Origin of the sequence: Solimonas fluminis (genome assembly GCF_002930645.1) — a bacterium.
GTDB lineage: Bacteria > Pseudomonadota > Gammaproteobacteria > Nevskiales > Nevskiaceae > Solimonas_A > Solimonas_A fluminis.
Window position 1 is genome coordinate 272,415 of record NZ_PSNW01000006.1, and the last position, 41,471, is coordinate 313,885.

The 41,471-nt window shown below is 70.4% G+C and carries 34 protein-coding genes; 16 read left to right on the forward strand and 18 right to left on the reverse strand.

Annotated elements, in window-relative coordinates; translation table 11 throughout:
- The first annotated feature begins 57 nt into the window (after nt 1-57).
- Nucleotides 58-264: a hypothetical protein gene (locus C3942_RS13015; protein WP_104230769.1), complete on the forward strand. Its 207-nt coding sequence runs from the start codon at nt 58-60 to the stop codon at nt 262-264.
- The gene (locus C3942_RS13020) at nt 261-2,384 is read left to right on the forward strand and encodes a phosphocholine-specific phospholipase C (protein WP_104230770.1); all 2,124 of its coding nucleotides are present in this window, start codon (nt 261-263) and stop codon (nt 2,382-2,384) included. The genes C3942_RS13015 and C3942_RS13020 overlap by 4 nt, the downstream gene beginning before the upstream one ends.
- Before the next feature lie 126 nt (nt 2,385-2,510).
- Here C3942_RS13020 and C3942_RS13025 read toward each other — a convergent pair whose 3' ends face one another.
- From C3942_RS13025 to C3942_RS13040, 4 genes are all read right to left on the reverse strand, one after another.
- Nucleotides 2,511-2,906, reverse strand: a complete 396-nt coding sequence (locus C3942_RS13025) for a tRNA-binding protein (protein WP_104230771.1) — start codon at nt 2,904-2,906, stop codon at nt 2,511-2,513.
- 196 nt (nt 2,907-3,102) lie between these two features.
- Nucleotides 3,103-4,164, reverse strand: a complete 1,062-nt coding sequence (gene ilvE, locus C3942_RS13030) for a branched-chain-amino-acid transaminase (protein ID WP_104230772.1) — start codon at nt 4,162-4,164, stop codon at nt 3,103-3,105.
- Nucleotides 4,165-4,310: 146 nt separating this feature from the next.
- The gene (gene ilvB / locus C3942_RS13035; protein WP_104230773.1) at nt 4,311-5,969 is read right to left on the reverse strand and encodes a biosynthetic-type acetolactate synthase large subunit; all 1,659 of its coding nucleotides are present in this window, start codon (nt 5,967-5,969) and stop codon (nt 4,311-4,313) included.
- Nucleotides 5,970-6,197: 228 nt separating this feature from the next.
- Complete coding sequence (locus C3942_RS13040) at nt 6,198-7,058, reverse strand: spermine/spermidine synthase domain-containing protein (protein ID WP_104230774.1); 861 nt, start codon at nt 7,056-7,058, stop codon at nt 6,198-6,200.
- A 175-nt stretch (nt 7,059-7,233) separates the two neighbouring features.
- Here C3942_RS13040 and C3942_RS22315 point away from each other — a divergent pair, with 175 nt between their 5' ends.
- From C3942_RS22315 to C3942_RS13050, 3 genes are all read left to right on the forward strand, one after another.
- Nucleotides 7,234-7,407, forward strand: a complete 174-nt coding sequence (locus tag C3942_RS22315) for a hypothetical protein (protein WP_165797443.1) — start codon at nt 7,234-7,236, stop codon at nt 7,405-7,407.
- A 70-nt stretch (nt 7,408-7,477) separates the two neighbouring features.
- A complete protein-coding gene (locus tag C3942_RS13045) occupies nt 7,478-7,885 on the forward strand; it encodes a hotdog fold thioesterase (protein ID WP_104230775.1) in 408 nt (135 codons plus the stop codon).
- Nucleotides 7,886-7,979: 94 nt separating this feature from the next.
- Complete coding sequence (locus C3942_RS13050) at nt 7,980-8,465, forward strand: DUF3617 domain-containing protein (protein ID WP_165797444.1); 486 nt, start codon at nt 7,980-7,982, stop codon at nt 8,463-8,465.
- A gap of 169 nt (nt 8,466-8,634) precedes the next feature.
- Here C3942_RS13050 and C3942_RS13055 read toward each other — a convergent pair whose 3' ends face one another.
- The 8 genes from C3942_RS13055 to C3942_RS13090 form a co-directional block, all read right to left on the reverse strand.
- A complete protein-coding gene (locus C3942_RS13055) occupies nt 8,635-9,045 on the reverse strand; it encodes an arsenate-mycothiol transferase ArsC (RefSeq protein WP_104230777.1) in 411 nt (136 codons plus the stop codon).
- Nucleotides 9,042-9,728 (reverse strand): MIP/aquaporin family protein, encoded by a 687-nt coding sequence (locus C3942_RS13060; RefSeq protein WP_104230778.1) that lies wholly within the window; start codon nt 9,726-9,728, stop codon nt 9,042-9,044. The genes C3942_RS13055 and C3942_RS13060 overlap by 4 nt, the downstream gene beginning before the upstream one ends.
- Nucleotides 9,725-10,042 carry an ArsR/SmtB family transcription factor gene (locus C3942_RS13065; protein WP_104230779.1) on the reverse strand — a complete coding sequence of 106 codons (318 nt, stop codon included), beginning with the start codon at nt 10,040-10,042 and terminating at the stop codon, nt 9,725-9,727. Before C3942_RS13065 ends, C3942_RS13060 begins: the two co-directional genes overlap by 4 nt.
- A gap of 273 nt (nt 10,043-10,315) precedes the next feature.
- Nucleotides 10,316-11,575 (reverse strand): serine hydrolase domain-containing protein, encoded by a 1,260-nt coding sequence (locus tag C3942_RS13070; protein ID WP_104230780.1) that lies wholly within the window; start codon nt 11,573-11,575, stop codon nt 10,316-10,318.
- Between the two features lie 28 nt (nt 11,576-11,603).
- Nucleotides 11,604-12,833 (reverse strand): NAD(P)/FAD-dependent oxidoreductase, encoded by a 1,230-nt coding sequence (locus tag C3942_RS13075; protein WP_104230781.1) that lies wholly within the window; start codon nt 12,831-12,833, stop codon nt 11,604-11,606.
- Nucleotides 12,834-12,917: 84 nt separating this feature from the next.
- Nucleotides 12,918-13,946 (reverse strand): response regulator, encoded by a 1,029-nt coding sequence (locus tag C3942_RS13080; protein ID WP_104230782.1) that lies wholly within the window; start codon nt 13,944-13,946, stop codon nt 12,918-12,920.
- Nucleotides 13,947-14,066: 120 nt separating this feature from the next.
- Nucleotides 14,067-15,089 carry an esterase/lipase family protein gene (locus C3942_RS13085; protein WP_104230783.1) on the reverse strand — a complete coding sequence of 341 codons (1,023 nt, stop codon included), beginning with the start codon at nt 15,087-15,089 and terminating at the stop codon, nt 14,067-14,069.
- A 92-nt stretch (nt 15,090-15,181) separates the two neighbouring features.
- A complete protein-coding gene (locus tag C3942_RS13090; RefSeq protein WP_243393597.1) occupies nt 15,182-16,717 on the reverse strand; it encodes a protein adenylyltransferase SelO in 1,536 nt (511 codons plus the stop codon).
- A gap of 56 nt (nt 16,718-16,773) precedes the next feature.
- On the opposite strand from C3942_RS13090, the gene C3942_RS13095 reads away from it, so the two are divergent.
- The 9 genes from C3942_RS13095 (at nt 16,774) to C3942_RS13135 (ending at nt 32,773) form a co-directional block, all read left to right on the forward strand.
- Complete coding sequence (locus C3942_RS13095; RefSeq protein ID WP_104230784.1) at nt 16,774-16,965, forward strand: PLDc N-terminal domain-containing protein; 192 nt, start codon at nt 16,774-16,776, stop codon at nt 16,963-16,965.
- Between the two features lie 36 nt (nt 16,966-17,001).
- Nucleotides 17,002-20,244, forward strand: a complete 3,243-nt coding sequence (locus tag C3942_RS13100) for an adenylate/guanylate cyclase domain-containing protein (protein ID WP_104230785.1) — start codon at nt 17,002-17,004, stop codon at nt 20,242-20,244.
- A 124-nt stretch (nt 20,245-20,368) separates the two neighbouring features.
- Nucleotides 20,369-21,154, forward strand: a complete 786-nt coding sequence (locus C3942_RS13105; protein ID WP_165797445.1) for an outer membrane lipoprotein-sorting protein — start codon at nt 20,369-20,371, stop codon at nt 21,152-21,154.
- A 25-nt stretch (nt 21,155-21,179) separates the two neighbouring features.
- A complete protein-coding gene (locus tag C3942_RS13110; protein ID WP_104230787.1) occupies nt 21,180-23,894 on the forward strand; it encodes an MMPL family transporter in 2,715 nt (904 codons plus the stop codon).
- A 244-nt stretch (nt 23,895-24,138) separates the two neighbouring features.
- Nucleotides 24,139-24,984 (forward strand): SDR family oxidoreductase, encoded by an 846-nt coding sequence (locus tag C3942_RS13115; protein ID WP_104230788.1) that lies wholly within the window; start codon nt 24,139-24,141, stop codon nt 24,982-24,984.
- Nucleotides 24,985-25,047: 63 nt separating this feature from the next.
- Nucleotides 25,048-25,548, forward strand: a complete 501-nt coding sequence (gene greB, locus C3942_RS13120) for a transcription elongation factor GreB (protein ID WP_104230789.1) — start codon at nt 25,048-25,050, stop codon at nt 25,546-25,548.
- Nucleotides 25,549-25,657: 109 nt separating this feature from the next.
- A complete protein-coding gene (bcsB, locus tag C3942_RS13125) occupies nt 25,658-27,916 on the forward strand; it encodes a cellulose biosynthesis cyclic di-GMP-binding regulatory protein BcsB (RefSeq protein ID WP_104230790.1) in 2,259 nt (752 codons plus the stop codon).
- A gap of 1 nt (nt 27,917) precedes the next feature.
- Complete coding sequence (gene bcsZ / locus C3942_RS13130) at nt 27,918-29,045, forward strand: cellulose synthase complex periplasmic endoglucanase BcsZ (RefSeq protein WP_104230791.1); 1,128 nt, start codon at nt 27,918-27,920, stop codon at nt 29,043-29,045.
- Nucleotides 29,027-32,773 carry a cellulose biosynthesis protein BcsC gene (locus tag C3942_RS13135; RefSeq protein ID WP_104230792.1) on the forward strand — a complete coding sequence of 1,249 codons (3,747 nt, stop codon included), beginning with the start codon at nt 29,027-29,029 and terminating at the stop codon, nt 32,771-32,773. The genes bcsZ and C3942_RS13135 overlap by 19 nt, the downstream gene beginning before the upstream one ends.
- Before the next feature lie 53 nt (nt 32,774-32,826).
- Here the strand turns inward: C3942_RS13135 and bcsG are convergent, their stop codons facing one another.
- The 6 genes from bcsG to C3942_RS13165 are packed head-to-tail and all read right to left on the reverse strand — an operon-like array spanning nt 32,827 to nt 39,748.
- Nucleotides 32,827-34,425: a cellulose biosynthesis protein BcsG gene (gene bcsG / locus C3942_RS13140; protein ID WP_104230793.1), complete on the reverse strand. Its 1,599-nt coding sequence runs from the start codon at nt 34,423-34,425 to the stop codon at nt 32,827-32,829.
- A gap of 7 nt (nt 34,426-34,432) precedes the next feature.
- Nucleotides 34,433-36,967 (reverse strand): UDP-forming cellulose synthase catalytic subunit, encoded by a 2,535-nt coding sequence (gene bcsA / locus C3942_RS13145; protein ID WP_104230794.1) that lies wholly within the window; start codon nt 36,965-36,967, stop codon nt 34,433-34,435.
- Complete coding sequence (gene bcsQ / locus C3942_RS13150; protein WP_104230795.1) at nt 36,967-37,704, reverse strand: cellulose biosynthesis protein BcsQ; 738 nt, start codon at nt 37,702-37,704, stop codon at nt 36,967-36,969. Before bcsQ ends, bcsA begins: the two co-directional genes overlap by 1 nt.
- Nucleotides 37,705-37,725: 21 nt before the next feature.
- Nucleotides 37,726-37,932 carry a hypothetical protein gene (locus C3942_RS13155; protein ID WP_104230796.1) on the reverse strand — a complete coding sequence of 69 codons (207 nt, stop codon included), beginning with the start codon at nt 37,930-37,932 and terminating at the stop codon, nt 37,726-37,728.
- A complete protein-coding gene (gene bcsE, locus C3942_RS13160) occupies nt 37,929-39,578 on the reverse strand; it encodes a cellulose biosynthesis protein BcsE (protein WP_133164302.1) in 1,650 nt (549 codons plus the stop codon). The genes C3942_RS13155 and bcsE overlap by 4 nt, the downstream gene beginning before the upstream one ends.
- Nucleotides 39,575-39,748, reverse strand: a complete 174-nt coding sequence (locus C3942_RS13165; protein WP_165797446.1) for a cellulose biosynthesis BcsR family protein — start codon at nt 39,746-39,748, stop codon at nt 39,575-39,577. The genes bcsE and C3942_RS13165 overlap by 4 nt, the downstream gene beginning before the upstream one ends.
- A 140-nt stretch (nt 39,749-39,888) precedes the next feature.
- Here C3942_RS13165 and C3942_RS13170 point away from each other — a divergent pair, with 140 nt between their 5' ends.
- Together C3942_RS13170 and C3942_RS13175 are read left to right on the forward strand one after the other, a co-directional pair.
- Nucleotides 39,889-40,392: a CC0125/CC1285 family lipoprotein gene (locus C3942_RS13170; protein WP_104230799.1), complete on the forward strand. Its 504-nt coding sequence runs from the start codon at nt 39,889-39,891 to the stop codon at nt 40,390-40,392.
- A gap of 23 nt (nt 40,393-40,415) precedes the next feature.
- A complete protein-coding gene (locus tag C3942_RS13175) occupies nt 40,416-41,330 on the forward strand; it encodes an acyl-CoA dehydrogenase middle domain-containing protein (protein ID WP_104230800.1) in 915 nt (304 codons plus the stop codon).
- Nucleotides 41,331-41,471: the final 141 nt, after the last annotated feature.

Genomic DNA, 41,471 nt, shown 5'->3' on the forward strand with positions numbered 1-41,471 from the left:
CCTGACCACATCGCTGCCTAGGCTGATCGTTTTACCGACTGACCCGGAAAGACGCCCATGCCCCGTTCACCCCTGCTGGCCGGCCTGCTGCTGGCCGCCGTCCTGAGTGCTTGCAGCCGCTCGGAAGCTCCTGCCGCCGCCACGCCGGGCCCCGGCCCGGAGGAGCCGGCCCCGCGCGTGATGCGCTGCCCGCCGGCGCCCGGCGCGCAGGACGTGGCGGTGCAGCAGGATGGCCGCTGCGCCGGCGCCGGGGCGCGTTCATGAGCGGCCTGGGCCGTCGCCGCTTCCTGCAGCTTGCAGGCGGCACCGCGCTGGGCTCGCTGTTCCCGCAGGTGCTGGCGGAAGCGCTGTCGATCCCCGCCGCCAAGCGCAGCGGCACGATCCACGACGTGGGACACGTGGTGATCCTGATGCAGGAGAACCGCAGCTTCGATCACTACTTCGGCACCATGGCCGGCGTACGCGGCTTCGGCGACCGCTTCACGGTGCCGCAGAGCGGCGGGCGCACGGTCTGGGACCAGCGCAACCTGGCCGGGCAGGTGATCCGGCCGTACCACCTCGACGGCAGCGCCGGCAATGCGCAGCGCGTGTCCGGCACGCCGCACGGCTGGGCCGACTCGATCCCGGCCTGGAACAAGGGGCGCTTCGGACGCTGGCCCACGTTCAAGGAAAACCAGTCGATGGGCTATTACCGCGAGGCCGAGCTGCCATTCCAGTTCGCGCTCGCCGACGCCTTCACGATCTGCGACGCCTACCACTGCGCCTACCACGGCAACACCAATCCCAACCGGCTGTTCATGTTCACCGGCTGGAACGATCCCCTGGGCAGCGGCGGCGGGCCGCGCCTGTACAACGACAACGACGATCTCGGGCCCTCGGGCGAGGGCTTCACCTGGACCACCTACGCCGAACGCCTGGAGGCGGCCGGCGTGTCCTGGAAGGTCTACCAGGACATGGACGACAACTTCACCGACAACTCGCTGGAAGGCTTCCGCAATTTCCGCCTCGCGTACGAGAACCGCGAGGCCGAGCCCGGCAACCCGCTGCTTCTGAAGGGGCTCAGCACCACGATGAAGGCCGGCACTTTCGACGGCCTGCGCAACGATGTGCTCGCCGGGCGCCTGCCACAGGTGTCCTATGTCGTCGGCCCCGCCGGCTACTCGGAGCACACCGGCCCCTCCAGCCCGGTGCAGGGCGGCTGGTTCATCCAGGAGGTGCTGCGCGCGCTGATCGCCGACCCCGCGGTCTGGAGCAAGACCGTGCTGCTGGTGATGTTCGACGAGAACGACGGCTTCTTCGACCATGTGCCGCCGCCCGCGGCACCCTCGCTGCTGGCGGGCGGGCAGATCACCGGCGCGCTGGCCGGCGCCAGCACCGTCGACGACAGCGCCGAGCGCTACGCCACCAACGCCAATTCCCGCGATCCGACGTTCGCCGGCAGCTGCTTCGGCCCCGGCCCGCGCGTGCCGATGTACGTGGTCTCCCCCTGGAGCCGCGGCGGCTGGGTCAACTCGCAGGCCTTCGACCACACCTCGATCATCCGCTTCCTGGAGGCGCGCTTCGGCGTGATGGAGCCCAACATCACGCCCTACCGCCGTGCCTTCATGGGCGACCTCACGTCCTGCTTCAACTTCGCCAGCCCCAACGAGCAAGCCTTCCCCGCGCTGCCCTATGGCACGCGCGAGCAGGCCGACGCGCTGCGCCAGGCGCAGGAGCAGTTGCCGCAGATCCCGGCGCCCACCGGCGATGCCGGCACGCTGCCGGTGCAGGAGCCGGGCGTACGCTACTCGCGCGCGCTGCCCTACGAGCTGCACGTGGAACCGCGCCACGGGGCACTGGGGCTGGAATTGTTCTTCAGCAACACCGGCAGCGCCGGGGCCGTGTTCCACGTCTACAACCTCAACGACCTCGACGGCGTGCCGCACCGCTACGCCGTGGAGCCGGGCAAGCAGCTCAGCCACCGTTGGACGCCGGGCCTGTCCGGCAACCACGATCTCTGGGTGCTGGGGCCCAACGGCTTCCACCGCCGCTTCAGGAGCGCCGGCGCGCTGTCCTCGGCCGCCAGCCCCGAGGTCCGGGTCTGCTACGACATCGCCAACGGCGACATCAGCCTCAAGCTGCGCAACGAGGGCACGGCGGCCTGCAGCTTCGTGGTGACGCCCAATGCCTACCGCAGCGATGGCCCCTGGACCTTCAGGGTGGAGCCGGGGCAGGAGACCGAGCAGTTCTGGTCACTGGCCGGCAGCGGTGCCTGGTACGACTTCAGCGTCACGGTGGAGGGAGACGGCAGCTTCCTGCGCCGCGTCGCGGGGCGCGTGGAGACCGGGCGGCATTCGGTCAGCGATCCGGCGATGGGTGAGGCGACGCGTTTAGGCGATGCCTAAAGGGCATCGCCTGCGTCGCCGAACGCCCGGCCATGGATGGCCGGGCAGGGCTTGGATGGGCGAGCCGCTGTTTCGCCATGGATGGCGTTCCGGAAGTCGCCGGCAAGCCGGCTCCTACAGGAGATTTCAGGCCACCAGCGCCCCGTCCGGCGGCTCGCCGTCCGGCGCCAGCAGGTTCACCGTGCCGTCGGGCAGCAGCGCACCCAGCACCAGGAACTGGCTGGTGAAGCCGGCGATGCGCTTCTCGCCGAGATTGATCGCGCCGACCACGCGGCGGCCCACCAGGGACTCCGCCGGGTAATTGGTGACCTGCGCGCTGGTCTGCAGCACGCCCACCGCGGGGCCGAAGTCCACGCGCAGCTGCCAGGCCGGCTTGCGTGCCTTGGCAAAAGGCTCGGCGCTCAGCACCGTGCCCACGCGCAAGTCCAGCGCCAGGAAGCCCTCGCTGCCGCAGTCCGGCTTGCGCGGCCATTTCTCCGGTGCGTAGGGCTGGCCTGCGGTGTCGATGATGTGCTGCACCATGAGCGAATCCTTGTTTCCTTGTAGGAGCGGCCATTGGCCGCGACGGATGCCTCGTGGCCAACGGCCGCTCCTACGATGCCGATGTCATATCCGCACTCGCCGGCACGTAGCCCGGTTCCGTGCAGAAGCCGGGAGTGCAGGTCAAAGTGTGCATCCCGGCTTGCCTTCGGAAAACCGGGCTATGTCTGTGGGATTTTCAGATCCTCACCCGCCAGGACGGGTAGTCTGCCACGGCGCCTTCCTGCACCGTCTTGAGCCGCGCACCCAGGCTCGCGGGCAGGCCATTGTCGGGCACCGCGATATCGCCCTGCGCCGTGCCGATGGCGGCGATGCGCACGATGCGCGAGGCCGTGCCGCAGCCGAAGGCGCAGCCCAGCTTGCCGCTCGCAGCGGCCTCGCGCAGCTGGTCCAGGCCGACGGCCTGCTCCGCGGCATCGAGCCCGGTTTCGCGCGCCAGCTGCAGCAGCGAGTCGCGCGTCACGCCGGCCAGGATGGTGCCATCCAGCGGCGGCGTCAGCAGGCGGCCGCCGATCTGCACGAACAGGTTCATGGTGCCGGCCTCGCCGAGCCAGCGGTGCGTGGCGGCATCCAGCCAGATCACGTCGTCGTAGCCGCGTTCGCGGGCGCGCAGCAGGCCGGAGAGGCCGGCGGCATAGTTGGCGCCGGTCTTGGCGGCGCCGAGTCCCCCGGGCGCGGCGCGGATCAGCTCGGTTTCCGCCCACATGCGCAAGGACTTCGGCGGCGGATCGCTGCTGGGCGTCACCGTCACGCTGTAGCGGTGGCGTGCCGCCTGCTTCAGGCCCAGGGCTTCCTCGTCGGCATGGATCGTCGGCCGCAGGTACAGCGAGCCGCGGCCGGCGGGCGGCAGCATCGCCTCGTGCACCTGCACGGCCTGCACGCAGCTGCGCAGGAACAGGGTCTCGTCCAGTTCCGGCAGGTGCAGGCGCCTGGCGCTGGCATTGAGCCGGCGCAGGTGCATCTCCGGGCGGAACAGGTGCACGCCGCCGTCCGGCGAGCGGTAGGCCTTCATGCCCTCGAACACCGACAGTCCGTACTGCACGGTGCCGCTGGCGATGGCCAGGCGCGCGTCGTCGCGCTCCAGGACCTGTGCCGGGCTCCAGCCTTCGCCGTCGTGATCGCTGACGATGAGATAGGGCGCCAGCACCTGGCCGAAACCCAGGGCCTCGGGCTCGGGCCAGTTGAGGGGGAGGGCGGCGCGGGGGAGGCGGGGTTCAAGCTCGGGCTCGGCGAGTGTCATGGCGGTTCTCGGGTTCAATGGGATTCGTAAACGGAACGTTCATGCCGAGGAGCGCAGCGTATCCAGGCGTGCTGCGCATGCCTCGATACGCTGCGCCTGCGGCGACGCGGCCCGGCATGAACGGATGGGTGATGGGGTCGGATGGTTCAATGGATCACCTCCGTGTTCGCCGCTCCCGGCGCCACCATCGGCAGCACCAGTTCCTCGGCCTGGATCGGTGCGCGGATCAGCACCGGGCCGGGGCGGGCGAAGGCGGCGCGCAGCGCCCGCTCGGGATCGTGGGCGATGGCCAGGTCGTAGGCCGGCACGCCGAAGGCTTCGGCGATGGCAGTCAGGGACGGGGGCTGCGCGTACAGCGAGCCGCTGAAGCGCGACTGGTAGAACAGCTGCTGCTGCTGGCGCACCATGCCCAGCGCAGCGTTGTCCATCACCACGATCTTCACGTCCAGCTGCAGCTCGGCCAGCGTCGCCAGCTCCTGGATGTTCATCATCAGGCTGCCGTCGCCGGTGAAGCACACCACCGGCGTGCGCGGCAGCGCCAGCGCGGCACCGATGGCGGCCGGCAGGCCGAAGCCCATGGTGCCCAGGCCGCCGGAGGTCAGCCACCTTTCAGGCCGCGCGAAGGGATAGCTCTGCGCCACCCACATCTGGTGCTGTCCCACGTCGGTGGTGATCGCGGCATCCGGTCCCGCGATGCGGCCCACGGCCTGGATCAGGCCGTAGGGGCGGCGCGGATCGTCCGCACCCGGCAGCAGCAGCGGCCGCTCGCGGCGCAGTTCGCCCACGCGCTCCAGCCATTCGGTGCGCAGCACCGGCGGCACCGCCTGTTCCAGGGCCTCCAGCGCGTAGCCGGCATCGGCGCAGATCGCCAGATCCGCGCGGCGGATCTTGTGCATCTCGCGCGGGTCGGCGTCGATATGGATCACGCGCGCCCCCGGGGCAAAACGGTCGCTGCGGCCGGTGGCGCGGTCGTCGAAGCGTGCGCCGATCGCGATCAGCAGGTCGCATTCCTCGATCGCCTGGTTGGTGTAGCGCGCCCCGTGCATGCCGAGCATCCCCAGTGCCAGCGGATGCTCCGGCGGCAGCGTGCCCAGGGCCATCAGCGTGGTGGTGGCCGGCAGGCTGGCGCGCTCGGCCAGGCGCTGCGCCGCGGCCTGCGCGCGCGCCTGGGTCACGCCGCCGCCCAGGTACAGCACGGGGCGCCTCGCCGCGGCGATCATCTCCGCGGCCTGGGCGATCAGCGCCGGGTCGGGCCGGCGTGCGCGGACCGGCTGCACCGCCTCCGGTATCCAGGCGCCGTGGATCACCTCGGTCTGCACGTCCTTGGGGATGTCCAGCAGCACCGGGCCGGGGCGGCCGCTCTCGGCCAGGCGGAAGGCTTCCGGCAGCAGCTCCAGCAGCTCGCTGGCGGCGCCCACGTGGAAGGCGGCCTTGGTCAGCGGCCGCGCCATCGGTACCGCCGCCACCTCCTGGAAGGCATCCGTGCCGATCATCTTGCGCGGCACCTGCCCGGCGATGCACACCAGCGGCACGGAATCCATCTTCGCGTCGGCCAGGGCCGTCACCACGTTGGTCACGCCGGGGCCGGAGGTGGCCAGCACCACGCCGGCGCGGCCGGTGACCCGCGCCAGGCCATGCGCGATGAAGGCGGCGCCCTGCTCGTGGCGCGCCAGGATATGGGTCAGCGTCGAATCCGCCAGCGCCCGGTACAGTGGCAGCAGCGCGCCGCCGGGGATGCCCGGCACCAGCGCCACGCCCTGGCGTTCCAGGAAGCGGGTGATCAGTTGTGCGCCTGTGATGTCCATGTCGTTCGGTCCTGTGGTGGAACCCGACGACGTGATACCGGCGCTAAAAGCAGAAAACCCCCGCCGGTATCGCGCCGGCGGGGGTCTGTTTTACGTGCAGAGTCCCCTACGGCGCGTCGGTAACGACGACCGCTACGAGGAGGGCAATGCTCTGCTGGAAGCTGTTCATGAGGCGCGCAGTGTAGGGGCGGGGTGGCGAATCGGCAAGTCGGGCCGACCGGGGGCGGCTCAGCGGCCGGGCGAGCGGTGGTGGCGGTAGCTGTACTGCAGCTGCCGCGACAGGGCCGGCAGGTCCAGCTCGTGGTCGCGCGCCAGGCGCTCGGCCCGCTCGCGGATCGCCAGCCAGTCCGGCGCGCGCGGCGGGTTGTTGGCAGCGAAGACCACGCGGTTGCCCAGGCCCTTGATCTCCACCGACATGACCGCGCCGAACACCTCGCCGAGCATGCGCTGCACCGCGTTGACGCGCGTGGCCGGGCCCAGCAGGTTCACGGCGACGATCGCCTCGCGCTGCAGGCGCGCCTGCAGGCTGCGATAGAAGCCTTCGTCGCAGAGCGTTTCCACCGTGCCGGTGTGGTCGCAACCGTCGATCAGCACCACGTCGGCCCTCTCGCGGGTGGAGGCGAACCAGTCCACGGCGTCGGCATGGACGATGCGCGTGCGTTCGTCCTGCGGCGGCAGCTGGAACCACTCGCCGAAGGCGATCACGTCCTCGTCGATCTCCAGCGTGGTGATCCGCGTCTGCGGCAGGTGGCGGTGGCAGTAGCGCGTCAGCGAGCCGCCGCCCAGGCCGACGATCACCACGTGCCGAGGCTGCGGCAGCCACAGCAGGAAGCCCATCATCTTGCGCGTATAGGCGAAGGCCAGCGTGTCGGGCGTACGCAGGTCGATCTGGCTCTGCACGTAGCGCAGGTTGAAATGCAGGCGGCGGGAGTCGCCGTCGTCGAACAGGAAGGGCTTGCCGTACTCGTCATCCAGCAACTGGCGCTTGAGGTAAGGGATGTCCGCGCCGGGCGGTTCGCGCAGGCGGATCACCCCCTTTTCCGACAGGAAGCGGGCGGGAATCTCGTACCACTGCAGGGCCTTGCTCACGTCGTGCGGGGGCGGAAGAGGGACGTTCGGAGCATAGCAGAGCGGTTTTGCGGCCTTTGCGGGCCATTTGCGCGCTCTTCATCTGCCGTTCATCCGAATGGGCGAGTCCGCTTGTTCGAGGTGGGTTCAGCTAGCGCTTGCTAAGGTCGTATCGTAGTCCCTGGAAGAACCCCACATGTCCCCAGCCGAACCGTCGCAGAGCCGCACCGTCGCCCCGATCCGGGCACGCCGCTCTCGTGCCATGCCGGCCCCCGCCGCCTCCCCCGAAGCGCTGCAGCCGTTCTGCGGCTTCGCCGCCGCCATGGCGGACCTGGCGCGGCGGCCCGGTCCCTCGCCCCGCAGCCGCTGACCCGGCCGGGCCGCCAGCGCCTTCCGGGCGCTGCCGCCTACAATGCCGCAACCCCTATCGAGGATGCGGCATGAGCAACAATGACGAACTGAAGGCCCCCACGCGCCAGACCCTGGCCTCCACCCTGGACATGGAGATCATCGAGATGACCCGGGAGCGGGTCGTGGCGCGCATGCCGGTGGGCCCCAAGGTGCACCAACCCTTCGGCCTGCTCCACGGCGGCGCTTCCGTGGCGCTGGCCGAGACGGTGGCTTCCATCGGCGGCTGGATGAACGTGGACCGCGAGAAGGAAGGCGTGGTCGGCCTGGAGATCAATGCCAATCACCTGCGCGGCAAGCGCGACGGCGTGGTCACGGCGGTGGCGACACCCGTGCATGTCGGCCGCAAGACCCATGTCTGGGAAATCCGCATCAGCGACGAGCAGGGCAAGCTGGTCTGCCTGTCGCGCTGCACCCTGGCGGTGGTCCCGGCCGGCTGAAGGCCCATCTGAGAACTGCTGCCCAGACGGCCCTGGCGTCCTGGCGCAATCTGCGGTCCGCAACATCGGGCTCATCACACATAGGGAGAGCGTCATGCGCAAGTGGACGATGGCGGTACTGGCCCTGGCGGCGAGCGCCGCCGCGGTGGCCGGCGAGCCCCGCGAGGGCAAGTGGGAGTACACCAGCACCATGAAGATGGATGGCGGCCCTGCGATGCCCCAGCAGCCCCAGCTGCCGCCCGGGGTGAAGCTGCCGCCGGGCGTGCAGATGCCGCAGTTCGGCCCCAAGGGCATGACCATGAAGCACAGCAGCTGCCTGACCAAGGACGACCTGGTACCCAAGGACAAGAACGGCGAGTGCACCGTCGACAAGTTCGACCGCAAGGGCAACACGGTGACCTGGGCCGCCACCTGCAACACGCCCAAGGGCAAGGCCCTGGGCCAGGGCACGGCGACCTACACGGAAACCACCATGACCTCCACCATGACCTCGAACATCGACGACAAGGACATGGGCAAGGTCAAGATGACGCAGGAGATGACCGGCCGCTATGTCGGAGCCTGCGACAAGGTGAAGTAGCCGCCGGCGCTCCCAGGGAGTGCTGCCCCAACAACAAGGCCCGCTTCTGCGGGCCTTGTTGTTGGGGCGCGGGAAAAATAGGCTTGACGTCTCTCAGCCTTCGATCGGTGGCATGTTCCGGGGCATGAGCGGTGTCAGGGACTGCCCGCCCTGGTGCAAAGGACGGGCTTCAGCCTTTCGCGCGCATCCAGCCGTTCGCTTCGACCAGCGAGACAACCCGCCGGCGGATGTCGTCGCGGATACCGCGCACCTGATCCGCCGAACCGCCCTTGGGGTCCTGCAGGGGCCAGTCGTCACGGCGCAGGCCGGGGACATAAGGACACTCGTCGCCGCAGCCCATCGTCACCAGCAGGGTGGCGCCCTGGGCAAATTCCGCGGTCAGCTTTGCCGGGCGGGCGGCGGAGAGGTCGATGCCGATCTCCCGCATGGCCTCCAGCACTTCCGGATGGACGCGCTCGGCGGGGTGGGTCCCGGCCGAGAGGGCGCGGGCCTTGGCGGGATCGGCCAGCTGGTTGAAGAAGGCGGCGGACATCTGCGAACGGCCGGCGTTGTGCACGCAGGCGAAGATGACGGTCTTCATGATCGGACGGGTTCGTTGCGGGGCGGGGCCGGCGCCAGCCAGCGGAACAGCACCGTGGCACAGCAAGCACCGATCAACTGCGCCAGGACGAACCCTGGCGCATCGGCGGGCCGGATGCCGGCGAAGCTGTCGGTGGCGGCTCGCGCCAGCGTGACGGCGGGATTGGCAAAAGAGGTGGAGGCGGTGAACCAGTAGGCGGCGACGATGTAGGCCGCCACCGCGTAGGGCACCGATTCCGCGCGGCGGCGCGAACAGCCCAGGATGACGGCAAGCAGTCCAAAGGTCGCAACGAACTCGCTGAACAGTTGCGGGACTCCGGCCCGGACCTTGGTGGAGGCGGAGAACAGGGGCTCCCCGAACATGAGGTGCGCGGCCGCCACCCCGGCGAAAGCTCCCAGGGCCTGCATGACGATGTAGCCCGGTACCTCGCGCCAGGGCAGGTCGCGCTGCCAGGCCGCCGCCAGCGTCACGGCGGGGTTGAAGTGTGCGCCCGAGACCGGGCCCAGGCTCAGGATCAAGGCGATCAGGGCGGCGCCGGTGGCCAGCGTGTTGGCCAGCAGCGCGAGCGCCACGTTACCTCCGGAAAGGCGCTCGGCCATGATGCCGGAGCCGACGACGGCGGCGAGCAGCAGCGACGTGCCCAGGGCCTCGGCGGCGAGGCGGCGGGAGAAATTGGCGCTCATCGGGGCGGGCAGCAGGGGTCGGCGGCCTTGCTGCCGGCACAGCAGTTTTCGGTCAGGTAGGCGACGAGCCCGCCCATCACCTTGAAGTCCGGCGCGTAGTAGATGAAGCGCCCCTCCTGCCGGGACTTCAGCAGGCCTACGCGGCTCAGTTCCTTCAGGTGGAAGGACAGGGCATTCGGTGCAATCCCCAGGCGTTCCGCGATCTCGCCCGCCGCCATGCCGTCCGGCCCCTGCTGGACCAGCAGCCGGAACAAGGCCAGGCGGGAGCCCTGTGCCAGGGCGCCCAGCAGGGATACGGCGGTATCGATCTTCATTTTTCAATGATTATTGAAATGATAATGACGTGTCAACGATCATTGAAATGTCTGCCGGGCGGGGAATGCTCGTGCCGGGGCTGTCGGCGATGGTGCCCTGGTCCTGCGCGAGGCCGGCCCTGGAGTCTTTTCGGTTCCATGGGAAACACGAAAGCCGGCATCCAGTCCCGGACGGGAGTGGCCATGGTATGACGGGATACCGGCTTTCGCCGGTATGACGGTCCTTGATGAAACGACTATGCCTGTTCCGTAAAGGCCGAAACCCAGAACGCCCTAGGCTCCGATCTTCGGACAGGCCTGCCCGATCGCTCCCACCACCCGCACGGCGCCGAGCAGGGCGGAAGGCGACAGCGACTTGCCGGTGTTGAGCAGCGCCACCGAGATATCGCGCGCCGGGTCGGCCCAGCAGATCACGGTCATGAAGCCGATGTGGCCGTAGGCCTGGCCGCTGCCGGGGCCGTAGAGCCCCACCGGGTCGCTGCCCAGCATGAAGCCGGCGGAAAACGGCATGGGCAGGCCCAGGGTGCGGTCGAACTGCCAGCTGCGGCCGACGCGGGCGGTCATCCCGCGCACGGTTTCGGGCTTGAACAGCTGCCGGCCGTTGTAGTGGCCGCCGTTGAGCAGCATCTGGAATACGCGGCTGGTCTCGTCCGCCGTGGCCCAGATGTTTCCCGCCGGCACCACCGCGTCGTAGAAGGCTTCGGCGTTGGAGGCTTCCACCGCAGCACTGAAGGGCACGCCGAGCACCTGCTTGGCCATGCGGGTCAGCGGCCAGACCGGCGGGATGCCGGTGCAGGCGTTGCGCGGCGACAGGTGGCGGTGCTCGCGTGCCAGGCCGTAGGTCATGTAGCGGCAGTCCAGCGGCTCGGCGATCCACTCGCGCAGCAGTTCCGGCAGCTCCCGCCCGGTGATGCGGCGCAGCAGTTCGCCGACGATGAAGCCCGCGGTCAGCGCGTGGTAGGCCTGCTTGTCGAAGTCCGGATCGAAGGGCTGGGCCTCGCAGAGCAGGCGCACGATCTCGTCCCATTCCAGCAGCAGCTCCGGCTTGGGGTCGATATGCGGAATGTCCGGGATGCCGGCGCGATGGCCCAGCAGCTGGCACACGGTGACGCGGCCCTTGCCGCATTGCGCGAAGTCCGGGATGAAGTCGGCGATGCGGTCCTCGAGCTTCAGCCGGCCCTGCTCGATCAGCTTGTGCAGCAGCAGCGCCGAGATCGCCTTGGAGGCGGAGAACAGGCAGATCGGCGAGTCGGGCTGCAGCGGCACCAGCGGGCCTTCGTCCTCCGGCAGGTTGCCGGATACGGCGCCCAGCGCCCGTTTCATCACGACGCGGCCGTGGCGGCGGATCACCAGGGTGATCGCCGGCTGCAGGCCGCCGCGGTACAGGGATTCCACCGCGCGCCAGATGCGGCGCACGCCGTCCTCGCTCATGCCGACATCCTGCGGCCGGCATTCCGCGTCGTGGTCGATGGTGGTCAATGCGCGCAGGCTGCGCGGTACCGCGATGCGCCCTGGGCGCGTGAACATCAGCATGAGGCCCCCCTGGCCCTGGCTTTTCCGCTTACGCGGGAATCAGCGATTTCAGCGGCACCGACTCGTCGGCGAGCACGGCCGGATCGATCTCGGCGCGCAGCGCCACCAGCTTCTTGGCGAACATGAAGTCCTGCGGCCGGCTCACGGTATCGGCGGCGATCAGCCTGCCGTCGCCCAGGTAGAAGGCGGCGAAGGAGCGCGTGGCGGGATCGCCGCGCAGCACGAAGCGGTCGAAGCCGGCGGACAGGCCCACCATCTGCAGCTTGAGGTCGTACTGGTCGGACCAGAACCAAGGCACCATGTCGTAGCGCCTGGGCTGGCCGGCCAGCGCATGCGCGGCGGCGCGGCCCTGTTCCATCGCGTTCTGCACCGACTCCAGCCGCATACGGCGACCGTAGTGGATGTTCGGGTGATTGGTGCAGTCGCCGGCGGCGACGATGTCCGGGTCCGAGGTCTGGGTGAACTCGTCCACCACGATGCCGTTGTCCACCGCCAGGCCCGCGGCCTGGGCCAGCTCGACATTGGCGATCAGGCCGATGCCGGCCACGACGAAGTCCGCCTCGATGCGGGAGCCGTCGCCCAGCACGACGTGGGTCACGCGTTCCGCGCCCTCAAGGGCGCTGATCTGCACGCCGGTGCGCAGGTCCACGCCGGCATCGCGGTGCGCCTTCTCGTAGAACTCCGAGATCTCCGGCACGGTCACGCGCGCCAGCACGCGCGGCAGGCTTTCCAGCACGGTGACCTCCAGGCCCAGCTTGACCGCCACCGCCGCCACTTCCAGGCCGATGAAGCCGCCGCCGACGATCACCGCGCGCTTGCCGGGCTGGCAGTGTGCGCGGATCGCCTCGACGTCGGCGATCGAGCGCAGCGGGTAGACGTTGGGCTTGTCGGCGCCCGGCAGGCTCAGCAGGCGGGCACGGCCGCCGGTGGCCAGGCACAGCTTCGAGTAGGCCAGGCGGCCGCCATCGGACAGCGTGAGCGTCTTGCCGGCGCGGTCCAAGCTCTCGGCCCGGCGGCCGGTCAGGACCTCGATGCCGGCCTTATCGAGATTGGCCTGCTGCATCACGTAGAGGCTTTCGGCGGTCACGCTGCCGGCGAGGTAGGCCTTGGACAGCGGCGGGCGCTTGTAGGGCAGGTAGGCTTCCTCGCCGACGATGACGACGCGGCCCGGGTAGCCGATCTTGCGCAGCTCGACGGCGGTTTCGGCGCCGGCCTGTCCGGCACCGACGATGACGATGGGATGGGGGGTCTCGCTCATGTGCCGCCGGCGGTTCTGGTTCGTGCCGCAGTGTCCGGCAGGGGCGCCGCCTCCTGCATCCGCCGTTTGGGGTATCAGCCCTGATCAGGGGGCGGCGGGGCGCGCCAGCAGTGCTTCGATTTCCGGCAGCAGGGCCGTCAGGTGCCGGGTCAGGTCGGGATCGTAGTAGCTGCCCGCGCGCTCCTGGATCAGCGCCACCGCCTGCGCCGGCGAGCGCGCCGCGCGGTAGCTGCGCGGCGAGATGATGGCGCAGAAGGTGTCGGCGATGGCGACGATGCGGCCCTCCAGCGGGATCGCTTCGCCGGCCAGGCCTTGCGGGTAGCCCAGGCCGTCCCAGTGCTCGTGGTGGGTCAGCGCCACCAGGCGAGCCGTCGTCATCAGCGGGTGCGGGTGCCGTCCGATGATCTGCGCGCCGATCAGCGGGTGGCAGCGCATCAGCTCCCAGTCGTCCAGCGTGAGGGCCTCGGTCTTGTAGAGGATGCTGTCCGGCACGCCGATCTTGCCGACGTCGCGCAGCAGCGCGGCCAGCGAGAGGTTCTGCGCGGCGTCCTCGTCCAGCCCGGCGGCACGCGCCAGCAGCAGGGTCAGCGCGCCGGCATGGTCGGCGGTGTCGCCCTCGGGATTGGCATGCCATTCCGCCGCGCGGCCGAGGCGCCGCATCAATTGCAGGCGGCTTTCCTCCAGGTCTTGCGTGCGCTTGCGGACCAGCTCGGCCATGTGGTGTTCCTGGTCGGCCAATGCCAGCTGCGCCGCCACGCGCACGCGCAGCAGGGCCGGGCGCAAGGGGCCCGGCAGGCAGTCCGCGGCGCCCGCGGCGAGGCATCCCTCGTCGTCGATCTCCTCGCCGGCGGCGACGAAGACCACCGGGATGTCGCGGGTGCGCGAGTCGGCCTTGAGGCGGCGGCAGGCTTCCGTTCCGGCCATGTCGGGCAGGGCCGCCGGCAGCAGGATCAGCGCTGGCGCGAGATCGTCATGGGCAAAGGCCAGCGCCATCTCGCCGGTGGCCGCGAACAGCAGCGTGTAATGGTCCTGCAGCGCGGTGCGCAGCGCGTCCATGCGGGACGCATCGTGTTGCGCCAACAGCAGGATGGCCTTGGGGGATTCGGCAGGCATGGACGGACTCTCGACCGTGCCACTTTACGGCATCCGGCGTGCCGCAGCCTGAATGCCGATCCAGTGCCGGCCGTTCCGAGGGCAGCCCGGGCCGTCGTGGCGACGGCCCGGGCGCCGGCACTACCGGGCGTAGGCGCGCAGTTCCGGCTCCGCGCGCGCCAGGTGCAAGCCAGGCAGGCCATTGCCCGGCTCGCGCATCGCGATGGTGATCAGGCCGGTCAGCAGGTCGGGCAGGGAGGGGATCACCAGGTTCGGCACCACCGGCAGCAGGCCGCAGAGCGAGGCACCGCCGGCACGCTCCACATCGGCAGGGCCCGGGTGTGCGATGGCGTCCAGCGCCAGCTCGAAGGCCACGGCATCGACCAGGCCGATGGTGGCATGCTCCACGATGCGGCCGGGGCAGATGTCCTGGATCAGGATGTTGGTCACCTTCGGGTTGTCCTGGCCGGGCTCGATCGCCGCGGTCTCCACCGGCCGCACCAGTTCGTCGAACTGGCTGTACATCGCGGTGTAGGAGATGTCGCCCGGCGTCTGGTCGCCGCGGTTGGTGGCCTGCATGAAGGCCGAGTTGCCGTCGAACTGGTAGAACACCTCGGGCAGGCCGACCAGGGCCGGAAGCAGCGGCAGCTGGCCGAGCGCGGCGATGCTGATGCCGTAGTTGGGCCCCGCCTGCATCACGAAATCATCCACCGCGTTGCGCGCCGAGGGCCACCACTTGATCGCCCAGCGCGGCACCGCCACGCCCTGGCTGTGGCCGATCACCGCTACCTTGCGGCCGCTGCGGGCGCGCATCTCGCGCAGCGCGTAGACCACATACTCGGCCGAGACCTGCATGTCGCCCAGTCCGCGGTCCGGGTAGGTGACGGTGCAGACGTCGTAGCCGCGGTCCACCAGCAGCGGCTTGTAGGTCCATTCGTACTGTTCGAAACCGGCGGTGAAGGTGCCGTGCACCAGCAGCACCGCGGGCTTGTCGGGATGGCTGAAACCGGTGCAGTCCAACCCGGCCGCGAGCTTGGCCGGGTCGGTCTGCAGCGCGGGCTCGCCGGGCACCGCGTCGGCGCCGGCGGGGGCGTCGGAGCCGGTGCAGGCGGACAGCAGCAGGGCCGCCGCGAATGCGGCAAGCGTGGCAGGTCGGATGGTCATGGGCTCTCCCCCGGATCTTCTAGTGGGGGCAGCTTCGGCCAAGGCAGTGAACACTGCCTCATCCGATCAAGGTATGACGGCCCGGAAGCGCTTCAGGAGGAGCAGCTGACGCTGATGTGCCGGGCCTCCGGCGGCGGCTCCGCGGCGTAGGCCCCGGACTCCGGCTGCTCGTCGAAGGGGCGGGCCAGCAGGCGCATCAGCCGGTCGATCTCGCCGAAGTCCCCGGCCTCGGCCTGCTCGATGCAGCGCTGCGCCAGGTGGTTGCGCAGCACGTACTTGGGATTGACCGCATCCATGGCCGCGGCGCGCGAGGCGTCGTCGGACTGTTCCGCCCGCAGGCGCGCACGGTAGTCGGTGACCCAGGCATCGAAGGCCTCCTGGGCATGGATTTCCTCACGCACGCCGGCGGCCGGGCCCTGGTCGCCGGCGCGGAGGCGCGACAGGTGGCGGAAGCTGCGGGTGAAGTCGCTGCGGCCCTGGTGCAGCAGGCTCAGGAAGCGGTTGATCAGCTGCTCGTCGCCGTCGCGGTGCTCGCGCAGGCCGATCTTGGCGCGCCAGCGCTGCACCACCTCCTGGCCATACGCCGGGCCGTAGGCTTCGAGGATCGCCGTGCCGATCTCCACGGCCGCCTCCGGCTCCTCGTGCAGCAGCGGCAGCGTCGCCTGCACCAGCCGCGAGACGTTCCAGTGGCCGATGCGCGGCTGCTGGTCGTAGGCGTAGCGGCCGCCCTCGTCGGAGTGGTTGCAGATATGGCCGGCGTCGAAGCCGTCCAGGAAGCCGTAGGGGCCGTAGTCCAGCGTCAGGCCCAGGATCGACATGTTGTCGGTGTTCATCACGCCGTGGCAGAAGCCCACGGTCTGCCAGGCCGCCATCAGGCGTGCCGTGCGCTCGCAGACCTCGGTCAGCCAGGCGCGGTAGCGGTCCGGCCGCTGCCATAGTTCGGGAAAGTGGCGCTGGATCACATGATCCGCCAGCGGCTGCAGCCGGGAGTGCTGGTTGCGGTAGTAGAACACCTCGAAGTGGCCGAAGCGGACGAAACTCGGCGCCATGCGGCAGACCACCGCGGCGGTCTCGATGGTCTCGCGCCGCACCGGTTCCGTGCTGCCCACCAGGCAGAGTGCGCGGGTGGTGGGGATGCCCAGGTGGTGCATCGCCTCGCTGCAGAGGTACTCGCGGATGCTGGAGCGCAGCACCGCCCGGCCGTCGGCGAAGCGCGAGAACGGCGTGGGGCCGGCGCCCTTGAGCTGCAGCTCCCAGCTGCCGCCCCGGGGAGCGCCGACGGCACCGACCAGCAGGGCGCGGCCGTCGCCCAGCTGCGGTACCCACTGGCCGAACTGGTGACCGGCGTAGAGGCTCGCCAGGTAGTCGCCGCCGGGCAATTCCGCGTTGCCCGCCATCACCTCCAGGAAGCGCGGGTCGTCCGCCGCCGCCGGATCCAGGCCGATCAGGGTGGCCGCCTCCGTGTTGAAATGCAGCAGGCGGGCGCCGGGCAGGGGGCTGGGGCTCACGCGGGCGTGGTAGCTGTCGCCCAGGCCGGCGTAGGCATGGTCCAGGGACAGTTCGTGCAGGGGCAAGGTTGGTGGCGGCATGGCCGGCAGGATACCGTGCCGGAGGTGGGTGCCGTTCATGCGGCGTTCAAAATGCCTGATCCATAGTCGGGCGGACTCATGGAAGGGAGACGGAAATGAACTACGGATACAGCGGCATCTTCGGCGTGCTCCTGCTGCTGGCGGTGGTCTACGCCATCATCAACATCGCCCAGAGCGGCGCCGAGCCGGGCAGGAAGGCCCTGTGGATCGTGCTGGTACTGGTGCTGCCCCTGCTGGGCGTGATCCTGTGGTTCTTTCTCGGGCCCAAGAGCGGAAGCAGCAGGTAATTGATTGCCGGCCGCCTCGGAGGCTTATGATGGGGCATGCCCACATGCCTCTCCTGCAACAGCCCCAATCCGGACGGCGCACGCTTCTGCAACCAGTGCGGCCAGCGGCTGGATGCCGCGCCGGCGGCGGCGCGCAGCTATACGCCGCGCCATCTCGCCGAGCAGGTGCTGCGCAACCGCGCGGCGCTGCAGGGTGAGCGCAAGCGCGTCACGGTGCTGTTCGCCGACGTGAAGGGCTCCACGCGCCTGGCGCAGGAGGCCGGCGCGGAACTCTGGCACTCGATCCTGGACCGCTTCTTCTCGATCCTGTCGGCTGCGGTGCACCGCTACGAAGGCACCGTCAACCAGTACACCGGCGACGGCATCATGGCCCTGTTCGGCGCCCCGGTGGCGCACGAGGACCATGCCAGCCGTGCCTGCTTCGCGGCCCTGGAGATGCAGCGCGAGGTGCGGCGCTTCGCCGACGAACTGCGCCTGAGCAAGGGCCTCAACCTGTCGATGCGCGTGGGCCTCAACACCGGCGAGGTCATTGTCGGCCGCATCGGCGACGACCTGCGCATGGACTACACCGCCCAGGGCCATACGGTGAACCTGGCGGCGCGCATGGAACACATCTGCGAACCGGGGCGCATCTACCTGACGCGGCTTACGGCACGCCAGGTCGAGGGCTATTTCCGCCTGCGCGAACTGGGGCCGATGCAGGTCTCCGGCGTCGAGGATGCCGTGGAGGTCTACGAGCTGGAGGGGCAGAACGCCGGACGCACCCGCCTGGACCTGAGCCTGGCGCGCGCCGGCTCGCCCTTCGTCGGGCGCGAGCGCGAACTGGGCCTGCTGCTGTCGGCGCTGGACCGCGTGCGCGGCGGCGACGGGCAGGTGGTGGCGGTGATCGGCAATGCCGGCATCGGCAAGTCGCGGCTGTGCCACGAATTCGTGCGTGCCTGCGCGGTGGCGGGCCTGCCGGTGCACCGGGCCACCGGCGTGCCCTACCGCAATGCCGTGCCGATGCAGCCGATCCGCATGCTGGCGCGCAGCCGCCTGGGGCTGGGCGGCGAGGCCGGCGCCGAGGAGGTGCGCCGCATGGTGGCCGGTACCTTCCTGCTGCAGAACCCGGGCCTGGCGCCGCTGCTGCCGGCGGTGTTCGACTTCCTGGGCGCGGGCGGCGCCACCCTGCCGGAGGACCAGGCGGAGCAGGCACGCAGCCGGTTGATGGGCCTGCTGGCGGAGCACCTGGCCTGCGTCGACGGCGAGCAGCCGCAGGTGCTGCTGCTGGAGGACCTGCATTTCCTCGATCCCGCCAGCGAGGAGTTCGTCGCGCAGCTCTGCGCCCGCGTGCGCAGCGGCGGCAGGACCCTGCTGCTGCTGAACTACCGGCCGGACTACGTCAGCGAGAGCCTGATCCCCTGGCTGGACGAGCAGGTGCGGGTGACCGCGCTGGACGACGCGCAGATCGAGCGCCTCGCCCGCAACCTGCTGGGCGACGATCCCAGCCTGCGGAACCTGCCGCAGACGCTGCGCGAGCGTGCCGGCGGCAATCCCTTCTTCGTCGAGGAGGCGGTGCTGTCGCTGGCCGAATCCGGCGAGCTGGAAGGCGAGCGCGGCGCCTATCGGCTGGCCCGCGAGATCCGCCAGTGGACCGTGCCCGACACCGTGCATGCGCTGCTGGCGGCGCGCATCGATCGCTTGCCGGACGAGGCCAAGACCCTGCTGCAATCGGCCGCGGTGATCGGGCAGGAGTTCCGCGCGCCGCTGCTGGCGACGCTGGCCGAGAGGCCGGACGAGCAGTTCGAGGAACAGCTCGGCCTGCTGGAGGAGGCCGGCTTCGTGCACCAGCGCGACGTGTCCGAATACGCCTTCTGCCATCCGCTGATGCAGGAAGTGGCCTACCAGGCGCAGCTGGAGTCGCGCCGCGCCGCCGCCCACGGCCGGCTCGCGGCGGAGCTGGAAGCGCAGCACCCGCAGAACGCGGAGCCGACCGAGCTGGCGCTGCGCATCGCGCACCACTGGCAGCACGCCGGCGACTGGCTGCGCGCCGGGCGCTGGAACCTGCAGGCGGCCCGCTGGGCCTCGCCGCGCGACATGCGCCTGGGGCTGGAGCAGTTCCGGCTGGCGCAGGCGCACCTGGACCGCGCCGCGGACGGCGAGGGCCTGCGTCCGCTGCGCATCCTGGCCCGCTCCGGGCTGATCCGCATGGCGCAGTTCGCCAACGTGCCGGAGGACGAGGTCGAGAAGGCCTATCACGAGGCGCGGCTGATGGCGGAGGAGGGCGCCGACGTCGCCACCATCGCCGAGTTGATGATGTCCTACGGCACCGAGCAGCTGCACCGCGGTGATTGCGAGTCCGCCGCCCAGCTGCAGGGCGGCGCGGCGCGCCTGGCGCTGGAGGCCGGCGAGACGCAGCTGGTCAATCGCTTCCGTCTGGGCATCCTGCTCACCCATACCGCCGCCGGCCGCCCGCGCGATGGCATCGCGCTGCTCGACGAGGCCGGGGTGGAATGGCGCACGCGCCCCATCGACGGCGACAACTTCATGTCGCGCGCCTTCCATGCGCTGATGCTGGGCTGGCTGGGACAGTTCCGCGAGGCCGAGCGCGAGCTGGCCGCCGCGGCGACCTTCGCCGAGACCGACGACCGCACCGCGAGCTGGATCCACGCCAACCGCGTGGACCTGGCCATGCTGACCGGCGACTACCGCGAGGTGCTGGCCTGGGCCGGCAAGGCCACGGCGCGCTCCAGCCAGTTCGGCAGCCCCTTCTTCGAGCAGATCGCGGCGCGCGTCACCGGCCTCGCGCTGTGCCTGCACCGCCGCTTCGACGAGGCGATCGAGCCGCTGGAGCGCCTGCTGCCCCTGGTGCGCCCCGGCGCCTACGCACACCAGTTCGAGGCCGGGCACTGCGCCGCCCTGGCCACCGCCTACATCGGCGCCGGGCGTCCGCTGGACGGCCTGCGCATGGCGCGCGAGGGTATCGCCTCCGGCCGGCGCTCGGGTTCGCGCATCTGGGAGTCCCAGGCGCTGCTGGCCCTGCTGCGCCTGCCGCCGGAGTTTCGTGCGCAGGTGGAACCGGAGGCGGCGCTGGCGCGGCTGCGCGAACTGATCGATGCCACCGGCGCCCGGGGCCTGGAGCCCTGGCTGGCCCTGGCGCAGGCCCATTGGGCTGCGGACGGCGACGAGCACCGCCACCACCATGCCGCGGCGGAAGCCGGGTTCCTGGCGCTCGGCGCGGATGCGCACGCGGAGCGCCTGCGCCGCGGCGAAGTGCCCCTGCAGGTCCTGCCGGCCTGAAAAACCGCGTGCCGCCAGCCCTTTGCGAAGCAGCGCGCGAAACCCGCGCCGCGGATGCATTATTCTGTCCCGAAACAAACGGCTGCGCTCCTGGCGCCGCCAGAACAGGGGTTGGGAGCGCGTCATGACCAGAATCCTCGCGGGAATCCTCTTGGCGGCCGCGCCGTTGCTGGCCCCGGCCCAGGGCGCTCCGGCCGCGGGTTCCGCCGCGGCCATCGTCGAGTGCATGCGCGCCAACATCCCCTCCTCGGTGCAGGTCAAGGAAGTGGAGCTGATCGCCCGCGACCGCACCGGCGGGGAGCGCCAGCTGCGCGGCCGGCTCTATGCCACCAACGACAAGGACCGCATCAAGGCGATGCTCAAGATCGGTTCGCCGCCCGACCTGGCCGGCGCCGCCTACCTGATGAAGGAGGGCACCAAGAGCGACGAGATCTACGTCTTCGTGCCGGCCCTGAACAAGGTGCGCCGCGTCACCGGCGGCAGCATGGACGGTCCGCTGTGGGGCACCGACCTGTCCTACAACGATCTCAAGCAGGTGCAGAACGCCTTCTACGATCCCAACGCCAAGCTGGAGGGCAAGGCCACGCTCGACGGCACGCCGGTGCAGGTCCTGCAGTTCTCGCCCCAGCCGGACCAGGCCTCGCGCTACAGCTCGATCCGCGCCTGGGTGGAGCCCAAGAGCTGCATGGCCCTGAAGGCGGAGTTCTTCGAGGGCCAGACCGTGCGCAAGCGCTTTTCCGGCAGCGCGAAGGACCTGCGCCAGGCCGGGCCGCACTGGTACCTCTCCGACATGCTGGTGGCCGACCTCAAGGAAGGCACGCAGACGCGCATCAAGGTGACCGGCGTGGCGGCGGACAAGGACCTGGCCGACCGCCTGTTCAACCCCTCGACGTTCTACGTCGGCAACTGAGTCGGGATTCCGGAACGCCCGGCCCATGCAAAGGCTCACCCGCTGGATCGCGGCACATCCGCTGTACTGCATGGCGGTGGTGGCCCTGCTGTCGCTGCTGGCCTTCGTCACGGTCTACGACCTGCATGACGGCCGGCTGCGTCTGAAGATCGACCCGACGATCGAGCGCCTGCTGCCGGAGAAGGGCGAGGACCGCGCGGTGTTCGAGCGTGCCCGCGAAACCTTCGGCGACAGCGACGCCGTGCTGGTGGCGGTGGCGATGGACGGCGTCTTCACGCCCGAAGGCATCGCCAGGATCGATGAGCTGACCCGGCGCTTCGGCGAGTTGCCCGGCGTGCGCCAGGCCTCGTCGCTGGCCAATGCACCGAATCCCCTGGCCAAGGGCGACATGCTGGAGATCAGCACCTTCGGAGCGCAGGCCAGCGAGGACCCGGAGCGGGTGAAGGCATTCCCGGCCGAGATCGCGGCCAATCCCATCTACCGCGACGCGCTGGTATCCAAGGACGGCCGCACGGTGGCCTTCTCGATCTCGCTGGGCGATCTGAGCGAGGAGGATTTCCGCAAGCAGGATTACACGGGCAAGATCCGCCAACTGGCCCGCGAGGTCAGCGGCGCGGAGCAAATCTGGATCACCGGCGGCCCGGTGATCAAGGCGGCCACGGTCGACGCCCTGCTCGATACGCTGGCCTTCACGCTGCCGGCCGTGCTGGTGCTGATCGTGCTGATGCTGCTGCTGGTCAGCCGCAGCGTCTACGGCATGCTGGCCGGTGCCGCCACGGTGCTGATCTCGCTGCTGTGGACCATGGCCTCGGCCGTGCTGCTGGACATCCCCATCAACCTGGTCACGGCCATCGTGCCGCCGCTGCTGCTGACCCTGGGGCTGTCCTACGCCGTGCACCTGCAGGCCGACTACTACGCGGTCAAGGAACAGAGCGCCGAGGCGCGGGTGCTGCACGTGCTGTCCAAGGTCGGCCCCGGCCTGGTGCTGTCCGGCGCCACCACGGTGGCCGGCTTCCTGGCGCTGATGCCGCAGGCCCTGCCGGCGATCCAGCAGTTCGCCGGCCTGTCGGCCCTGGGCGTGACCTTCGGCATGCTGCTGACCCTGGTGTTCCTGCCCTCGGCGCTGCGGCTGCAGCGGCAGAACACCGTGCGCCGGCCGCTGGGCGAGCGCTTCTTCCTGATGCAGGCCCGGCGCCTGGCGGTGTTCGACCTGCGCTGGCGCAACTGGATCATCGGCATCGCCCTGCTGACGGTGCCCATCGACCTGTACTTCGCCAGCCGCATCCATGTCGGCACCGAGTACATCAAGAGCTTCCACGAGGACGCCGAGGCCCGGCGCGACTTCGAGCAGATCAACCAGGCCTTCAACGGCGCCAGCATCGTCTCGATCCTGATCGAGACCCACGTCAACGACGCCCTGACCGATCCGGAACTGATCGCCCAGGTGGAATCGCTGCAGCACTGGCTGCGGCGCCAGCCGGAGGTCGGCAGCGTGGTGTCCTACGTGGACCACCTGAAGCTGATCAACCAGAGCCTCAACGAGGGCGACCCGGCCCACTACGCCGTGCCGCGCGAGGCCGCCGCGGTCAAGCAGCTGCTGGTGTTCGGCGGCAGTTCCGAGATCAAGCGCGCGATCGACTCGCGCTTCCGCAGCGCCCTGCTGACGGTGCGCATCAACGTCGACAGCTCCGCGCAGATCCAGGACCTGATCCAGCGCGTGGAAGAGCGCCTGCATGAGCTCAAGCCGCCGCTCAACGCCAGCCTCACCGGCAGCCCGGTACTGGCGACGCGCGCGGTCAACGCCATCACCTCGGGCCAGATCTCGTCGCTGGCGCTGGCCTCGTTCGCGATCTGGGTGATGCTGTCCTTCATGTTCACCTCGCCGCGCGCGGCGCTGCTGGCGATGCTGCCCAACCTGCTGCCGGTGCTGCTGTACTTCGGCATCCTGGGCATCAGCGGCATCAGCCTGAACCCCACCACCAGCATGATCGCCAGCATCGTGCTGGGCATCGCGGTGGACGACACCATCCACTTCCTGGCGCGCTTCAACGCCGACGCGCGCGCCAAGGGCAACGAGACCGCGGCGGTCAAGAGCGCGCTGGCCAGCATCCTGCGCCCGGTGACCTTCACCGTGCTGTCGCTGTGCATCGGCTTCCTGGTGTTCACCGGCAGCGAGCTGAAGAACCAGGTGCAGTTCGGCGTGCTGGCCTCGTTCACGCTGTTCGTCGCCTGGTTCGCGGACATCCTGCTGACCCCGGCGCTGGGCTCCAAGCTGCGCATCGTCACCCTCTGGGACCTGCTGCGCCTGGACCTGGGCCAGTCGCCGCAGCACACCATCCCGCTGCTGTCGGGCCTGTCCCTGCGCCAGGCCCGCGTGTTCGCGCTGATGTCCAAGATGGAGAAGATGCACGAGGGCGGACGCCTGATCCGCCACGGCGACCTGTCGCGCGACATCTACGTGGTGGTGGACGGCACGCTGGAAGCCTGGATCGACCGCGGCGGCGAGCGCAAGACGCTGGCCACGCTGGGCCGCGGCGCCGTGATCGGCGAGGCCGGCTACTTCGGCCAGCGGCGCACCGCCAACGTCGACGCCGTGACGCCGGCGCGCGTGCTGCGCTTCGACTCGCAGGACCTCGAGCGCCTCAGGCTGCGCTATCCGCGCATCGCCGCGATCATCTTCCGCAACCTCAACCGCGTACAGGCCGAGCGCATCGCGCGCACCACGGCGATGTTGCAGTAAACAGACCCCTCGCAAGTCCGTTCATGCTGAGCCTGTCGAAGCATGAACGGATTCCTGCCGAAGGTCCGGGTCAATAGCCGCTCGCCCTTCGGCAGACTCAGGACGAACGGCTTCGGCCGTGGCTGTTTGCATCTGATCGGTAACTCCGCCTTCCATACGGACGATATACATTCCACTGCGTCTGGCTAGAATCGTCCGCAGCAGGCATTGCCTGACCGGAAATCATCGTTACTGGAGAATCCCCATGAGTCTCAAGGGCAAGACCCTGTTCATCACCGGCGGCTCGCGCGGCATCGGCCTGGCCATCGCCGTTCGCGCGGCGCGCGACGGCGCCAACGTGGCCATCGCGGCCAAGACCGCCGAGCCGCATCCCAAGCTGCCCGGCACGATCTATTCCGCGGCGGAGGAGATCGGGAAGGCCGGCGGCAAGGCGCTGCCGATCCTCTGCGACATCCGCGAGGAGCAGCAGCTGGCCGACGCCGTGCAGAAGACCGCGGAGACCTTCGGCGGCATCGACATCCTGGTCAACAATGCCAGCGCGATCCAGCTCACCGGCACGCTGCAGACCGACATGAAGCGCTACGACCTGATGAACGGGATCAACGCGCGCGGCACCTACATGAGCGGGCGCATCTGCATCCCGTACCTGAAGAAGTCCGCCAACCCGCACATCCTGACGCTGTCTCCGCCGCTGGACATGAAGCCCAAGTGGTTCGGCCCGAACCTGGCCTATGCCATCGCCAAGTACGGCATGAGCCTGTGCACGCTGGGCTGGGCCGAGGAGTTCAGGAAGGAGGGCATCGCCGCCAATTCGCTGTGGCCGCGCACCACCATCGCCACCGCGGCGGTGAAGATGATCGGCGGCGATCCCTTCCTCAAGCAGTCGCGCACGCCCGAGGTGATGGCGGATGCGGCCCACGCGATCCTGACGAGGAATTCGCGCGAGTTCACCGGCCAGTTCTGCATCGACGACCTGGTGCTGTACGAAGCCGGCGTGCGCGATTTCTCGCAGTACGCCGCGGTGCCGGGCACCACCCGCTTCCTGCCGGATTTCTTCCTGCCGGACGATACTCCCGCGCTGCCGGTCTGAGGCGCCGTGGGGCAGGGCCGGGGCTACAATGGCAGCCCCGGCCTTTTTCTTGCCCGACGATCCATGTCCCGCTGGCGTCCCCCTTCAGAGAAATCCTCTCCCTACATCACGGCCGAGGGTCATGCCCGGCTCAAGGGGGAGTTCGAGCACCTCTGGCGCGAGCGCCGCCCGGAGGTGGTGCGTGCCCTGTCCGCCGCCGCCGCCGAGGGCGACCGCTCCGAGAATGCCGAATACCAGTACCGCAAGAAGGAGCTGCGCGAGATCGACGCGAGGCTGAAGTACCTGACCATGCGGCTGGATGAAGTGAAGGTGGCCGGCGGGCGCCCTGCCGACCCCTCGCGCGTGTTCTTCGGGGCCTGGGTGGACGTGGCAGACCCGGACGGCGAGGAGCGCCGCTACCGCATCGTCGGCGCCGACGAGACCGACGCGGCCGAGGGCCGCATCAGCGTCGACTCCCCCATGGCCCGCGCGCTGCTGGGCAAGGCCGGGGGCGAGGTCGTGCGCGTGCGCCTGCCTGGCGGAGAGGCGGAATTCGAAGTGCTTTCGGTAAGTTATATCGACTGAAAAGGGGGCAGGCACCACCAGCCTGATTCGCTACACTGGCCCCGTTCAAGAAATCGGGAGGGACCCCGGCGTTTCCCGGTGGCCATCCCCCGGCGCAAGGAAAAAAGCGATGAACATGGTTGGCCCTCACCGCCTCTGGCGGATCCCGGTCCTGGTACCGCTGGCGCTGCTGTTCTCCGCAGCGGCCGCTGCCCAGCCTGCGCCCGCCGCCGCCGCGGTGCCGGACGCGGCTGCCCCGGCCCAGGGCGTCACCAAGGTCCTGAGCTTCAAGGACCTGGGCCTCTACGGTCCTGCGCAGCTGCGCGGCGTGGAAGGGATCATGGGCCTGCCCCTGGGCGTGCGCCTGGACCAGGTCGTGACCGCGGCCAAGCTGCGGCTGCGGCTGACCTACTCGCCCTCCATGCTGCCGGAGCTCTCGCATATCCGCGTGCAACTCAACGGCCAGGTCCTGGCGGCGATCCCGCTGCCCAAGGAGGAGGCCGGCAGGGAGGTGGTGCGCGAGGTGGTGCTGGATCCGCGCTACTTCACCGACTACAACCAGCTGCGCTTCGACCTGATCGGGCACTACAGCCTGGAATGCGAGGACGCCCAGCACAGCAGCCTCTGGGCCAGCATCAGCGACCACAGCGAACTGGAACTCACCACGGCGCCGCTGGACCTGAAGCCGGACCTGGCCCTGCTGCCGGCGCCGTTCTTCGATCGCCGTGACAATCGCCGCCTGGAGCTGCCGGTGGTGCTGCCGGCCGGCGCGTCCCTGGACATGATCCGCAGCGCCGGCGTGCTGGCCTCCTGGTTCGGCGCGCTGGCGGACTACCGCAGTGCCCGGTTCCCGGTTTCCCTGGACCGGCTGCCGGAGCGCCATGCCCTGTTGCTGGCCACCAACCGGCAGCAGCCCAAGGGCCTGGCCCCGACGGTGTTCAAGCAGCCGACCCTGGCCGTGATCGACCACCCGGCCGACCGCAACATCAAGCTGCTGCTGGTGGCCGGTGCCGACGACGCCCAACTGCGCCAGGCCGCGGAGGCCCTGGTGCTGGGCCAGGCCGTGCTGTCCGGTCCCTGGGCCAACGTGACCAAGGTGGAGCCCGGCCCGCGCCGCGCCGCCTACGACGCCCCGCGCTGGCTTCGTACCGACCGGCCGGTGAAGCTGGGCGAACTGGTCGAGAGCCTCGACCAGCTGCAGGTCAGCGGCCATGCGCCGGCACCCATCCGCGTCAATCTGCGCATCCCGCCGGACCTGCTGACCTGGAACCGTCCCGGCGTGCCGATCGACCTGCGCTATCGCTACACGGCGCCGGCCGAACGCGACAACTCGCTGCTGAGCGTGGCCATCAACAACCAACTGGTGAAGGCCTTCCAGCTGGCTCCCGACCAGACCTCGGGCAGCGCCAGCGAGCTGCTGGTGCCGCTGCTGGCCGACCAGTCGATCCAGGACAAGGGCGGTTTCCTGATCCCGGCCTTCCAGATCGGCGCGAACAACCAGATGCAGTTCCAGTTCGCCATCGAGTACCACAAGCGCGGCCTGTGCAGCGGGACTTTCACCGACATCACCCGTGCCGCGATCGATCCGGAGTCCAGCATCGACCTGACGCCGTTCCCGCATTACACGGCGATGCCGAACCTGGCGCTGTTCGCCAATGCCGGCTATCCCTTCACCAAGTTCGCCGACCTGGCCGAGACCGCCGTGGTGCTGCCCGCCGCAGCGGGGGCGAAGGACTACGAGGCGCTGTTCTTCCTGCTGGGCCGCATGGGCCGCTCCACCGGCGTGCCGGCTCTGCGCTACCGGCTGGCCGCCGCGGCGGACGCCGCCAAGCTGGGCGACGTGGACCTGCTGCTGATCGGCGGCGGCGCCAAGGATGACCTGCTGGAGCGCTGGGGCCACGACCTGGGCCTGCTGCTGCAGCCGGGCTCGCGGCAGTTCCTGTCTCCGCAGTTCGCCGGGCTGTTCCAGGACGACCCGCTGCGCCGCGGCGACCTGCCGCGCCGCGAGAGCGAGTTGGGTTTCGTCACGCAGGGGCCGCTGGGAGCGGTGATCGGTTTCGAGTCGCCGCTGAAGAAGGGCCGCAGCGTCGTGGCGATCTCCGCCACCGATCCCGCGGCCGCCGGCACGGTGCTGGACACGCTCGAGGATGAGGGCAAGGTGCCCCATGTCCGCGGCGACCTGGCCGTGGTGCGGGGCGGCGAGGTGCGCAGCTACCAGGGCGAGCCGGTGTACTACGTCGGCGACCTGTCCTGGTGGATGCGGCTGTGGTTCCACCTGTCCCGCTACCCGCTGCTGCTGACGGTGCTGGGCGTGATCGCCGGCGTGCTGCTGGCCCTGTGGCTCTATGCCACGCTGCGCCGCGCGGCCACTGCAAGGCTCGAGGACTGACATGACAAGGGTCTGGGCGGGCCTGCTGCTCGCGGGCGCGCTGGTCGCGCCGGCGGTGCAGGCTGCCTGCGCCTGGCCGGCCTGGGAGCGCTTTGCCCGCGAGTACATCAGCGAGGACGGTCGCGTGATCGACCTCGGCAGCGAGCGGCAGATCACCACGTCGGAGGGGCAGTCCTACGCATTGTTCTTCGCGCTGGTGGCCAATGACCGCGCCCGCTTCGAGCGCCTGCTGCGCTGGACCGAGAACAACCTGGCGCGCGGCGACTTCACCGCCGCGCTGCCGGCCTGGCTCTGGGGCCGCCGCGATGACGGCAACTGGGGCGTGCTGGATGCCAATCCGGCTTCCGACTCCGATCTCTGGATCGCTTGGACCCTGGGCGAGGCCGGGCGTCTCTGGCGCCAGCGCCACTACGGCGTGCTGGGCGCGGTGCTCGGCAACCGCATCCTCGCCGAGGAGACCGCCGATATCCCGGGGCTGGGCCGCAGCCTGCTGCCGGCGCCGGTGGGTTTCGTGAAGCCCGAGGGCTGGCGGCTCAATCCGAGCTATGTGCCGCTGCAGTTGCTGCGCGGGCTGCAGGCGCAGAACCCCGAGGCCGGCTGGGAAAGCCTGCTGGAGCCCTCGCGGCGCCTGATCACGGAGACCGCGCCGAAGGGCTACGCGCCGGAATGGGTACTGTGGACCAGGCAGGGCGGCTTCGCCGCCGACCCGGAAACCAAGGGCGAGGGCAGCTACAACGCCATCCGCGTCTACCTCTGGGCCGGCATGCTGGCGCCGGAGGAGCCCCTGCGTGCGCCGCTGCTGCGCGCCCTGCGGCCGATGGCCGAGCGCGTCGCCGCCGAGGGCCAGCCGCCGGAACGCATCGATACCGCCAGCGGCATCGCGCCCGATGCCGGGCCCCATGGATTCTCCGCCGCGCTCCTGCCTTTGCTGGAAGCCTCGGAGATGCCGCAGGCCGCGGCGCTGCAGTCGGCGCGCGCCGCCGCGCTGGCCGCCAAGGCCCGCGGGCCGGCCTACTACAGCGAGGTCCTGTCCCTGTTCGGCCGTGGCTGGCAGGAGCGGCGCTACCGCTTCGATGGCGACGGCCGCCTGGTGCCCGACTGGAGCCGTGCATGCGCCGCCACCGCATAGCGCTGGCCGCCGCGCTGCTGTTCGCCGGCAGCCTGCCGCTGGCGGCCGCGGCCTTGCCCTTGCCCTCGCCGAACGACGAGCTGCTCTACAGCGCGCGGCTCTGGGAAGCACGCGACCGCGGCGACCTCGCCGTGCTGGCCCTGGAAAAGCTGGCGCTGGCGCGGCCGGACGATGCCGACATCCTGCGCCGCCTGGGCGAGCTGCAGCTGCGCATCGGCGACGCTGCCGGCGCCGCCAGGACGCTGGAACGCCTGCAGCGCCTGCACGGCAAGTCCCCGGCCGCGGCGACGCTGGCCCAGGCCTATCGTTTCGGCACGCGCGATCGCCTGCGCATGGCCTCGCTCAAGCGCCTGATCGAAACCGGCCGCGGCGAGGAGGCCCTGCGGTCCCTGCAGGCGCTGTTCCCGCAGGGGGCGCCGGATGGCGACCTGGGCCTGGAATACAACCGCTTCCTGGCGCGGACCCCGGGCGGCTGGGAGCCGGCGCGCAAGGGTTACGAGCGCCTGATTGCCGCACACCCGGACGAGCCGCGCTACGAGATGGCGCTGGCGCAGCTTCTGGCCGGCCGCGACGCCACGCGCAACGAGGGCCTGCGCCGCCTGGCGGAGCTGTCGCAGCGCGAGGACCTGCGCGGCCAGGACATCGGCAATGCCCTGAAGAGCGGAGTCGATGCCGTGGGCCTGGCGCGCGCGCCGCAGCCGGCGCTGGAGGCGCTGCTGAGGTTCCAGCCCGAGGATGAAGCGCTCAAGGGCGAGCTCGCGGCGCGACAGCGCGCGGCGGAGACGCGGCGCCTGAGGGAAGAGCGGGTGCTGGCCAGCATCGAGCCGGGCTTCCAGGCGCAGCAGCGCGAGTTGCTGCGCCAGCGCCTCGAGCAGGCCGCGGCCCAGCCGCAGCCGCCGCCGGCGGCGAAGCAGGCGCTGGCCGTGCTCAAGCTTTCGGAAAATCGCGCTTCCGAAGCCTGGGAGCTGCTGCGCGACACGCCGCCGCGGCCGGCGCGCATCGAGCGTGCCGTGCTGTTCGAGCGCTGGAGCGCGGAGTCGCGCGCCGCGCGCCAGCGCGGTGAACTGAAGCAGGCCGAGCGCAGCCAGCGTGCCGCGCTGGCGCTGCACCGCAACGACATCGGATCGGCCGTGGTCCAGGCCGACGCCATGGCGGCTGAGGGCGCCAGCCCCGCCGCCGGCGAGTTGCTGCAGGACCTGGCACGCATCGCGCCGGCCGACGAAGACCTGCTGCGCAGCCGCACGCGCTGGCTGGCCGCCAACGGCCGCCCCGACCAGGCCCTGGCCCTGCTCGATGCCGACCGCGTACGCGGCCGCGAGGCCCTGCGCCAGCGCCTGCGCGCCGACGTCTTGTCGCGGCGCGCGGAGACCGCGCTGCAGGCCGGCCGGCGCGGCGAGGCGCTGCGTGACCTGGAAACCGCGCAGGCCCTGCGGCCGGACGACCCCTGGCTGCGCTACAGCCTTGCGCGCCTCTATGCCCAGTTGGGCCTGCCGCGGCAGGGCCGGGAGCTGATGGCCGAGGGCTTGCAGCGCCAGCCGCAGGAGGCCGACATGCGCTACGCGCAGGCCCTGTACCTGTCCAGCATCGATGCCCGCGCGGACGCGCTGGCGGCGCTGCAGGGCGTGCCCCCGGCGCAGCGCAGCGCCGGCATGCAGCGGCTGGAATCGCGCCTGCGCATCGGCCAGGCGCGCAGCAGCGCGCAGGCGGCGCTGGCCCGGGGGGATCGCGAGGCGGCGGGCCGCGAGCTGGCCGCGGTGGAACCGCTGGCAGGCGACGATCCGGGGCTGCTCGGCGAGATCGCCTCCGGCTGGCTGGCGCTGGGCGACCGCGAGCGTGCCCTGGCGCCGCTGCGGCTGCGCGCCGCGCCCGACCAGAAACCTTCCGCTCCCACGCTGCTGGGCTGGGCCGACGTGCTGGACCAGGCGCGCGAGGATGCCGAGCTGCGCAAGGTCGTGCAGCGCCTGCGCCAGACCGGCCCGCTGGAGGCCGGGCAGCAACGCGAACTGGCCGCGCTGGAACAGCGGCTGGACCTGCGCGAAGTACGCGAGCTGCAGGCCTCCGGCCGCCATGCCGCCGCACAGCGCCGCATCACCGAGCTGCTGGCCGCCGATCCGCAGAACCCGCGCCTGCTGGAGACGCAGGCCGATCTCGACGCCGCTCGCGGCGACTGGGCACAGGCGCGCGAGCGCTATGCTGCCCTGCTGCAGCGGCAGCCGGACGATCTCGAACTGCGCCTGTCCTACGCTCGCGCGCTGGCCGAGACCGGCGACCGCACCGGCGCCGAGGCCGAGCTGGAGAAGGTACTGGCCGCCGCGCCCGCCGACGCCTTGTCGCCAAGGCTGGGCGTGGTGCGCCGCCGTGTCGCGCTGGGCCAGTACGAGCAGGCCGGGCGCGAGCTGCAGGCGCTGCAGGCGCAGTTCCCGGACAAGGGCGACGTGCAACTGCAGCTGGCGCGCCTGCGCGAGGCCCAGGGGCGCTATGCCGAGGCCGCGGAACTCTACCGCGGCGCCGGGCTGTCGCCGGAGCAGGGCATGGCCGAGGCTGCCGCCCGCGGGCTGGCGGGCATCGATGCCCGGCGGCAGGGCTGGATCACCGGCAGCGTCGACTTCCAGGACAAGCCGGGTGACGACGGCGTCTCCAGCTATGCTGCCATCGAGGCGCCGCTGGAACTGCGCCTCCCCTACCGCTACGACGGCCACTTCATCGCCCATGCCGACGGCGTGTTCGTCGATACCGGCCGCCTGAAGCCGGACTACGACACGGCGGCGCTGTTCGGCCAGTTCCAGGCCGCGGGCCCGGCCTCGCTGGCGCTGCTCGGCAATGGCCGCGGCACTTCGCAGGAGGGCGTGGCGCTGGCCGTGGGCTACGAGACGCCGCGCTGGCATGCCGACATCGGCAGCACGCCGCTGGGCTTCGAGGTGGAGGACGTGGTGGGCGAGGCCGAGTGGACGCCGGAGATCGGAGGGCTCGACGCCGGCATCGGCATTTCGCGCCGCCCGGTCACCAGCAGCCTGCTGTCCTACGCCGGTGCGCGCGACCCCGTCAGCGGCCGGACCTGGGGCGGCGTGCGCAAGAATGCCGTCGCGGCGCGGCTGGCCTACTACGGCCCGCGCTACAGCTTCGGCGGCTCGCTGGAAGCGGCACGCCTGGAAGGCCGCAACGTGCTGGACAACGACTACTACGGCGGCCGGATCTCCGGGGACTGGAAGCTGCTGGACGGCGAGCGGGACCGTGTCTACCTCGGCGCTGCGGCGAACTACTCGGCGTATTCGGAGAACCAGCGCTTCTACACCTTCGGCCACGGCGGCTACTACAGCCCGCAGTCCTACCTGACCCTGTCCCTGCCGCTGGAATGGCAGGGGCGGCGCGACCGCTGGACCTTCGAGCTTCGGGCTTCGATGTCCTACTCGGCCAGCGACCAGGATCCGGCGCCGTTCTATCCCACCGACCCGGCGCTGCAGGCCCAGGCCGCAGGCTCGCCCCTGCCCAGCGGCTACAGCGCGCCGGTCTATCGCGGCGGTTCGGGTTCCGGCTCCGGCTATTCGCTGCGCGGCGTCGTGGAATACCGCCTGTTCGATGGGCTGGTGCTGGGCGGCCGCGCCGGCGTCGACCGCTCCGACTACTACGAGCCCAACTTCTTCAACCTGTACTTCCGGCACCTGTTCGGCGGCAGGAAGACCGAGCCCTACTGGCCGCCGAGGCCGCCGAAGCCCTACTCGGAGTTCTGAGCGCGAGCGCCGCCCGGCGCCCCGCGGAAGCGGGCGGGACTACCGTCAGGGCATCAGCGCGCCTCGTACCGGCTCCATTCGCCATCGGGCGTGCGCATCATCGCGCGGCTGCCCTGGCTCATGATCACCGTCCCCTCGTTCTCCGCGATGGCCGCGGTCTGCGGCAGCCCCTGGGCCAGTTCGGCCAGCGACTGCGCGCCTGCCGCGTAGGGATCGTGGGCCATGACGCGGGCCAGGAACTCGCTCATCGCCAGGAAGCTGGTCGGCGTATCCACGATCTGCGGCGAGCCGGCCAGGGTGGCGCCGCCGTTGATCAGCTTGATGCCCACCGGCACCTGCGTGATCGCCGGGGTGGGAATCTCGCGCAGGCCGGAGATCTGCATGCGGTCGCCACGCACGGCTCCGCCATGCTCCGGCACCATCACGATCACCGCGCGGCGGCCCGAGGCCTGTACCAGGTCGATGAAGCGGCCGATGTCGCCGAACAGCATGTCCGTGCGGATGCGGTAGCTGTCACGGGTGTTCGGCTTGCTGCCGTCGAGGAAGCGGTTGCCGTCGTGCATGGTGCCGGTGTTGTAGTACAGCGCCACCTTGGCCGCCGGCTCCGTCAGGCGCCGCTGCCACCACGTCGCCAGCACGTCGTAGTCGCGGTGGTAGCCGTTCTCCACGCCGTCGAAGGACTTCATCGAGATGGGGACGCCGTCCAGCGGCATCGGCGTGGTGTTCCAGCCGGCGCGCACCTTGATGTCTTCCCTCATGTTGCCGAAGATGCCCAGGTGGTTCATGGCCCATTCGGGCTGGAAGCCGGCGCGCACCAGTTCGTTGTAGAGGTAGCACTCCGGCTCGGCCGGCTTGTACAGGTCTTCGTGATGCGGCTGGCCGCAGCCGGCGCGCAGCAAGCGGATCGCCGCCGGGCCGCTGTAGCTGGCGGCGGAGCTGAAGCGCGTGAACAGCACGTCGAAGCGCTTCAGCAGGGCATGCTCGCGGCGCTCCACGTAGTCCAGGTCGTCCCAGGCCAGCGAGCAGATGTGGATGAAGATCAGGTCGAAGGCCGGGTCTTCGGCTCCGGGAGAGGGAAAGGCCACGCGCCGCTGCGATTCCGCCTGGTAGAAATCCTTGAGGCGCTGGTCCAGTTCCGCGGGCTTGAGGCTGCCGATGTCGGCCTCGGCCATGGCGCCGGAACCGGCCGCCTCCGCGGCCGTCACCACGGCGGCCGGGGCCGGCACCAGGCGCGTCGCCACGGCCTGCACCACCGGCGTGGCCGCCACCACGAAGATGCCCAGGAAGGCGAAGCTGGCCATCCGCAGCTTGCGGCGCAGCAGCAGCCAGGCCAGCAGCATCAGCGCCAGCGCCAGCAGCAGCTGCGGGTTGATGAAGCGGCCCGCCAGCTCGATCACGTACGGCAGGTTGAAGTCGACCAGCTGGTCCTTCTGCGCCAGCGCGCGCTGCAGCGGCGGCAGGAAGGAATCGTGGTACAGCAGCGCGATGCCGGTGGGGATCGCCACGGCCTGCTTGGCGATACGCCAGCGCTTCTGCTTCACCGGCAGCACGGTGAAGATCGCGAAGGCGAGGTTGGGGATGACGTGGAAGTCGATGAAGCGGCCCCAGAACAGCGCCAGTTTCAGGAAGAAGTAATAGCTCCAGAAGCCCATGGTCTTCTCAATTGGCGATGCCGGCTTCGCGCCGACCGCGGCGCAGCCAGCGTGATTCGAAGCGGGTGTACAGGTCCTGCGCAAGCCGCAGGTAGCCCTTGGCGCCGAAGCTCAGCACCTCGCCCAGGCTGACCAGCGGCCGGTCGGACTGCTGCTCCTCGGTCCAGTCGAGCCAGGCATCGGCGCGGCCGAAGGTGCACTGGATCAGGTTGCGCTCGTCTTCCAGGCTCATGGTGTCGAAGTGCAGGCCCAGCCGGCCGCCGCGCGCCACCACCACCCGGGCCGGGAAGCTGCACTCCTGGTCGCCGCGGCTCAGGCCCACCCGGACGTGGACGCCGGGGCTCAGGCCCAGGTCGGCGCCGACCACCACGCCCAGGCCCTGGGTCGAGTAGTCCTCGGTCTCGGTCCGGGCCACGCGTCCGTCCGGCAGGTACAGGGTGGCCGGCACGCGCATCGGCACGCGGTGCGCCACGCGGACCTGGCGCGATTCCGCGGCCACGCCCAGCGCTGCGCCCAGCATCACCAGGTTGTAGACCGCCCAGGCCAGGTTCATCAGCACCGTGGCGGGCTCATGGGCGTTCCAGACCAGCAGCCGCGGGATCGCCAGCGCCACGCCGCCGAGGTTGAGGGCCACCAGCGCCACGTAGGGCAGGGAGATGCTCCAGTCGAAATAGTCGCGCTCGATCAGGCCGCCCTTGGCGGTGACGTTGAAGCTGCCGGCCTTGGGATTGAGCATGGCGATAGTGGTCGGCAGCGCGATGTACCAGGCCAGCACCGACTCGTAGGCTTCGGCCCAGAAGGAGTGCCGGTACTGTCCCTGGATGCGCGAATTGGCGAGGCTCGACTGCACCAGGTGCGGCAGCACGTAGGCCGCCAGCGTGGTGGCGGCGGCGTTGATCACGTGCAGTTCGAAGTACAGGTAGCCCAGCGGCGCGGTCAGGAACACCAGGCGCGGCAGGCCGTAGAAGAAGTGCAGCATCGCATTGGCGTAGCACAGGCGCTGGAACAGCTTCAGCCCGCGGCCGAGCAGCGGGTTGTCGGTGCGGAAGATCTGCGCCATGCCGCGCGCCCAGCGGATGCGCTGGCCGATGTGGCTGGACAGGCTCTCTGTCGCCAGGCCCGCCGCCTGCGTCAGCTTGATGTAGGCGGTGTTGTAGCCGCGCCGGTGCAGCTTGAGGGCGGTGTGCGCATCCTCGGTGACCGTTTCCACCGCGATGCCGCCCACTTCCATCAGCGGCCCGCGCCGCAGGATCGCGCAGGAACCGCAGAAGAAGGCGGCATTCCACAGGTCGTTGCCGTCCTGCACCAGGCCGTAGAACAGGCTTCCTTCGTTGGGCACGCGGCGGAAGGTGCCGAGGTTGCGCTCGAAGGGATCGGGCGAGAAGAAATGGTGCGGTGTCTGCAGCATCGCGCACTTCGGGTCCTTCAGGAACCAGCCCATCGTCGTCTGCAGGAAGGACCGCACCGGGATGTGGTCGCAGTCGAAGATCGCGATGAAGTCGCCGTTGGTGACCTTCATGGCGTGGTTCAGGTTGCCGGCCTTGGCATGCGCGTTGTCGGGCCGGACGATGTAGTGGATGCCGGCCTGCGCGGCGAAGCGGCGGAACTCGTCGCGGCGGCCATCGTCCAGCAGGTGGATGCGCAGCTTGTCGCGCGGCCAGTCCATGCTCATGGCCGCCAGCACCGTCGGCTTCACCACCTTCAGCGGTTCGTTGTAGCTCGGGATGTAGACATCCACGGTCGGCCACAGCGAGGTGTCGGCGGGCAGGGGCACGGTCGGGCGCTTCAGCGGCCAGGCGTTCTGTACGTAGCCCAGCACCAGGATCAGCCAGGTGTAGGTCTCGGCCGCGATCAGGCCCAGGCCCAGGATCATGTCGGCACCGGGGTCGAGGTCCAGCGTCTGCGTCAGGCGCCACCAGATGTAGCGCGAGGAGGCGATCAGCGAGAACGCCAGCATCAGCAGGGTCGGGCCATTGCCAGGCAGGCGGCGGATCAGCAGCGTCGCCGCCCACATGATGCCGAACATCATGAACTGCTGGTGCAGCCCCAGCGGCGTGGTCGCGGTGACCAGCAGCAGCACGCCGGCGGCGATCACCGCCAGCCGCGTCATCAAAGGGCTGCCCAGGGCAAAGGCATTGGCGGCCGCGTCCACCCGCCGCCCGGCTGCGGAGAAGTCGATGCGCTCGAATCGCCGCTGCAGGGGACGCAGCGGTGCCATCAGCAGGCGCAGGAGCCGCAGCGGCAGGCCGAGCAGGCTTCGCCCCACCTCCATCAGGATCGAGGGCCGGCGCTGCGCGTCCGGCGCCAGCGGGGCGACCAGGACCAGCGCATACAGCCAGTCGCCCAGCCTGCGCGGGTCGCGCACCTGCAGTTCGCGCGCCATCAGGGCGATCAGGGGCTGCAGGATCCGCAGCAGCCAGCGTGGCCAGGGCCGCGACTCCGCGGGCGGCAGCACGAACAGGCGCTTGAGCCACAGGCCGGGATCGCCGGGATTCTCCACCCCGAGCGCGCGCGCCGGTCGCAGCAGCAGCGGGCGCAGCATCAGTCGAGCCTCGCCAATGCGGCATGCAGCCAGCTGCCGAGACCCTGCAGGTCGTAGGCAGCCTGGCTGTGCACGGCGTAGTCGATCAGCGAGCGGTTGGCGGCCTCCGCTTCCGGGACCGACTCGTCGCGATGCACCGGGTAGGGTGCCAGGCGTTCGCCCAGGTCCTGGCGCAGCAGGGCGCGCACGTCGTTCTGCAGGCGGTGAGTGGCTTCCACCTTGTTGAGCACGTAGAGCAGCGGTGTGCTGCCGGGAGCGCCGAACATGCGCAGTGCCGCATAGGAGGCGGCATCGGCGCGCAGGATCGCCAGCTGCAGGCCTGCCGCGGTGATGGCCTGGTCGGCGTAGACCGAGGGCAGGCGCGGCGTGTCGATCAGCACCGCCGTGTCCGCCGGCAGGTCCAGCGCCCCGAGGCGCTGCGCCAGCCAGCGCGGCTGTTCCGCCAGCAGGGCCTCGAAGCGCCGCAGGCCGTCCCGGTCCAGGCGCCCGAAGGGCAGGAACTGGATGCGGTCGGAGTTGGTGCGCGCGGTGGCCTGCCAGTCGCCGCCCAGCAGGCCGCGGCTGGCCAATCCCTCGGCCGGCGCCGGCACGATGCCCAGCTTCAGCGCCAGCGAGTTCTGCGGGTCGAAGTCGACCGCCAGCACCGGCCGGCCGTGGCGGCGCAGGACATCGGCCAGGCCGGCGACCAGCGTGCTGCGGCCACTGCCGCCGGCCGCGGAGATGATGCTGATGGCGATAACGGCGCGTTCTCCTGTTGGCTACTTGCCGTGACCTGCCGGTCGCGGGGGATCGGGCAGGCGATGAGGTTCGATGAAGACCGGCCTCCAGGCGCTGCCGAGCAGGCGCCTGCGCAGTCGCCGCAGGCGGCGGTTCCATCCGCGCGCCAGCAGCAGCGACAGCGCGCCCAGGCTCAGGGTGGCGCTGAACAGCACCAGCAGCAGCCATCCGGCGAAGCTGTTCGTCATGACGGCACCCCGCTGCGCAGGTTCAGGGGCGAGGGCCGGCTGGTGCGCGGCACGCCGATGGTGTTGGCTTGAACCGGGGCGGCCTGGGCCGTGCTTGCCTCCATCGTCCCGGAGGCGGCTTCTTTGGCCAGCTCCGGGCCGTGGTCAGTCAGTGCCTGGGCCTGTGCCCGGTACTGCAGGTCGCCGGCCTCGGCCTGGATGGCACTGCGGCCCGGCAGGCGCAACTGTCCTTCGAAGAGTTCGCCCAGCATCATCCGGAATACCCGTTCCACCGCCTTGTCGGCGTCCTGCTCCCAGCAGGCGAACAGGAAGAGGTAGACGCTGCGGTCATCGGCGGTGAAGACGTCGCCGGCCCTCAGCGGCTTGCAGGCGCGCAGGGCCTCCAGGGGGGTGACTTCCGGCAGCAGGAACAGGCGCACCAGGGTGCATTCGATGCCGGCCGTGTGGGCCTGGTCGGCGGCGCCCAGGGCTTCGGCGCAGAAGGCGGCGGGCGGCAGGTAGCCGCTGCGCGCCGGCGGAGCGGCCGAGGCCAGCACCTGTTCGAGCTGGTCCGGCACGTCGCGGCTCAGCACCTGCCCCAGCAATCCCGCCACGGCCTGCGGCAGGTCGGCGGCAGCCAGGCCGGGGGCGAGGATGAGGTTCGCGCCGGCGGTGAGCAGGATGCTTTCCTGGCCGTGGCGCAGCGGCGCATGCCGCTGGCGCACCACGATCTTCAGCGCCCGGCCGCGGCGCTTGCGCAGCTGGTGCACGGTATGGGTCAGCTGGCGGAATTCCTGCGGCCGTCCAGAGTCGAGGATGCAGGTGGCGGCCATGGCCTTGTCGGCCGCGGCCAGCAGGGCGGCGTTGTCGGACACCAGGCCCCAGGCCGCCGGCAGCCCCGGCTCCGCCGCGGCGCGGGTGATCCAGACCTGCTCCTGGTCCCTGGCCTGGTCCAGCCAGGCCTTCACCTGCCGCTGCGTGAACTGGTCCGAGCCGGCTGCGACCAGCTCCCCGGACTCGGTGCTGCGCAGGGCCTGGCGCGAGCTGCCGCCTCGGTGCTTGCCCAGCTGCCAGTGACTGATCGACCAGGCCAGGGTGCCGCCGCGGTTGCCGAGGCTGGCCATGCCGGACAGTGCGCCGCTGGCGCGGTGCAACTGCTGGGCGCGCCCCGGCTCCACGCCGTCGCGGAACAGCAGCAGCACCGTACAAGCTGCCGATTCGCACCAGCTGCGCAGCCGCAGGCCCTGGCGGTTCAGGGCAGAGCGGTCTCCCCAGGAGAACAGGCCGTCCGCCGCGTCGATCACCAGCAGGCTGCAGCCGTCCAGGGCGTAGTGGTCCAGTTCATCGAGGAACTGGGCGCCGCCGGTCCGCTGCAGGCGCTCGGCCCAGCCGGGCAAGGCACGGAAGAAGGAGAGCAGGCCGCGCGCCTGGGCGCGCTGGGGATCCACGTCGCGCTGTTGCAGGGCGTCCAGCAGCGCCGGCAGGCTGTCGCCGGCAACGACGGCAGCCACGCGCTTCTGCACGAAGCAGCGGGCCAGCGTGCCCGCCGCGAGGGAGAGCGCCCAGCGCTCGCGCGCCACGTCGGCGGCATACACGCGGCCGGTCGACATCTGCGCCAGCATCGGCGGCAGTCCGGCGATTCCCAGGTAGACCCCGGGGGCGCTCAAGGGACGCCCGCCTTCCCGGGCGGCGGCTGCAGCTCGCGCAGCTGGCGCAGCAGCGCCCAGCGCGCCAGGGCCATCTCCACCGCTTCCTGCGAGTTCACATCCACGTAGCCCCAGTGCTGCCCCAGGCCCAGGAACTGGCCGAGCCGGCGGATGTCATCGGGGGGCTGCACGGTAGTGGAATCCATGACAGGGAGGATGAGTGAAGCCAGCAGTCCTCCGCAAGCCCTTCATCGGGCTGATGTTTGTAGATAAGGCATCCAGGGAACCGGGCATGGCGTAATCTGTCTCAACGCCATATCCGGAGGCCGCCATGGCTGCACATCGACGCACCCCGATCTTCGCTGCCCTGACGGCGGCATTGCTGGCCGCAGGCTGCGCCACCGTGACGCCCTACCAGCCGATGCAGAACGGCCAGGGTTACGGCGACCAGCGCATCGAAAGCAACCGCTACCGTGTGAACTTCGCCGGCAACTCGACGACGCCGCGCGAGACGGTGGAGAACTACCTGCTGTTCCGTGCCGCGGAACTGACGCTGCAGCAGGGCTACGACTACTTCGTCATGAGCGGCACCGACACCGAGGCGCAGACGCGCTACCAGCAGACCGTCAGTGCCTTCGGCGGCTACGGCTGGTACTCGCGCTACTACGGCTTGGGGACCGGCGTCAGCACCGCCTACCCGGTGACCGAATACCAGGCCCAGGCCTACGTCACCATGTACAAGGGCAAGCGTCCGGACACAGCGGCCGACGCCTTCGACGCGCGCCAGGTGCGAGACAACCTGGGCCCCCTGATCAAGTACCCCGAAAAGCGCTGACGGCAGCCGGCTATAGTGCCGGCATGACGCACTGGATCGAAACGCTGCTCGCAGGCTCCTGCGAGGTTCCGCATTGCGCGAGTACCGCCGACTGGTGGCCGCGCCATCTCGCCCGTTCGCGGGAAACGCCGGACACCCTGGCCCAGGCGATCCTCGGCGGTCATTTCGCCGACCGCGTCGGCTGGGCCTTCGCCTCTGCCTACCAGGCGGCGCTGCGCGCCCTGGTGCCGGATCTGCCGGCCGACACCGTCGCTGCGCTCTGCGTCACCGAGAAGGAAGGCAACGCGCCCCGCGCGATCCGCAGCGAACTGCGCGGCGGCCGGCTCAATGGCAGCAAGCGCTGGACCACATTGGGGCCGGAGGGGCAGCTGTTCCTGGTGGTGGCGCGCGATGCCTCGGTGCCGTCCGAAGTGCCGGCCTTGCGGGTGCTGCGCGTTCACGCGGGGCAGCCCGGTGTGCAGGTCGATCCCATGCCGCCGACGCCCTTCGTCCCGGAAGTGCCGCATGCCAGCCTGCGCTTCGGGAATGTGGAGGTCGCGGAATCCGCGGTGCTGCCCGGCGACGGATACCTGCGCTACGTGAAGCCCTTCCGCACGGTGGAGGACCTGCATGTGCAGGCCGCGGTGCTGGCGTATCTCGTGCGCGAGGCCCGCCGCTTGGCCTGGCCTCGCGCCTGGATCGAAAGCGCCGTCGCGCAACTGCTGTCGCTGGAAGCCATCGCCCGGCTGCCGCCCTTGTCCAGCGCCACGCATATCGCGCTGGCCGGGGCGCTTGCAGGCGTGACGCAACGGGTCGCCGAAGCGGACCGGTACTGGCTGGCGACAGGGGAGGATGAGGCTGCCGTGCGCTGGCGGCGGGACCGCGCCTTGTTCGATGTCGCGGCGGCGCAGCGCGACAAACGCCGGGAGCGTGCCTGGGAGCGATTGGCTCCGGCATGAAGGCAACAAAAAAGTCCCGGTAAAGGGGCTTTTGAGTGAGCTTGACTGGTCGGGGCGACAGGATTCGACAAATTTGTCGGGAACAAATTTGGACGCGCCGCAGGCGCGGTCCGGAGCGTAGCGGAGGATGAGGCGCATGGA

Bases quoted from the DNA above. Each gene is read 5' to 3' on its own strand.
- C3942_RS13015 (WP_104230769.1), top strand. From the start codon at position 58: ATGCCCCGTTCACCCCTGCTGGCCGGCCTGCTGCTGGCCGCCGTCCTG.
- C3942_RS13020 (WP_104230770.1), top strand. From the start codon at position 261: ATGAGCGGCCTGGGCCGTCGCCGCTTCCTGCAGCTTGCAGGCGGCACC.
- C3942_RS13025 (WP_104230771.1), bottom strand. From the start codon at position 2,906: ATGGTGCAGCACATCATCGACACCGCAGGCCAGCCCTACGCACCGGAG.
- ilvE (WP_104230772.1), bottom strand. From the start codon at position 4,164: ATGACACTCGCCGAGCCCGAGCTTGAACCCCGCCTCCCCCGCGCCGCC.
- ilvB (WP_104230773.1), bottom strand. From the start codon at position 5,969: ATGGACATCACAGGCGCACAACTGATCACCCGCTTCCTGGAACGCCAG.
- C3942_RS22315 (WP_165797443.1), top strand. From the start codon at position 7,234: ATGTCCCCAGCCGAACCGTCGCAGAGCCGCACCGTCGCCCCGATCCGG.
- C3942_RS13045 (WP_104230775.1), top strand. From the start codon at position 7,478: ATGAGCAACAATGACGAACTGAAGGCCCCCACGCGCCAGACCCTGGCC.
- C3942_RS13050 (WP_165797444.1), top strand. From the start codon at position 7,980: ATGCGCAAGTGGACGATGGCGGTACTGGCCCTGGCGGCGAGCGCCGCC.
- C3942_RS13055 (WP_104230777.1), bottom strand. From the start codon at position 9,045: ATGAAGACCGTCATCTTCGCCTGCGTGCACAACGCCGGCCGTTCGCAG.
- C3942_RS13060 (WP_104230778.1), bottom strand. From the start codon at position 9,728: ATGAGCGCCAATTTCTCCCGCCGCCTCGCCGCCGAGGCCCTGGGCACG.
- C3942_RS13065 (WP_104230779.1), bottom strand. From the start codon at position 10,042: ATGAAGATCGATACCGCCGTATCCCTGCTGGGCGCCCTGGCACAGGGC.
- C3942_RS13070 (WP_104230780.1), bottom strand. From the start codon at position 11,575: ATGCTGATGTTCACGCGCCCAGGGCGCATCGCGGTACCGCGCAGCCTG.
- C3942_RS13075 (WP_104230781.1), bottom strand. From the start codon at position 12,833: ATGAGCGAGACCCCCCATCCCATCGTCATCGTCGGTGCCGGACAGGCC.
- C3942_RS13080 (WP_104230782.1), bottom strand. From the start codon at position 13,946: ATGCCTGCCGAATCCCCCAAGGCCATCCTGCTGTTGGCGCAACACGAT.
- C3942_RS13085 (WP_104230783.1), bottom strand. From the start codon at position 15,089: ATGACCATCCGACCTGCCACGCTTGCCGCATTCGCGGCGGCCCTGCTG.
- C3942_RS13090 (WP_243393597.1), bottom strand. From the start codon at position 16,717: ATGAACGGCACCCACCTCCGGCACGGTATCCTGCCGGCCATGCCGCCA.
- C3942_RS13095 (WP_104230784.1), top strand. From the start codon at position 16,774: ATGAACTACGGATACAGCGGCATCTTCGGCGTGCTCCTGCTGCTGGCG.
- C3942_RS13100 (WP_104230785.1), top strand. From the start codon at position 17,002: ATGCCCACATGCCTCTCCTGCAACAGCCCCAATCCGGACGGCGCACGC.
- C3942_RS13105 (WP_165797445.1), top strand. From the start codon at position 20,369: ATGACCAGAATCCTCGCGGGAATCCTCTTGGCGGCCGCGCCGTTGCTG.
- C3942_RS13110 (WP_104230787.1), top strand. From the start codon at position 21,180: ATGCAAAGGCTCACCCGCTGGATCGCGGCACATCCGCTGTACTGCATG.
- C3942_RS13115 (WP_104230788.1), top strand. From the start codon at position 24,139: ATGAGTCTCAAGGGCAAGACCCTGTTCATCACCGGCGGCTCGCGCGGC.
- greB (WP_104230789.1), top strand. From the start codon at position 25,048: ATGTCCCGCTGGCGTCCCCCTTCAGAGAAATCCTCTCCCTACATCACG.
- bcsB (WP_104230790.1), top strand. From the start codon at position 25,658: ATGAACATGGTTGGCCCTCACCGCCTCTGGCGGATCCCGGTCCTGGTA.
- bcsZ (WP_104230791.1), top strand. From the start codon at position 27,918: ATGACAAGGGTCTGGGCGGGCCTGCTGCTCGCGGGCGCGCTGGTCGCG.
- C3942_RS13135 (WP_104230792.1), top strand. From the start codon at position 29,027: ATGCGCCGCCACCGCATAGCGCTGGCCGCCGCGCTGCTGTTCGCCGGC.
- bcsG (WP_104230793.1), bottom strand. From the start codon at position 34,425: ATGGGCTTCTGGAGCTATTACTTCTTCCTGAAACTGGCGCTGTTCTGG.
- bcsA (WP_104230794.1), bottom strand. From the start codon at position 36,967: ATGCTGCGCCCGCTGCTGCTGCGACCGGCGCGCGCGCTCGGGGTGGAG.
- C3942_RS13155 (WP_104230796.1), bottom strand. From the start codon at position 37,932: ATGACGAACAGCTTCGCCGGATGGCTGCTGCTGGTGCTGTTCAGCGCC.
- C3942_RS13170 (WP_104230799.1), top strand. From the start codon at position 39,889: ATGGCTGCACATCGACGCACCCCGATCTTCGCTGCCCTGACGGCGGCA.
- C3942_RS13175 (WP_104230800.1), top strand. From the start codon at position 40,416: ATGACGCACTGGATCGAAACGCTGCTCGCAGGCTCCTGCGAGGTTCCG.